The 55,690-nt window shown below is 73.8% G+C and carries 54 protein-coding genes, 1 pseudogene and 1 riboswitch (1 of these 56 cut by a window edge); of the genes and pseudogenes, 29 read left to right on the top strand and 26 right to left on the bottom strand.

Annotated features, from left to right (window positions below):
• On the top strand, positions 1–590 hold the 3' portion of the coding sequence (locus ESG85_RS04630; protein ID WP_128976722.1) for a FadR/GntR family transcriptional regulator. Its footprint begins 100 nt before the window's first position; only the last 590 of its 690 coding nucleotides appear in the window; its start codon lies beyond the left edge, outside the window; it ends in the stop codon at positions 588–590.
• Here ESG85_RS04630 and ESG85_RS04625 read toward each other — a convergent pair.
• The 3 genes from ESG85_RS04625 to fabG form a co-directional block, all read right to left on the bottom strand.
• Complete coding sequence (locus tag ESG85_RS04625) at positions 559–954, bottom strand: hypothetical protein (protein WP_128976721.1); 396 nt, start codon at positions 952–954, stop codon at positions 559–561. The two genes, ESG85_RS04630 and ESG85_RS04625, sit on opposite strands and share 32 nt — an antisense overlap.
• A gap of 283 nt (positions 955–1,237) precedes the next feature.
• Complete coding sequence (gene fabI, locus ESG85_RS04620; RefSeq protein ID WP_128976720.1) at positions 1,238–2,014, bottom strand: enoyl-ACP reductase FabI; 777 nt, start codon at positions 2,012–2,014, stop codon at positions 1,238–1,240.
• A gap of 4 nt (positions 2,015–2,018) precedes the next feature.
• Positions 2,019–2,735, bottom strand: a complete 717-nt coding sequence (fabG, locus tag ESG85_RS04615) for a 3-oxoacyl-[acyl-carrier-protein] reductase (protein WP_128976719.1) — start codon at positions 2,733–2,735, stop codon at positions 2,019–2,021.
• Positions 2,736–2,920: 185 nt separating this feature from the next.
• Between fabG and ESG85_RS04610 the strand changes: the two genes are divergently transcribed.
• The 3 genes from ESG85_RS04610 (at position 2,921) to tyrS (ending at position 7,302) form a co-directional block, all read left to right on the top strand.
• Positions 2,921–4,453, top strand: coding sequence for a TldD/PmbA family protein (locus tag ESG85_RS04610; protein WP_246094805.1), 1,533 nt, complete (start codon positions 2,921–2,923; stop codon positions 4,451–4,453).
• Positions 4,450–5,841 (top strand): metallopeptidase TldD-related protein, encoded by a 1,392-nt coding sequence (locus ESG85_RS04605; RefSeq protein WP_128976717.1) that lies wholly within the window; start codon positions 4,450–4,452, stop codon positions 5,839–5,841. Before ESG85_RS04610 ends, ESG85_RS04605 begins: the two co-directional genes overlap by 4 nt.
• Before the next feature lie 192 nt (positions 5,842–6,033).
• Entirely contained in the window at positions 6,034–7,302 is a 1,269-nt protein-coding gene (gene tyrS / locus ESG85_RS04600; protein WP_128976716.1) for a tyrosine--tRNA ligase, read from the top strand.
• Positions 7,303–7,456: 154 nt separating this feature from the next.
• On the opposite strand, the gene ESG85_RS04595 is transcribed toward tyrS, so the two are convergent.
• Positions 7,457–7,732 carry a GlsB/YeaQ/YmgE family stress response membrane protein gene (locus tag ESG85_RS04595; protein ID WP_128976715.1) on the bottom strand — a complete coding sequence of 92 codons (276 nt, stop codon included), beginning with the start codon at positions 7,730–7,732 and terminating at the stop codon, positions 7,457–7,459.
• A gap of 167 nt (positions 7,733–7,899) precedes the next feature.
• Here ESG85_RS04595 and ESG85_RS04590 point away from each other — a divergent pair, with 167 nt between their 5' ends.
• Positions 7,900–8,325, top strand: coding sequence for a DUF3099 domain-containing protein (locus ESG85_RS04590; RefSeq protein ID WP_128976714.1), 426 nt, complete (start codon positions 7,900–7,902; stop codon positions 8,323–8,325).
• A 195-nt stretch (positions 8,326–8,520) separates the two neighbouring features.
• Positions 8,521–8,742 (top strand): hypothetical protein, encoded by a 222-nt coding sequence (locus ESG85_RS04585; RefSeq protein WP_374050347.1) that lies wholly within the window; start codon positions 8,521–8,523, stop codon positions 8,740–8,742.
• Here ESG85_RS04585 and moaA read toward each other — a convergent pair.
• From moaA to ESG85_RS04570, 3 genes are all read right to left on the bottom strand, one after another.
• The gene (gene moaA / locus ESG85_RS04580; protein ID WP_128976712.1) at positions 8,725–9,714 is read right to left on the bottom strand and encodes a GTP 3',8-cyclase MoaA; all 990 of its coding nucleotides are present in this window, start codon (positions 9,712–9,714) and stop codon (positions 8,725–8,727) included. The genes ESG85_RS04585 and moaA overlap by 18 nt on opposite strands.
• Before the next feature lie 206 nt (positions 9,715–9,920).
• Entirely contained in the window at positions 9,921–11,561 is a 1,641-nt protein-coding gene (locus ESG85_RS04575; protein WP_128976711.1) for a solute symporter family protein, read from the bottom strand.
• Positions 11,558–11,932, bottom strand: coding sequence for a DUF485 domain-containing protein (locus tag ESG85_RS04570; RefSeq protein ID WP_181018962.1), 375 nt, complete (start codon positions 11,930–11,932; stop codon positions 11,558–11,560). Before ESG85_RS04570 ends, ESG85_RS04575 begins: the two co-directional genes overlap by 4 nt.
• 272 nt (positions 11,933–12,204) lie before the next feature.
• On the opposite strand from ESG85_RS04570, the gene ESG85_RS04565 reads away from it, so the two are divergent.
• Positions 12,205–13,746 (top strand): S8 family peptidase, encoded by a 1,542-nt coding sequence (locus ESG85_RS04565; RefSeq protein ID WP_128976709.1) that lies wholly within the window; start codon positions 12,205–12,207, stop codon positions 13,744–13,746.
• A 99-nt stretch (positions 13,747–13,845) separates the two neighbouring features.
• Positions 13,846–15,147 carry a CoA transferase gene (locus tag ESG85_RS04560; RefSeq protein ID WP_128976708.1) on the top strand — a complete coding sequence of 434 codons (1,302 nt, stop codon included), beginning with the start codon at positions 13,846–13,848 and terminating at the stop codon, positions 15,145–15,147.
• Here ESG85_RS04560 and ESG85_RS04555 read toward each other — a convergent pair.
• From ESG85_RS04555 to ESG85_RS36860, 3 genes are all read right to left on the bottom strand, one after another.
• Positions 15,137–16,180 (bottom strand): zinc-dependent alcohol dehydrogenase family protein, encoded by a 1,044-nt coding sequence (locus ESG85_RS04555; protein ID WP_128976707.1) that lies wholly within the window; start codon positions 16,178–16,180, stop codon positions 15,137–15,139. The two genes, ESG85_RS04560 and ESG85_RS04555, sit on opposite strands and share 11 nt — an antisense overlap.
• A 125-nt stretch (positions 16,181–16,305) precedes the next feature.
• A complete protein-coding gene (locus ESG85_RS04550) occupies positions 16,306–17,019 on the bottom strand; it encodes a VIT1/CCC1 transporter family protein (RefSeq protein WP_128976706.1) in 714 nt (237 codons plus the stop codon).
• A gap of 24 nt (positions 17,020–17,043) precedes the next feature.
• On the bottom strand, positions 17,044–17,523 hold the full coding sequence (locus ESG85_RS36860; protein ID WP_425471153.1) for a hypothetical protein: 480 nt from the start codon (positions 17,521–17,523) through the stop codon (positions 17,044–17,046).
• 280 nt (positions 17,524–17,803) lie between these two features.
• Here ESG85_RS36860 and ESG85_RS04535 point away from each other — a divergent pair, with 280 nt between their 5' ends.
• The 5 genes from ESG85_RS04535 to ESG85_RS04515 all read left to right on the top strand — a co-directional run bounded on the left by ESG85_RS04535 (position 17,804) and on the right by ESG85_RS04515 (position 22,711).
• Entirely contained in the window at positions 17,804–18,778 is a 975-nt protein-coding gene (locus tag ESG85_RS04535) for a DEDDh family exonuclease (RefSeq protein ID WP_128976705.1), read from the top strand.
• An 81-nt stretch (positions 18,779–18,859) separates the two neighbouring features.
• A complete protein-coding gene (locus ESG85_RS04530; protein WP_078968305.1) occupies positions 18,860–19,093 on the top strand; it encodes a hypothetical protein in 234 nt (77 codons plus the stop codon).
• A gap of 126 nt (positions 19,094–19,219) precedes the next feature.
• The gene (locus ESG85_RS04525) at positions 19,220–20,023 is read left to right on the top strand and encodes an SURF1 family cytochrome oxidase biogenesis protein (RefSeq protein ID WP_128976704.1); all 804 of its coding nucleotides are present in this window, start codon (positions 19,220–19,222) and stop codon (positions 20,021–20,023) included.
• Positions 20,024–20,160: 137 nt separating this feature from the next.
• Positions 20,161–21,951 carry a glycoside hydrolase family 15 protein gene (locus tag ESG85_RS04520; protein WP_128976703.1) on the top strand — a complete coding sequence of 597 codons (1,791 nt, stop codon included), beginning with the start codon at positions 20,161–20,163 and terminating at the stop codon, positions 21,949–21,951.
• Positions 21,952–21,955: 4 nt separating this feature from the next.
• On the top strand, positions 21,956–22,711 hold the full coding sequence (locus ESG85_RS04515) for an SDR family oxidoreductase (RefSeq protein ID WP_128976702.1): 756 nt from the start codon (positions 21,956–21,958) through the stop codon (positions 22,709–22,711).
• Positions 22,712–22,732: 21 nt separating this feature from the next.
• Here ESG85_RS04515 and amaP read toward each other — a convergent pair whose 3' ends face one another.
• From amaP to ESG85_RS04490, 5 genes are read right to left on the bottom strand one after another with little or no spacing between them, the layout of a single operon-like run.
• Positions 22,733–23,320, bottom strand: a complete 588-nt coding sequence (gene amaP, locus ESG85_RS04510; RefSeq protein ID WP_181018961.1) for an alkaline shock response membrane anchor protein AmaP — start codon at positions 23,318–23,320, stop codon at positions 22,733–22,735.
• 4 nt (positions 23,321–23,324) lie between these two features.
• Complete coding sequence (locus ESG85_RS04505) at positions 23,325–24,029, bottom strand: DUF6286 domain-containing protein (RefSeq protein ID WP_219825157.1); 705 nt, start codon at positions 24,027–24,029, stop codon at positions 23,325–23,327.
• Positions 24,026–24,382: an Asp23/Gls24 family envelope stress response protein gene (locus ESG85_RS04500; RefSeq protein WP_128976746.1), complete on the bottom strand. Its 357-nt coding sequence runs from the start codon at positions 24,380–24,382 to the stop codon at positions 24,026–24,028. Before ESG85_RS04500 ends, ESG85_RS04505 begins: the two co-directional genes overlap by 4 nt.
• 14 nt (positions 24,383–24,396) lie before the next feature.
• Positions 24,397–24,588 (bottom strand): hypothetical protein, encoded by a 192-nt coding sequence (locus ESG85_RS04495; protein ID WP_128976701.1) that lies wholly within the window; start codon positions 24,586–24,588, stop codon positions 24,397–24,399.
• A gap of 31 nt (positions 24,589–24,619) precedes the next feature.
• On the bottom strand, positions 24,620–25,075 hold the full coding sequence (locus ESG85_RS04490) for an Asp23/Gls24 family envelope stress response protein (RefSeq protein ID WP_128976700.1): 456 nt from the start codon (positions 25,073–25,075) through the stop codon (positions 24,620–24,622).
• A gap of 93 nt (positions 25,076–25,168) precedes the next feature.
• On the opposite strand from ESG85_RS04490, the gene ESG85_RS04485 reads away from it, so the two are divergent.
• Positions 25,169–25,840 carry an Asp23/Gls24 family envelope stress response protein gene (locus tag ESG85_RS04485; protein WP_246094804.1) on the top strand — a complete coding sequence of 224 codons (672 nt, stop codon included), beginning with the start codon at positions 25,169–25,171 and terminating at the stop codon, positions 25,838–25,840.
• 18 nt (positions 25,841–25,858) lie between these two features.
• On the opposite strand, the gene ESG85_RS04480 is transcribed toward ESG85_RS04485, so the two are convergent.
• The 3 genes from ESG85_RS04480 to ESG85_RS04470 all read right to left on the bottom strand — a co-directional run bounded on the left by ESG85_RS04480 (position 25,859) and on the right by ESG85_RS04470 (position 28,983).
• A complete protein-coding gene (locus ESG85_RS04480) occupies positions 25,859–26,668 on the bottom strand; it encodes an enoyl-CoA hydratase/isomerase family protein (protein ID WP_128976699.1) in 810 nt (269 codons plus the stop codon).
• Between the two features lie 141 nt (positions 26,669–26,809).
• On the bottom strand, positions 26,810–27,031 hold the full coding sequence (locus ESG85_RS04475) for a helix-turn-helix domain-containing protein (RefSeq protein WP_006123601.1): 222 nt from the start codon (positions 27,029–27,031) through the stop codon (positions 26,810–26,812).
• 353 nt (positions 27,032–27,384) lie between these two features.
• Entirely contained in the window at positions 27,385–28,983 is a 1,599-nt protein-coding gene (locus ESG85_RS04470; RefSeq protein WP_128976698.1) for an ABC-F family ATP-binding cassette domain-containing protein, read from the bottom strand.
• Between the two features lie 265 nt (positions 28,984–29,248).
• On the opposite strand from ESG85_RS04470, the gene ypfJ reads away from it, so the two are divergent.
• Complete coding sequence (gene ypfJ / locus ESG85_RS04465) at positions 29,249–30,139, top strand: KPN_02809 family neutral zinc metallopeptidase (RefSeq protein WP_128976697.1); 891 nt, start codon at positions 29,249–29,251, stop codon at positions 30,137–30,139.
• A 136-nt stretch (positions 30,140–30,275) separates the two neighbouring features.
• Positions 30,276–30,677, top strand: a complete 402-nt coding sequence (locus tag ESG85_RS04460; protein ID WP_128976696.1) for a VOC family protein — start codon at positions 30,276–30,278, stop codon at positions 30,675–30,677.
• Positions 30,678–30,746: 69 nt separating this feature from the next.
• Here ESG85_RS04460 and ESG85_RS04455 read toward each other — a convergent pair whose 3' ends face one another.
• Entirely contained in the window at positions 30,747–32,144 is a 1,398-nt protein-coding gene (locus tag ESG85_RS04455; RefSeq protein ID WP_374050346.1) for a hypothetical protein, read from the bottom strand.
• Between the two features lie 148 nt (positions 32,145–32,292).
• Positions 32,293–33,420, bottom strand: a complete 1,128-nt coding sequence (locus tag ESG85_RS04450; protein WP_128976694.1) for an alpha/beta hydrolase — start codon at positions 33,418–33,420, stop codon at positions 32,293–32,295.
• Positions 33,421–33,768: 348 nt separating this feature from the next.
• On the opposite strand from ESG85_RS04450, the gene ESG85_RS04445 reads away from it, so the two are divergent.
• The 7 genes from ESG85_RS04445 to ESG85_RS04415 all read left to right on the top strand — a co-directional run bounded on the left by ESG85_RS04445 (position 33,769) and on the right by ESG85_RS04415 (position 42,182).
• Positions 33,769–35,076: an inorganic phosphate transporter gene (locus ESG85_RS04445; RefSeq protein ID WP_128976693.1), complete on the top strand. Its 1,308-nt coding sequence runs from the start codon at positions 33,769–33,771 to the stop codon at positions 35,074–35,076.
• Positions 35,077–35,092: 16 nt separating this feature from the next.
• Positions 35,093–35,314 carry a hypothetical protein gene (locus ESG85_RS04440; protein ID WP_128976692.1) on the top strand — a complete coding sequence of 74 codons (222 nt, stop codon included), beginning with the start codon at positions 35,093–35,095 and terminating at the stop codon, positions 35,312–35,314.
• A gap of 156 nt (positions 35,315–35,470) precedes the next feature.
• Positions 35,471–35,545, top strand: a riboswitch (adenosylcobalamin (AdoCbl) riboswitch).
• A gap of 53 nt (positions 35,546–35,598) precedes the next feature.
• On the top strand, positions 35,599–36,573 hold the full coding sequence (locus tag ESG85_RS04435; RefSeq protein ID WP_128976691.1) for a cobalamin biosynthesis protein: 975 nt from the start codon (positions 35,599–35,601) through the stop codon (positions 36,571–36,573).
• Positions 36,570–38,078 carry a cobyric acid synthase gene (locus tag ESG85_RS04430; RefSeq protein WP_128976690.1) on the top strand — a complete coding sequence of 503 codons (1,509 nt, stop codon included), beginning with the start codon at positions 36,570–36,572 and terminating at the stop codon, positions 38,076–38,078. Before ESG85_RS04435 ends, ESG85_RS04430 begins: the two co-directional genes overlap by 4 nt.
• Positions 38,079–38,133: 55 nt before the next feature.
• The gene (locus ESG85_RS04425; protein WP_128976689.1) at positions 38,134–40,209 is read left to right on the top strand and encodes a putative cobaltochelatase; all 2,076 of its coding nucleotides are present in this window, start codon (positions 38,134–38,136) and stop codon (positions 40,207–40,209) included.
• Complete coding sequence (gene cobO, locus ESG85_RS04420) at positions 40,210–40,818, top strand: cob(I)yrinic acid a,c-diamide adenosyltransferase (RefSeq protein ID WP_128976688.1); 609 nt, start codon at positions 40,210–40,212, stop codon at positions 40,816–40,818.
• On the top strand, positions 40,812–42,182 hold the full coding sequence (locus tag ESG85_RS04415) for a cobyrinic acid a,c-diamide synthase CobB (RefSeq protein ID WP_128976687.1): 1,371 nt from the start codon (positions 40,812–40,814) through the stop codon (positions 42,180–42,182). The genes cobO and ESG85_RS04415 overlap by 7 nt, the downstream gene beginning before the upstream one ends.
• Before the next feature lie 2 nt (positions 42,183–42,184).
• Here the strand turns inward: ESG85_RS04415 and ESG85_RS04410 are convergent, their stop codons facing one another.
• The gene (locus tag ESG85_RS04410; protein ID WP_128976686.1) at positions 42,185–42,913 is read right to left on the bottom strand and encodes a ZIP family metal transporter; all 729 of its coding nucleotides are present in this window, start codon (positions 42,911–42,913) and stop codon (positions 42,185–42,187) included.
• Between the two features lie 51 nt (positions 42,914–42,964).
• Here ESG85_RS04410 and cobC point away from each other — a divergent pair, with 51 nt between their 5' ends.
• Positions 42,965–44,527 carry an Rv2231c family histidinol phosphate aminotransferase CobC gene (gene cobC, locus ESG85_RS04405; protein WP_128976744.1) on the top strand — a complete coding sequence of 521 codons (1,563 nt, stop codon included), beginning with the start codon at positions 42,965–42,967 and terminating at the stop codon, positions 44,525–44,527.
• A gap of 270 nt (positions 44,528–44,797) precedes the next feature.
• Here the strand turns inward: cobC and ESG85_RS04400 are convergent, their stop codons facing one another.
• Positions 44,798–45,802, bottom strand: a complete 1,005-nt coding sequence (locus ESG85_RS04400) for an SCO1860 family LAETG-anchored protein (protein ID WP_128976685.1) — start codon at positions 45,800–45,802, stop codon at positions 44,798–44,800.
• A 281-nt stretch (positions 45,803–46,083) separates the two neighbouring features.
• Positions 46,084–46,884, bottom strand: a complete 801-nt coding sequence (locus tag ESG85_RS04395; RefSeq protein ID WP_246094803.1) for a siderophore-interacting protein — start codon at positions 46,882–46,884, stop codon at positions 46,084–46,086.
• 97 nt (positions 46,885–46,981) lie between these two features.
• Between ESG85_RS04395 and ESG85_RS04390 the strand changes: the two genes are divergently transcribed.
• Both ESG85_RS04390 and ESG85_RS04385 read left to right on the top strand, forming a co-directional pair.
• Positions 46,982–49,123, top strand: a complete 2,142-nt coding sequence (locus ESG85_RS04390; protein ID WP_128976684.1) for a penicillin acylase family protein — start codon at positions 46,982–46,984, stop codon at positions 49,121–49,123.
• On the top strand, positions 49,107–49,688 hold the full coding sequence (locus ESG85_RS04385) for a GNAT family N-acetyltransferase (RefSeq protein WP_128976683.1): 582 nt from the start codon (positions 49,107–49,109) through the stop codon (positions 49,686–49,688). Before ESG85_RS04390 ends, ESG85_RS04385 begins: the two co-directional genes overlap by 17 nt.
• Positions 49,689–49,923: 235 nt before the next feature.
• Here the strand turns inward: ESG85_RS04385 and ESG85_RS04380 are convergent, their stop codons facing one another.
• Positions 49,924–51,021: an amidohydrolase family protein gene (locus ESG85_RS04380; RefSeq protein ID WP_128976682.1), complete on the bottom strand. Its 1,098-nt coding sequence runs from the start codon at positions 51,019–51,021 to the stop codon at positions 49,924–49,926.
• A gap of 77 nt (positions 51,022–51,098) precedes the next feature.
• Here ESG85_RS04380 and ESG85_RS04375 point away from each other — a divergent pair, with 77 nt between their 5' ends.
• On the top strand, positions 51,099–52,202 hold the full coding sequence (locus ESG85_RS04375) for a pyridoxal-phosphate-dependent aminotransferase family protein (RefSeq protein ID WP_128976681.1): 1,104 nt from the start codon (positions 51,099–51,101) through the stop codon (positions 52,200–52,202).
• A 263-nt stretch (positions 52,203–52,465) separates the two neighbouring features.
• On the opposite strand, the gene ESG85_RS04370 is transcribed toward ESG85_RS04375, so the two are convergent.
• Together ESG85_RS04370 and ESG85_RS04365 are read right to left on the bottom strand one after the other, a co-directional pair.
• Positions 52,466–53,521 carry an aminotransferase class V-fold PLP-dependent enzyme gene (locus ESG85_RS04370; protein ID WP_128976680.1) on the bottom strand — a complete coding sequence of 352 codons (1,056 nt, stop codon included), beginning with the start codon at positions 53,519–53,521 and terminating at the stop codon, positions 52,466–52,468.
• Positions 53,522–53,710: 189 nt separating this feature from the next.
• On the bottom strand, positions 53,711–54,406 hold the full coding sequence (locus tag ESG85_RS04365; protein WP_128976679.1) for a DsbA family oxidoreductase: 696 nt from the start codon (positions 54,404–54,406) through the stop codon (positions 53,711–53,713).
• A gap of 539 nt (positions 54,407–54,945) precedes the next feature.
• Between ESG85_RS04365 and ESG85_RS04360 the strand changes: the two genes are divergently transcribed.
• Both ESG85_RS04360 and ESG85_RS04355 read left to right on the top strand, forming a co-directional pair.
• The gene (locus ESG85_RS04360; RefSeq protein WP_128976678.1) at positions 54,946–55,176 is read left to right on the top strand and encodes a hypothetical protein; all 231 of its coding nucleotides are present in this window, start codon (positions 54,946–54,948) and stop codon (positions 55,174–55,176) included.
• Positions 55,173–55,690 (top strand): annotated as a pseudogene (locus ESG85_RS04355) (histidine kinase); the annotation flags it as partial. The gene ESG85_RS04360 and the pseudogene ESG85_RS04355, both read left to right, overlap by 4 nt.

The following is a 55,690-nucleotide window of genomic DNA, read 5'->3' as shown; positions in this document are numbered from 1 at the left end:
TCCCGACCGAGCCCGAGCTGGTGGAGCAGCTCGGGGTGGCCCGTAACACCGTCCGCGAGGCGGTGCGCGCGCTCGCCCACAACGGGCTGCTGGACATCCGGCAGGGCTCGGGCACCTATGTGGTGGCGACCAGCGAGCTGGCCGGGGTGATGCACCGCAGGTTCGCCGGCTCCGACCCGAGGGACGTGGCCGAGCTGCGCTCCACGCTGGAGTCCTCGGCCGCCCGGCTGGCCGCGCGGCGCCGCACCGACCGGGACCTGAAGCAGCTGGACGCGCTGCTGCTGCGCCGTGAGGAGGCGTGGGGCGGCGGGGACGCGGAGGAGTTCGTGACGGCGGACGCGGCGTTCCACCACGCCGTCGTGGTGGCCTCGCACAACGAGGTGCTGACGGAGATCTACGCGGACCTGGGGCACGTGCTGCGCGAGTGGCTGCGTGGCGACGTGGGGCGGGAGCTGCGGCCGGAGAACCACATGGACCACGCGCGCCTGGTGGAGGCGATCCGCGAGGGCGACGCCGAGCGCGCGGCGGCGGAGGCGGCGAGCTACCCGTTCCTGTGCCTCAGGAACCCGGAGCCGCCGGTTCGTGGGTGACCCAGGCCGAGCGGACCTCCTTCCAGCAGCGGCCGGTGACCTGGGCGTAGTCGGCGGGGCCGACCTCGACGGGAGCGCTGTCGGTGTCCACGTCCCACCAGCGGTCGCACTCCACGTGGAGCCGGACCCGGTCGGTGCGCGGATAGGGGTTCCGGCAGTGGGCCGTGACGGTGGAGCCCTGCACGAGGGTGCGACACGAGGCGCCGAAGTCCTCGTCCCCGGCGGCCGCCGGCGCGGTGGCGGGGACGTCCTCCGTGGGAGCGGGTGCGGCGCGGACCTCGGCGGCGACGCCGAGCCCGGTGAGGCCGGCGAGGAGCGCGGCGGCCGAGGCGACCGCGGCGAACGTGTGGTGCTGCGCGCACATGCCCGCACCTCCTCCCCGTCAGTAGCCGAAGTAGCCGGACATCGCGCCCCGAGCGTCCCCGAGCTCCGCTCTTCGGGCTCACGCCCTGGGCCACACGCTCCGGCACGTTCCGAGCGTCACGCCCACGACCAGTCTGATGCGATTCGCCGGACTTTTCGACTCGAGGCGCGGGAAGCCCGTACGAAGCCACGAAACGCCACGGGAAAAGCCACGAGGGCCGTGCGTCCGCTCCCCGGGGGAGCGGACGCACGGCCCTCGCAAGCCGTACCGGGACCGGCCGCCGTCAGGCGCCGATCGCGTGCAGACCGCCGTCCACGTGGACGATCTCGCCGGTCGTCTTCGGGAACCAGTCGGAGAGCAGGGCGACGATCGCGCGGCCCGCGGGCTCCGGGTCGGACAGGTCCCAGGCCAGCGGGGAACGGCTGTCCCAGACGGAGGCCAGGTCCGAGAAGCCCGGGATGGACTTCGCGGCCATGGAGCCGAGCGGACCGGCCGAGACCAGGTTGCAGCGGATGTCCTGCTTGCCCAGGTCACGCGCCATGTAGCGGCTGGTGGCCTCCAGCGCGGCCTTGGCCGGGCCCATCCAGTCGTACTGCGGCCAGGCGAACTTGGCGTCGAAGGTGAGGCCGACGACCGAGCCGCCCTCGCTCATCAGCGGCAGCAGCGCCATCGTCAGGGACTTCAGGGAGAAGGCCGAGACGTGCATGGCGGTGGCCACGGACTCGAACGGCGTGTTCAGGAAGTTGCCGCCGAGCGCGTCCTGCGGCGCGAAGCCGATGGAGTGCACGATGCCGTCGAGGCGGTCGCCGAGGTGCTCGCGGACCTGGCCCTCCAGGCGGGCGAGGTGCTCGTCGTTGGAGACGTCGAGCTCCAGGACCTTGACCTTGTCGGGCTGGGGCAGCTTCTTGGCGATGCGCTCGGTCAGCGTCGGCCGCGGCCACGCGGTGAGGATGATCTCCGCGCCCTGCTCCTGAGCCAGCTTGGCGGCGTGGAAGGCGATGGAGGACTCCATCAGCACACCGGTGATCAGGATGCGCTTGCCCTCGAGAATTCCGCTCATGTGATCAGTGACCCATGCCCAATCCGCCGTCAACCGGGATGACAGCTCCAGTGATGTACGAGGCGTCGTCCGAGGCGAGGAACTTCACCGCGGCGGCGATCTCCCCCGGCTGCGCGTAACGGCCCAGTGGGACCTGGGAGACGATGCCGGCGCGCTGCTCGTCGGTGAGCACCGCGGTCATGTCGGTGTCGACGAAACCGGGCGCGACGACGTTGAAGGTGATGTTGCGCGAGCCGAGCTCCCGGGCGAGGGACCGCGCGAAACCGACCAGACCGGCCTTGGAGGCGGCGTAGTTCGCCTGACCCGCCGAGCCGAGCAGGCCGACGACGGAGGAGATCAGCACGACGCGGCCCTTCTTGGCGCGCAGCATGCCGCGGTTGGCGCGCTTGACGACCCGGAAGGTGCCGGTGAGGTTGGTGTCGAGGACGGACGTGAAGTCCTCCTCGGACATGCGCATGAGGAGCTGGTCCTTGGTCACGCCGGCGTTGGCCACGAGGACCTCGACCGGGCCGTGCTTCTCCTCGATCTCCTTGTAGGCCTGCTCCACCTGCTCGGAGTCGGTGATGTCGCACTTGACGGCGAGGAAACCGTGCTTCCCGAGCTCCGCCGGGTCGCCCGAGCGGTACGTGATCGCGACCTTGTCGCCGGCCTCGACGAACGCGCGGGCGATGGCGAGGCCGATGCCCCGGTTTCCTCCGGTGACGAGAACCGAGCGGCTCAACGGATCACCCTTTCCATAGCGGTCTGGTACATCGAAAACCTATCGGTCCCTTCCGCGATACGGAGAATCGGGCCCTGACAGTGGCTCCCTGGTGTCGCTGTCGGGTCCCTACAGAAAGGTCTGGGCATCACGCCCGAAAGCACGACATGATCGGAGCGACCGGTCTCACACGACAGGAGACAGCTGTGCAATCTGGGACCCATTCCCTCGACGAAGCCTTCACCGCGCTTCCGTTGCGGGCGCTTGCCGACGCGGCGCTCGCGCGGGCCCGGGCGCTCGGCGCCGAGCACGCCGACTTCCGCCTGGAGCGGGTGCGCAGTGCCGCGTGGCGGCTGCGGGACGCCAGGCCCTCGGGCTCGTCGGACACCACGGACCTCGGCTACGCGGTGCGGGTGGTGCACGGCGGGGCGTGGGGCTTCGCTTCCGGCGTGGACCTGACCATGGACGCGGCCGCGCGGGTCGCCTCGCAGGCCGTGGCCATGGCGAAGCTGTCGGCGAAGGTGATCGCGGCGGCCGGGTCCGACGAGCGGGTGGAGCTGGCCGACGAGCCGGTGCACGCGGACAAGGTGTGGATCTCCTCGTACGAGATCGACCCGTTCACCGTCTCCGCCGAGGAGAAGAGCGGGCTGCTCGCCGAGTGGAGCTCCCGGCTGCTGCGCGCGGACGGCGTGGCGCACGTGGACGCCTCGCTGCTGACCGTCTTCGAGAACAAGTTCTACGCGGACACGGCGGGCACCGTCACCACCCAGCAGCGGGTCCGGCTGCACCCGGAGCTCACGGCGGTCGCCGTGGACGCGGCCAGCGGCGAGTTCGACTCGATGCGGACGATCGCGCCGCCGGCCGGCCGGGGCTGGGAGTACCTGACGGGAACCGGCTGGGACTGGGACAAGGAGCTGGACGAGATCCCGGAGCTGCTCGCCGAGAAGATGCGGGCGCCGAGCGTCGAGGCCGGCCGCTACGACCTGGTCGTGGACCCGTCCAACCTGTGGCTGACCATCCACGAGTCGATCGGTCACGCCACCGAGCTGGACCGGGCGCTCGGCTACGAGGCGGCGTACGCGGGCACCTCCTTCGCGACCTTCGACCAGCTGGGCAAGCTGGCGTACGGCTCCTCGGTGATGAACGTGACCGGTGACCGGACCGCCGAGCACGGGCTCGCGACCATCGGCTACGACGACGAGGGCGTCGAGGCGCAGTCCTGGGACCTGGTCAAGGACGGCACGCTCGTCGGCTACCAGCTGGACCGCCGGATCGCGAAGCTGACCGGCCTCGGCCGCTCCAACGGCTGCGCCTTCGCCGACTCGCCCGGCCATGTGCCGGTGCAGCGGATGGCGAACGTGTCGCTCCAGCCGGACCCGGGCGGTCTGTCGACGGAGGACCTGATCGGCGGCGTGGAGCGCGGCATCTACGTGGTCGGCGACCGTTCCTGGTCGATCGACATGCAGCGCTACAACTTCCAGTTCACCGGGCAGCGCTTCTTCCGCATCGAGAACGGCCGGCTCGCGGGCCAGCTGCGGGACGTCGCGTACCAGGCGACGACCACCGACTTCTGGGGCTCCATGGAGCAGGTCGGCGGCCCCCAGACGTACGTCCTCGGCGGCGCCTTCAACTGCGGCAAGGCCCAGCCGGGCCAGGTCGCCGCGGTCTCCCACGGCTGCCCGTCCGCCCTGTTCCGGGGTGTCAACATTCTGAACACGACGCAGGAGGCCGGTCGATGAGCCGCGTCAGCAAGCCGTACGAGATCGTCGAGCGGGCGCTGGAGCTGTCCCGTGCGGACGGGTGTGTCGTCATCTCCGACGAGGAGTCCTCGGCGAACCTGCGCTGGGCCGGGAACGCGCTCACCACCAACGGTGTCACCCGGGGCCGCACCCTGACCGTGATCGCCACCGTGGACGGCGGCAAGGGCACCGCGTCCGGCGTGGTGTCGCGTTCGGCGGTGACCGCCGACGACCTGGAGCCGCTGGTACGGGCCGCCGAGGCGGCCGCGCGGGCGGCCGGTCCCGCCGAGGACGCGCAGCCGCTGGTCGAGGGCGTGCCCGCGTCGGCGGACTTCACCGACGACCCGGCCGAGACCGGCTCGGCCGTCTTCGACGCCTTCGCGCCGGCGCTGGGCGAGGCCTTCGCCCGTGCCCGGGCCGGCGGCCGGGAGCTGTACGGCTTCGCGTACCACGAGCTGACCTCCACCTACGTGGGCACCTCCGCCGGCCTGCGGCTGCGCCACGACCAGCCGAACGGCACCCTGGAGCTCAACGCCAAGTCGCCGGACCGCACCCGCTCCGCGTGGGCGGGGCGCGCGACCCGGGACTTCTCGGACGTCGACCCGGCCGCGCTCGACGCCGAGCTCGCCACCCGGCTCGGCTGGGCGGAGCGGCGGATCGACCTGCCGGCCGGGCGGTACGAGACGCTGCTGCCGCCGACCGCCGTGGCCGACCTGATGATCTACCAGTTGTGGTCCTCGGCGGCCCGGGACGCGGTGGAGGGCCGTACGGTCTTCTCCAAGCCCGGCGGCGGCACCCGGATCGGCGAGACGCTGTCGCCGCTGCCGCTGACCCTGCGCAGCGACCCGCACGAGCCGGGCCTGGAGTCGGCGCCGTTCGTGATCTCCCACGCCTCGGGCGACGACTCGTCCGTCTTCGACAACGGTCTCCCGGTCCCCGGCGTGGACTGGGTACGGGACGGGAAGCTGCACCGGCTGCTCACCACCCGGCACACCGCGGAGCTGACGAAGCTGCCGATGGCGCCCACGGCCGGGAACCTGATCCTGGACGGCGGCGGCGAGCGGTCCCTGGAGGAGATGGTCGCCGCGACCGAGCGCGGTCTGCTGCTGACCTGTCTCTGGTACATCCGCGAGGTCGACCCGGCGACGCTGCTGCTCACCGGCCTCACCCGGGACGGCGTCTACCTGGTCGAGAACGGCGAGGTGGTCGGCGAGGTCAACAACTTCCGGTTCAACGAGTCGCCGGTCGACCTGCTGTCGCGGGCCACCGAGGCGGGCCGGACGGAGAAGACCCTGCCGCGTGAGTGGAGCGACTGGTTCACCCGGGCGGCGATGCCCGCGCTGCGGGTGCCGGACTTCAACATGAGCTCGGTCAGCAAGGGCGTCTGACCCGGCCCGGCCGGCCCCAGGACCCGTCCCGGGGCCGGCCGGCTGATCACGAACCGGCGATGAGCGGCCGGTCAGCGCCTGGCCAGGGCGTGTGCCGAAAGTCCTGTCTGCCCTTCGGACAGACGACGCTCCTTCCGACACACGCCCTAGACTGACCGGTGAGATTCCCACAGGCATGAGGAGACGGACGACGTGACCGACATCGTCGACGAGCTGAAGTGGCGCGGGCTGTTCGCCCAGTCCACGGACGAAGAGGCCCTGCGCAAGGCGCTCGCGGACGGTCCCGTCACGTTCTATTGCGGCTTCGACCCGACCGCGGCCAGTCTCCACGTCGGCCACCTGGTCCAGGTGCTCACCGTCCGCCGGCTCCAGCAGGCCGGGCACCGGCCGCTGGCGCTGGTCGGCGGGGCCACCGGCCAGATCGGCGACCCGCGGCCGACCGCCGAGCGCACCCTGAACGACCCGGAGACGGTCGCGAACTGGGTGACCCGGCTGCGTTCGCAGATCGAGCCGTTCCTGTCCTTCGAGGGCGAGAACGCCGCGATCATGGTGAACAACCTGGACTGGACCGCCGGGATGTCGGCGATCGAGTTCCTGCGGGACATCGGCAAGCACTTCCGGGTCAACAAGATGCTGACCAAGGACTCCGTCGCCCGCCGGCTGGAGTCCGAACAGGGCATCAGCTACACCGAGTTCAGCTACCAGCTGCTCCAGGGCATGGACTTCCTGGAGCTGTACCGGCGCTACGGCTGCACGCTGCAGCAGGGCGGCTCCGACCAGTGGGGCAACCTGGTGGCGGGGCTCGACCTGATCCACAAGCTGGAGCCGGAGGCGCACGTCCACGCGCTGGCGACGCCGCTGATGGTGAAGGCCGACGGCACCAAGTTCGGCAAGACCGAGGGCGGCGCCGTCTGGCTGGACCCGGAGATGACGACGCCGTACGCGTTCTACCAGTTCTGGCTGAACGTGGACGACCGTGACATCTCCACGTACATGCGGATCCTCTCCTTCAAGTCCCGCGAGGAGCTGGAGGAGCTGGAGAAGCAGACGGCGGAGCGGCCGCAGGCCCGGGCGGCCCAGCGGGCGCTCGCCGAGGAGCTCACCACCCTGGTGCACGGCGCGGACCAGTGCCGGGCCGTGATCGGCGCCTCCAGGGCGCTGTTCGGCCAGGGCGAGCTCGCCGAGCTCGACGAGGCGACGCTGACCGCGGCGCTCTCCGAGCTGCCGCACGCGCGCGTGACGGAGCCGGGGCAGGTCGTGGACCTGTTCGCCGAGGTCGGCCTGGTCGCGAGCAAGTCGGCGGCGCGCCGCACCGTGAAGGAGGGCGGCGCCTACGTGAACAACGTCAAGGTGACCGCCGAGGACGCCGAGGTGTCGGCGGACGACCTGCTGCACGGGCGCTGGCTGGTGCTGCGCCGCGGCAAGAAGAACCTGGCGGCCATCGAGGTCGCCGCCGGCTGATCCCGGCCCGGCCCGGAGACGGACAGGCCGGAGACGGACAGGCCGGAGACGGACAGGCCGGAGACGGACAGGCCGGAGGCCCGGTACGGCGCGCTGTGCGCCGTACCGGGCCTCCGGTGCGTCCGCTCCGTGAGGGCGGTGTCCAGGGATGGGGCTACGCCCGCTGTTTGTTGCCCCTGATCGACGTCCACAGCATGTCGCCGACGCCGACGACGGCGACCGCACCGATGAGCTGGAAAAGGTGACGGGTCCAGTCGATGCCCTTGGTGTCGTTGACCCCGATCCACGTCGCCACCGCGTTCCCGAGCACGCTGCCCAGAATGCCGAACACGGTCGTCAGCCAGAGCGGGATCTGCTGCTTGCCCGGCAGGATCGCCTTCGCGATCAGGCCGAGGACGAAGCCCACAATGATCGCCCACAACCAACCCATCGTCGCCTCCTCGTGCGGTGTGTGCCCAGTCTCGGTCTCTCGGCCATACGGCGCATGTCGGACGGAGCCATACGTGCCCCGGTCTCTTCCGGGCGGGGCGGCGGGCGTACGGTGGAAGGAGGTCCGGACCGGGGAGGGTCCGGCGCGGCAGCGGGTGGTGGAATGTGATGCGGAAGCGTGGCGGAACCGAGGTCTTCCGGATCACCGGTGCCCGGCAGGGCCTCGCCGACGACGTGCGGGGCCGGCAGCGTCGTTACGTCGTCTCGATGTCGATCCGCACCGTGTCCGTGATCGCCGCGGCCTCGCTGTGGAACGTGGAGCGGCACGTCGCGATCGTGGCGCTGGTGCTCGGGGCGGTGCTCCCCTACATCGCCGTGGTGATCGCGAACGCCGGCCGGGAAAGCGCGCCGTCGCTCCCGTCGACCTTCGTCAGCACGCCGGTGGTGCCCGCGCTCGGCCCCGGTGAGCAGGACGGACGGGCCGCGGAGACCGGAGACGAGGCGAATGCGCGGGCGAATACGACCGGGGAAACGGAAGCGGGAGCGGAATCGCGGACGGAAAGTCCCCACCGCCACGCCCATCACGCACGGTGAGGCAATAGCCAGCGGAATGCTCAGGAAAAGCTCAGATCAATCATGAAGTTCCGCTGCGCCGCACCCCTTTCCCCGTGACATACTGCCTACGCGCTCCGCATCCCCCGTCGGAGCGACGGACCGATGCCGGGCAGCTCCCCCCGTGGCTGCTCGGCATCGCCCTTGCTGGACAATGATCAGGTGATTCTGGGTCCAGTGAGCGAAGAGAAGCCGATCTGTTCCGCGAAGGGCTGCCGGGCGGACGCCGTCTGGGTCCTCGCCTGGAACAACCCCAAGCTGCACACGCCGGAGCGGCGCAAGACCTGGCTCGCGTGCGAGGAGCACCGCGAGCACCTGTCGGGGTTCCTGGACGTACGGGGCTTCCTGAAGGACGTCGTCCCGCTCGCCGACTGGGACGATTCAGCCGCCGATCGCTGACATCGGGCGGTCGGGCTGGAGGAAGCTCGGGTCGTCCAGGCCCGAGCCGGCCTTCTTGCCCCACATGGCCTTCCGCCAGATCTCGGCGATCACCGCGTCCGGCGCGTCCGAGCGCAGCGCCGCCCGCAGGTCCGTCTCCTCGGTGGCGAACAGGCAGGTGCGCACCTGGCCGTCGGCGGTGAGCCGGGTCCGGTCGCAGGCCCGGCAGAACGGGCGGGTGACGGAGGCGATCACGCCGACGGTGTGCGGGCCGCCGTCGACCACCCAGCGCTCGGCGGGCGCGGAGCCGCGCTCGTCGGAGCCCTCGGGGGTCAGCTCGAAGCGGGTGCGCAGCGACTCCAGGATGTCGCCGGCGGTGATCATCCCGTCGCGCTTCCAGCCGTGCTGGGCGTCCAGCGGCATCTGCTCGATGAAGCGGAGCTCGTAGTCCTGCTCGATCGCCCAGGCGAGGAGGTCGGGCGCCTCGTCGTCGTTGAGCCCGGGCATGAGGACCGCGTTGACCTTGACCGGGGTGAGGCCGGCGTCGCGGGCGGCGGCCATGCCGTCGATCACGTCGTGGTGGCGGTCGCGCCGGGTGAGGGCCTTGAAGACCTCCGGGCGCAGGGTGTCGAGGGAGACGTTGACCCGGTCGAGGCCGGCCGCCTTGAGGGCGGCGGCGGTGCGCTTGAGCCCGATGCCGTTGGTGGTCAGGGACATCCGGGGGCGGGACTCCAGGGCGGCGCAGCGCTCGACGATGCCGACGAGACCGGGGCGGAGCAGCGGCTCGCCGCCGGTGAAGCGGACCTCGGTGACGCCGAGGTCGGTGACGGCGATGCGGATCAGGCGGACGATCTCGTCGTCGGTGAGCAGGTCGGGCTTGGCCAGCCACTGCAGGCCCTCTTCCGGCATGCAGTACGTGCAGCGCAGATTGCACCGGTCGGTGAGGGAAACGCGCAGGTCGGTGGCGACTCGGCCGTAGGTGTCGATGAGCACGGGGCCCCTCCCCCTTCTCTTCCGGTGACTTCCGGAGAACTGCCGGCGGGATCCCGGTTCCGCCGGTCGGCGTTCCGGTTCGCTTCTCGTTCGAGCCTACGTGACGCCGGTGACAGCGGGCACGGGCCGATTGTCACGAGGACCGGGACGGCCGCGTCGTAGAACTCTACGACGCGGCCGCCGGACGGAAGCGGAACGTATACGACTCAGTGCGCTCCGACGCCGGTGAGGGACTTGACCTCGAGTTCCGCGTACTTGCCCTTGTCGGGCTCCTCCCTGGAGAGGACGGAGCCGAGCCAGCCGAGCAGGAAGCCGAGCGGGATGGAGACCAGGCCCGGGTTCTCCAGCGGGAACCAGTAGAAGTCCACCGACTTGAACATCGACGTGGGCTTGCCGGAGACGACCGGCGAGAAGAGCACGAGGACGACGGCGGAGATCAGACCGCCGTAGATCGACCACAGCGCGCCCTGGGTGGTGAACCGCTTCCAGAAGAGGCTGTAGAGGATCGTCGGCAGGTTGGCGGAGGCGGCGACGGCGAAGGCCAGCGCGACCAGGCCGGCGACGTTGAGGTCACGGGCGAGCGCGCCGAGCCCGATGGAGACGATGCCGATGAGGACGGTGGCCCAGCGGGCGGCGCGCACCTCCTCCTTCTCGGTGGCCTTGCCGCGCCGGATGACGTTGGCGTAGATGTCGTGCGCGAACGACGAGGACGAGGCCAGGGTGAGGCCGGCGACGACGGCGAGGATGGTCGCGAAGGCGACGGCGGAGATGACGGCGAGCAGGATCGCACCGCCGGTCGAGCCGGCACCGCCGCCGATCTCCAGGGCGGCGAGCGGGGCCGCGGTGTTGCCGGCCTTGTTGGAGGCGATGATGTCGCTGTTCTTGAGCAGGGCGGCGGCGCCGAAGCCGAGGACGATCGTCATCAGGTAGAAGGCGCCGATGATGCCGATGGCCCAGTTGACGGACTTGCGGGCGGCCTTCGCGGTCGGCACCGTGTAGAAGCGGATGAGGATGTGCGGCAGGCCGGCCGTGCCGAGGACCAGCGCGATGCCGAGCGAGAGGAAGTCCAGCTTGGAGGTCGCGGAGACGCCGTACTTGAGGCCGGGCTCCAGGAAGGCGTCGCCCTTGCCGCTGTTGGTGGCGGCCGCGCCGAGCAGCTCCGAGACGTTGAAGTGGAACCTCCAGAGGATGAGGAAGGTGATCAGGAGCGTGCCGGCGATCAGCAGCACGGCCTTGACCATCTGCACCCAGGTGGTGCCCTTCATGCCGCCGATCGTCACGTACACGATCATCAGGACGCCGACGAGGGCGACGATGGCGATCTTGCCGCCGTCGCTGGTGATGCCGAGCAGCAGCGAGACCAGGACGCCGGCGCCGGCCATCTGGGCGAGCAGGTAGAAGATCGAGACGACGATGGTGGAGGTGCCGGCGGCGGTGCGGACGGGCCGCTGGCGCATCCGGTACGCGAGCACGTCGCCCATGGTGAACCGGCCGGAGTTGCGCAGCGGTTCGGCGACCAGGAGCAGGGCGACCAGCCAGGCGACGAGGAAGCCGATCGAGTAGAGGAAGCCGTCGTAGCCGAAGAGGGCGATGGCTCCGGCGATGCCGAGGAAGGACGCGGCGGACATGTAGTCGCCGGAGATCGCCAGGCCGTTCTGGAAGCCGGTGAACTGCCGCCCGCCGGCGTAGAAGTCGGCGGCGCTGCGGGTCTGCCGGCCGGCCCAGACGGTGATGACGAGGGTGGCGACGACGAAGGCCGCGAAGAGCGTGATGATCAGCGGGCGGTGCTCGCTGGTGGCGTTGCCCGCGGCGAGGGGCGCGGCCACGGTGTGGAGGGTGCTGCTCATGCGTCGGCCTCCATGCGGTGCTTGATGGCCTCGGCCTTCGGGTCGAGCCGGGCGGCGGCGTGGCGGGAGTAGAGCCAGGCGATGAGGAAGGTGGTGGCGAACTGGCCGAGGCCGAGGACCAGGGCCACGTTGACGTTGCCGAAGAGCTTGGTGCCCATGAAGCCGCCCGCGTAGTTCGAGAGCAGCACGTAGAGCAGGTACCAGGCGATGAAGGCGATGGTCAGCGGAAAGGCGAAGGAACGGTACGTACGGCGCAGTTCGCCGAATTCGGCGCTTTCCTGGACCTCGACGAACTGTTCCGTCGTGGGCGGGACGGGACCGGCCGGGGTCCCGGCTCCGTCTCTGGGCGGCGGCGGTGCTTCGGTAGCCACGGACTCTCCTCGTGACGCGGGGGCGGACGACTGGGTCATGGGGGCCTCACCAGGGGTGCGGGAACCGGAGCTCCGAACGGAGCTCCTCCCCTGCTCAACGGCACGGAGCGGATCGCGAAGCGGTTCACACGGGTGGTTCTCTCCCGCCCGATCTTCATGAAGTCTTCTCAACTCATTGATGGGCGGGGAAGATCGGCGATAGCTTCCTCGTCATGCACCTGCCCGGACGCAATCGGCGTCCGGGCAGTACATACGGATGATGTGGAGAACCCATGGCTCATCTGGGATCGAGGCGCGGCCGAGTACTCGCTCTGCCGGCCGGCCTCGCGCTCACGGCCTCGCTCGGCTTCCTGCCCGTCGGCACCGCGTCCGCCGCGGAGCTGAGCGACCTCCCGACGGCTGCCGTCGCCACGAACGGCCCGAAGCTGTCGTACGTCGTCAACATCGACAACCGGCCCTGGACGGGCGCGTCGGTGAAGAAGGCGATAGCCGCCGCCGGCGGCGAGGTGGTCGTGTCGTACGACCGGATCGGCGTGATCGTCGTCCACTCGCAGAACCCGGAGTTCGCGCAGGCGATCCGCACGGTGCGCGGTGTGGTGTCGGCCGGCGCGACCCGTACGGCGCCGCTGTCGGTCGCGACCGACACCGCCGTGGACGAGGGCGCTCAGGAGCTGACCGACGCCGAGGCGAAGGCCGCCGCGGCCGCCGCCACGGACGACCAGGACGCTCTGGAGCCCCTGCAGTGGGACCTGCCGGCGATCAAGGCCGACCAGGCCCACAAGAAGACCCTCGGCAGCAAGCGGGTCACCGTCGGCATCATCGACACCGGCGTCGACGACACCCACCCGGACCTGGCGCCGAACTTCGACGCCGCCGCCTCCGCCAACTGCGTGAGCGGCAAGGCCGACACGACGCCCGGCTCGTGGCGTCCCAACCCGGGCGAGAGCGACCACGGCACGCACGTCGCCGGCACCATCGGCGCCGCCAAGAACGGCATCGGCGTCACCGGTGTCGCGCCGGGCGTGAAGCTGGCCGGCATCAAGGTGTCCACGCCCGACGGCTTCTTCTACACGGAGGCCGTGGTCTGCGGCTTCATGTGGGCGGCCGAGAACGGCATCGACGTCACGAACAACAGCTACTACACCGACCCGTGGATGTTCGCCTGCAAGAACGACGAGGACCAGAAGGCCCTCGTCGAGGCGGTCACCCGCGCGACCCGGTACGCGGAGAAGAAGGGCACCGTCAACGTGGCGGCGGCCGGCAACTCCTCGTTCGACCTGGCGGCCGACTCGATCCTCGACGACAGCAGCCCGAACGACTCCACCCCGGGCGACCGCGAGATCGACCCGAAGGAGTGCTTGGACTACCCGGCGATGCTGCCGGGAGTCGTGACGGTCTCGGCGACCGGCGCCAAGGACCTGAAGGCGTCCTACTCCAACTACGGTGCCGGTGTCATCGACATCGCGGCGCCGGGCGGCGACCGCACCGAGTACCAGACCCCGGACGCGCCGGCGGTCAACGGCCGCATCCTGTCGACCACGGTCAACGGCGGCTACAACTACAAGGCCGGCACGTCGATGGCCTCGCCGCACGCGGCGGGCGTCCTCGCGCTGCTGAAGTCGACCCACCCGCACGCGAGCCCGGCGGCGCTGAAGGCGCTGCTGTACGCGCAGGCGGACCGGCACGCGTGCACCAACCCGTACGACATCAACGGTGACGGCACCGTCGACGCCGTGTGCGAGACGGCCGGGGCCAAGAAGAACGGCTTCTACGGGGCCGGCATCGTGGACGCGCTGGACGCGGTCCGCAAGTAACCGCGGTGCGGGTGACCACGGTCACCCGCAGCCGTGGGCGCATCACCGGTGGACGACCGCCCGTGGCACTGAGTGCCACGGGGGGTTCATAGTTCTCCCATGGACACCACGGTGCGTACGGGTACGAAGTTGTTGTGGTCGGCTCTCGGCGGCGATGCCGCCCTGCTCGACCGGGTGGACCACGGCGGGGTCTCCGGGCTGCTCCCGGCCCGCCTCCCGGTGATGGACCTGGCGCGGGCGACGGTCGCCGTGTGCTCGCTGGCCGCGGTGGAACGGGCCGGGCTGCCGGGCCGGGTCCGGGTGGACGACGGGGCGGTCGCCACCGCCTTCGTGAGCGAACGCCATCTGCGCGTGGACGGGCGGGTGCCGGTGTCCTTCGCGCCGCTCTCGCGCTTCTGGCGGGCTGCCGACGGCTGGGTCCGCACCCACGCCAACTATCCGCACCACCGGGCGGCGCTGCTGACCGCCCTGGGCACGGACGACTCCGTGGACGCGGTGGCGGCGGCGATCGCCGAGCGGAGGGCGGTCGAGGTCGAGACGGCCGTGTACGCGGCCGGGGGCCTGGCGGTGGCGCTGCGCACGCCCGAGGAGTGGGCGGCGCACGAGCAGGGCCGCGCGGTGGCGGCCCGTCCGCTGCTGACCCGGGAACGGCTCGACGAGGCCGCGCCGAGGCGGCGTTCCGGCGGGCCGCTGCGGGTGCTCGACCTGACGCGGGTCATCGCGGGCCCGGTGGCCACCCGGACGCTCGCGCTGCTGGGCGCGGACGTGCTGCGGATCGACCCGCCGGGCCGTCCCGAACTGCCGGACGCGCACGCGGACACCGACGTCGGGAAGCGGACGGCCGCCCTCGACCTGGACAGTCCGTCCGACCGGCGTGCCTTCGGCGAACTCCTCGACGCGGCCGACGTGCTGGTGACCGGCTACCGCCCGGGCGCGCTCGACCGGTTCGACCTGCACCGGCCCGGCCTGGTCGTCGCCCGGCTCTCGGCCTGGGGCGACTACGGGCCCTGGGGCGGGCGGCGCGGCTTCGACAGCCTCGTCCAGGTGGCGACGGGCATCGCGGCCGTGGAGGGCTCGGCGGACGGGCCGGGCGCGCTGCCGGCCCAGGCCCTGGACCACGGCACCGGCTATCTGCTCGCGGCGGCCGTGCTCCGCTCGCTGACCGAGCAGGACCGGGACGGCGGCACCCGGCTCGTCCGGCTGGCGCTGGCGCAGACCGGGCACTGGCTGGCGCACGGGCTGCCGCGGTACGAGCCGGAGGACCACCTCAGGGAGTCGGAGGGCCCGCTGGGCCGGCTGCGGTACGCGCTCTCGCCCGTGTCGTACGAGGGCGGCCCGGCGGGCTGGTCGCGCCCGCCGGGCGTGGCGGGGGTCGACGCGCCCGCCTGGCTCACGGCGTGACGAGGACCTTCAGGGCGGTGCGCTCGTCCATGGCCCGGTAGCCGTCGGGGACGTCTTCGAGGCCGACGGTGAGGTCGAACACCGGAGACGGGTCGATCGTGCCGTCCAGGACGTCCGGGAGCAGCTCGGGCAGGTAGGCGCGGACCGGGGCGACGCCGCCGCGCAGGGCGATGTTGCGGTCGAACATGACGGACAGGTCGAGTCCGGTGTGGCTGCCGTGCGGGACGCCGACGTGGCCGACGGAGCCGCCGTCGCGGGTGATGTTCACGGCGGTGCGCATGGACTGCTCGGTGCCGACGGCCTCGATCACGGCGTGGGCGCCCTGGCCGCCGGTGAGCTCGCGCACGGCGGCCTCGGCGGCCTCGCCGCGCTCGGCGACGACGTCGGTGGCGCCGAAGGCGCGGGCGATGTCGGTACGGGCGGTGTGCCGGCCGAGGGCGATGATCCGTTCGGCACCGAGCCGCCTGGCGGCGAGCACGCCGCACAGGCCGACGGCGCCGTCACCGACGACGGCGACGGTGGCGCCCTTGCGGACGCCGGCGCCGAGGGCGGCGTGGTGGCCGGTGCCCATGACGTCGGAGAGGGCGAGGAGCGCGGTGAGCAGGCGGTCGTCGGAGGCGGCGTCGGCGGGCAGCTTGACGAGGGTGCCGTCGGCGAAGGGGACCCGTACGGCCTCGCCCTGGCCGCCGTCGGAGCCGACGGAGCCCCAGAAGCCGCCGTTGGGACAGGAGGTCTGCAGGCCCTCGGCGCAGTAGTCGCAAGTGCCGTCGGACCAGACGAAGGGCGCGACGACGAGGTCGCCGCGGGCGACGTCACGCACCTCGGCGCCGGTCTCCTCCACGATCCCGAGGAACTCGTGCCCGATGCGCTGTCCGGGCCTGCGGGCGGACGCGCCGCGGTAGGCCCAGAGGTCGCTGCCGCAGATGCAGGCGCGGACCACGCGGACGAGGACGTCCGTGGCCTCCTGGATCACGGGGTCGGGCACGTCCTCCACGCGCATGTCGAAGGGGGCGTGGATGGTGGTGGCGCGCATGGGTCCTCGCTGCTTCCGCTGGTCGTACGACGGTCACCGTACATCGCGCGCGGTCCGGCCCTCCGCCGACACACGTCCGACGCGTGCCCTGGGTACATCGCTCGCGACGCTCGTGATCGATGCGCCTAGATCCCCGCCGCCCCCAGCAGCGACCCCGCGCCGTAGGTCACCGCCATCGCCAGGGCGCCGCCGCAGACGTTGCGGAGGACGGCGGGGACGGGCGGGGCGGCGCCGAGGCGGGCGGAGGACCAGCCGGTGAAGGTCAGGGCGGCCAGGACGGAGAGGACGGTGATCCAGAGGCGGTGGGCGGTCGGGGGCAGCACGATCGCCACGAGCGGGAGCAGGGCGCCGGCGGTGAAGGCGAGGAAGCTGGCGCCGGCGGCGTGCCAGGGGTTGGTGAGGTCGTCGGGGTCGATGCCGAGTTCGACGCGGGCGTGGGCGCGCAGGGCGTCGCGTTCGGTGAGCTGCTCGGCGGCCTCGCGGGCGACGTCCGGGGACAGGCCGCGACGGGCCAGGAGCGCGGTGAGTTCGGCGAGTTCGGCCTCGGGCTGCTCGCGCAGCTCGCGGCGTTCCTGGGCGAGCGCGGCCTTCTCGGAGTCGCGTTGGGTGGAGACGGAGACGTACTCCCCGGCGGCCATGGACATCGAGCCGGCGAGCAGCCCGGCGAGGCCCGCGGTGAGCAGCGCGGCCCGTGACCCGGTGGCGCCCGCGACGCCGACGACGAGACCCGCGGTGGAGACGACTCCGTCGTTGGCTCCGAGCACGGCGGCCCGGAGCCAGTTGAGCCGGGAGCCGAGGCCGCCGCCGTGGGCCTCGTCGTGTGGGGGCGCTTCAGTCACTCCTGGAGGGTCGCACCCGGTGCGTCACCGGACGCGGACCGACCCGCCCGGGGCGAAGGCGGGGCTGGTGGCGCCTTCGGGGGCCTTGCCCAGGGGCCGGGCGACCTCCTCGACGGACGGGCCGTGGACGGCCGCGAGACGGTCGAGGAGGTCGAGGTCGAGGTCGAGGTCGAAGCCGTCTGCCGGCACGTCGGCAACCGCGAGTCGCCGCTCGACGCGCTCGTCGCGCACACGGTCGCCGACCTCGGCACCCTCCGGCCGCGCGGCGCGGGCCCGGCCGAGCGGAACGCCTCGGTGGCCGTCCTGCCGCGCCGCGCGCGGCGCGAGCGCCCGCGCCTGGTCGCGATGGTCCATGAACGCGGCCTGACGGAGCACGTGTTCCTGCCCGCCCAGCGCGCCCTGGTCCACGAGGCCCACGCGGCCGGACTGCGCGGCGCCCGGGCCGCCGAGCCGGTCCGCGCGGTCCGGTTCCAGGTCGTCGGCCACGTCCTCGTCGAGCGCCACCGCGAGCGCTCCCCCGTCCGGCCGCCCGGCGGGACGGAGTTGTGGACGGCGGGACGGCCGGCGCCGGGGACGTGCCGGACCCGGACCCGGCCCGCGCGCTCGCCGCCGCCCCGGTCGACGCCGAGCACCTCTTCCGGGTGGCGGTGCGGGCACTGCTGACGGGCCTTCTGCGGAAGGCCCCGACGGAGGAGTCCGGGCGGATCCGGCCGTGGATCCGGACACCGGGAGCATCGAATCGGGACACCGGCGGCGGTGCTGTCGGTCCCGGGCCGTATTCTCATTGACCATGCTCGACGACCGTACGACAGCAGCGACGTGGCCGGCCGCGTACCCGCAGGGGTACGCGGTCGTCGACGTGGAGACCACCGGCCTCGCCCGCGACGACCGGATAGTGTCGGCTGCCGTCTACCGGCTGGACGCCCAGGGGAACGTGGAGGACCACTGGTACACCCTGGTCAACCCCGAGCGCGACCCCGGGCCGGTGTGGATCCACGGACTCACCAGCGACGTCCTCGAGGGCGCGCCGCTCTTCCCGGAGATCGCCGAGGAGTTCTCGGCGCGCCTGGAGGGCCGGGTGCTCGTCGCGCACAACGCGATGTTCGACTGGCAGATGATCGCCCGTGAGTACGCGCGGGCGGAGGGCGCCGCGCCCGTGCGGCAGCGGCTGTGCACCATCGCGCTGTCCAAGGAGCTGTCGCTGCCGCTGCCCAACCACAAGCTGGAGTCGCTCGCCGCGCACTTCGGCGTCGTGCAGCAGCGGGCGCACAACGCGCTGGACGACGCCCGGGTGCTCGCGGAGGCCTTCCGGCCGAGCCTGCACGCCGCCGCCGAGCGGAACGTGCGGCTGCCGCTGCTCGAGTGCCGGCCGCTGACCGAGTGGGCGCCCGCGCCGGAGCGGCCGCGGATCGGGTACCAGGCCTCCTACCGGGGCAACACCTGGCGGCCGTCGCGGAAGCGGCCGCCGTGCCCGTACCCGAACCCCGGACGGTACGAGTCGGACAAACCGCTCAAGCAGGGCATGCGGGTGGCGTTCTCCGGTGACACCTCGATCGACCGCGAACTCCTGGAGGACCGGGCGACCGAGGCGGGACTGCACGTGGCGAGCAGTGTGTCGCGGCTCACCAGCCTGCTGGTCACCAACGACCCGGACTCGGCCACCGGCAAGACCCTGAAGGCGAAGTCGTACGGCACGCCGGTCGTCGACGAGGCGGCCTTCACCCAGCTGCTGCGCGACGTGGCCCCGGCAGACGAATGACGACGGCAGACGAGTGACGGGCCGGCGCGGACCGGGCGCGCCGCCCGGCCTTCGCCCGCCCGCGGCGCCACCCTGTGGCGCATGGCACGTTGTGAGGTCTGCGGAAACGATTACGGCATGTCCTTCGAGGTGCACGCGCAGGGCGCGGTGCACGTCTTCGACTGCTTCGCCTGCGCCATCCACCGCATGGCGCCCATCTGCGAGCACTGCCGGGTCCAGATCATCGGCCAGGGCGTCGAGGTCGGCGGCAGCTGGTACTGCGGCGGCCACTGCGCCCGCGCGGAGGGGAAGGTGGGCATCGTCGACAAGGTGTGACGAAACGATCCTCTGCTCGATCCTCTGCTCGATCCTCTGCTCGATCCGCGGCTCGGTCCCCGGCTCGATCCCGTCACCCGGAACCCCCGTGCGGTCACCCCGTCGACCGAGTTGTACGGTCATGGGGTGTACCGCTTCCTGTTGTCCCGGCAGTGGGTGATCCTCACCCTCGTGGCCCTCGTCCTCATCCCCGTGATGATCGAGCTGGGCTTCTGGCAGTTCCACCGGCACGAGCGCCGGGTCGCCCAGAACGCCCTGATCGCGGACAACCTCGCGGCGAAGCCCGTCCCCGTCGAGGAGCTCACCTCGCCCGGGCACACCGTCCCGCGCGCCGACTACTGGCGGCACGTCACCGCCACCGGCACCTTCGACACCGCGCACGAGGTGGTCGTGCGCCGCCGCGTCTCCAAGGACGAGCGGGTCGGCTTCCACGTCCTGACCCCGCTGGTCCTCCGCGACGGCAAGGTCGTCATGGTCAACCGCGGCTGGATCCCGACCGCCGACGACCAGCGCGCCTACCCCGACGTGCCGCCCGCGCCCAGGGGCGAGGTCACCGTCACCGGCCGGCTGATGGCCGACGAGACCACCGGCGCCAGCGGCATCAAGGACCTCAAGGGCCTGCCGGACCGTCAGGTGATGCTGATCGACAGCAGGCAGCAGGCCCAGCTGCTCGGCCGCGCCGTGGTCGGCGGCTACATCCAGCAGACCGCGCCGGAAGCGGCCGGCGGCACCCCCGAGCAGATCGCCGACCCCGACCACGACTCGATCGGCGCGCACATGGCGTACGCGATCCAGTGGTGGCTGTTCACCGCCGGGGTCCCGGTCGGCTGGGTGATCCTGGTCCGCCGCGAGAAGCGCGACCGCGAGGCGGCGGCCCGCGCGTCGGACGAGGCGGAGGAGACGCCCGAGCCCGCGGGGGCGACGGCCTGAACCCGGTCCCGCCCCCTCGGCCGGGCGCTCGCCGGCCGGCCGGCGAGCCCGCGGCGGGCCTGTCCGCGAGCCGCGCGGGCATCCGGGTTCGCACCGGGGCTGATTGACCGCCGCCGCTTCCGGGAACAGCCCAAAGCGTGACGCAACGTATCGACGACTACGCCCTCATCGGCGATCTCCAGACCGCCGCGCTCGTCGGCCGCGACGGGTCGATCGACTGGCTGTGTCTCCCCCGCTTCGACTCGGCCGCCTGCTTCGCCGCCCTCCTCGGCGACGAGGACAACGGCCACTGGCGCATCGCGCCCAAGGGCGCCACGACCTGTTCCCGCCGCCGGTACGCCGAGGACAGCCTGGTCCTGGAGACCGTGTGGGAGACCCGCACCGGCACGGTCAAGGTCGTCGACTTCATGCCGCAGCGCGACAAGGCGCCCGACGTCGTCCGGATCGTCGAGGGCGTCAGCGGGTCCGTCGAGATGAGCGCCGTGCTGCGGCTGCGCTTCGACTACGGCTCGATCGTGCCGTGGGTGCGCCGCACCGACGGCCACCGCGTCGCCGTCGCCGGCCCCGACGCCGTGTGGCTGCGCAGCGAGCCGCCGGTGAAGACCTGGGGCCAGCAGTACGCGACCTGCTCCTCGTTCACGGTCGGCGAGGGCGAGAAGGTGGCGTTCGTCCTCACCTGGCACCCCTCCCACGAACCGCGCCCGGCGCTCGTCGACCCCTACGAGGCCCTGGAGCAGTCGCTGGCCGACTGGCGCGAGTGGACCGCCCGCTGCACCTACCGGGGCCCGCACCGGGACACCGTCGTCCGTTCCCTGATCACCCTCAAGGCACTCACCTACGCCCCGACCGGCGGCATCGTCGCCGCGCCCACCACCTCCCTGCCGGAGGAGATCGGCGGCGTCCGCAACTGGGACTACCGGGCCTGCTGGCTGCGCGACTCCTCGCTGACCCTCGGCGCGCTGCTGTCCGCCGGCTACGTCGAGGAGGCCGCGGCCTGGCGCGACTGGCTGCTGCGCGCGGTGGCGGGCGACCCGGCCGACCTCCAGATCATGTACGGGCCCGCCGGCGAACGCCGGCTGTCCGAGACGACCCTGCCCTGGCTGCGCGGCTACGCGGACTCGGCACCCGTACGGACCGGGAACGCGGCCGTGGAGCAACTCCAGCTCGACGTCTACGGCGAGGTCATGGACTCGCTGTTCCGGGCCCGGCGGGCCGGGATCCCGCCGGAGCGGCACGCCTGGAACCTGCAGCTGAGCCTGCTGGGCTTCCTGGAGTCGACCTGGCGGGAGCCCGACGAAGGACTGTGGGAGATCCGCGGGCCGCGCCGGCACTTCGTGCACTCCAAGGTGATGGCCTGGGTGGCCGCCGACCGGGCGGTGCGCACCCTGGAGGAGGATCCTTCGCTGCCGGGTGACGCGGCGCGCTGGCGGGCGATGCGGGACGAGGTCCACGCGGAGGTGTGCGCGAAGGGCTACGACCCCGGGCGGAACACCTTCACGCAGGCGTACGGCTCGCGCGAGCTGGACGCGGCGACGCTGCTGATCCCGCTGGTGGGCTTCCTGCCGCCGGACGACCCGCGGGTGGCGGGGACGATCGACGCGGTGAGGGCGGAGCTCCTGCACGGCGGCTTCGTGCGCCGCTACTCGACGGAGGGCGTCTCGGTCGACGGACTGCCGGGGACGGAGGGCACCTTCCTGGTGTGCTCGTTCTGGCTGGCGGACGCGCTGTGTCTGACCGGCCGGGTGAAGGAGGCCCGCGATCTGTTCGACCGGCTCGTCGGACTGTGCAGCGACGTGGGCCTGCTCGCCGAGGAGTACGACCCGGTGACGGGCCGCCAGCTGGGGAACTTCCCGCAGGCCTTCAGCCACATCGGGCTGGTGGGCACCGCCTTCGCGCTGGCCGCCGAGGACGACGGCGCGGCAGGATAGGCCCATGGATCTCGGACTGAAGGACCGTGTGTACGTGGTGACCGGCGCGACCCGCGGGCTCGGCCGCGCCTCGGCGGAGGCGCTGCTCGCGGAGGGCGCGAAGGTGCTGGTCACCGGGCGCGAGGAGAAGACCGTCGCCGAGGCGGCGGCCGCGCTCGGGCCGGGCGCGGCGGGCGTCGCCGCCGACAACGCCGATCCGGGCACCCCGGCCCGGCTGATCGCGGAGGCGCGGTCCCGGTTCGGCGGCTTCGACGGCGTCCTGATCAGCGTGGGCGGCCCGGCGCCGGGATTCGCCGCCGACAACACCGACGAGGAGTGGGCTGCCGCGTTCGACACCGTCTTCCTGGGCGCGGTGCGGCTGGCCCGGGCGGCGGCCGAGACGCTGCCGGAGGGCGGCGTGATCGGCTTCGTGCTGTCCGGTTCGGTGTACGAGCCGATCCCGGGTCTGGCGATCTCCAACGGTCTGCGGCCGGGCCTGGCCGGCTTCGCCAAGTCCCTCGCCAACGACCTGGGTCCGCGCGGCATCCGGGTCGTGGGCCTGTTGCCGGGCCGGGTCGCCACCGACCGGATCCGTCAGCTCGACGCGCTGTCGGGCGACGCGGACGCCTCCCGCGCGGCGAGCGAGGCGGCGATCCCGCTGCGCCGCTACGGCACTCCGGAGGAGTTCGGCCGCACGGCCGCGTTCCTGCTGTCCCCCGCCGCCTCCTACCTCACGGGCGTGATGCTCCCGGTGGACGGCGGCGCGCGCGGCGGTTTCTGAGCGGGACCGCCGGCGGATCGCTCACGTCACCCGGCGGGCGCGGTGCTTGACGGCGCGCAGCCGGGCCTCGGTGGGCAGGGCGGACAGGCCCGCGGAGGTGCGGGCGTTGCCGAGGGCCTGGGCGGACAGCGTGGTCAGGGCGGCGGCCGGGGAGGCGTACGGCTCCAGGAGCAGGGCGACACGGCTGCGCGGCGCGGTGCGGCGGCCGGTGAGCGCGACGCGGGCCCGGGCCACGCCCTCCTGGGCGGCCGCGTCGGCCTCCAGGACGTGTTCCAGGGCCCGGCCGCGCAGCACGGCCTCCTCGCCGTCGCCGCTGTCGACCAGGACCTCGCGGAGCCGGGCCCGCCGGAACTGGGCGATCAGCCACCACAGGGCGAGCAGGACGACGACGCCGAGCACGGCGATGACCACCGGCCACCACCAGCTCTCGTCGCGCCAGTGCTGCCGCTGGGAGCGGGTGAGCAGGACGTCGTCGGGCCCCGACCAGGGCCACCAGGACGGTACGGGCAGGTCCAGGCCGGCCGCGAGCACCGCACCGCCGCCGACGAGCAGCAGCAGTCCGGCGAGGGCCAGCGCGATCCGGTTGACGCGCCGCAGCACCCGGGTCACCGTGTCACCCCTTCCTGGGCGGCCTGGCCACCCGTACGGTCAGGGCCGGCGGGTGGGCGAGCCCCAGTTCGTCGATGCCGCCGGCGAGGACGCTCTCCAGGTCGGCGCGGACCTCGTCGAGTTCGCGGAAGTGGGAGACGGCCCGCACGTTCACCTTGGTCCGGCCGGTCCTGACCCGTACGGACTGGACCCCGGAGACCTCCATGGCGCGGTCGCGCAGCGCGAGGCCGGCGGCCTCGCGGTCGAGACCGGCACGGACGTCGGCGTGCTCGCGCCGCATCGGGAGCACGGAGCGCAGCCCGGGGGTGAGCGCGAGGACCAGCAGCCAGAGCCCGAGCACCATGGCGACGGCCGCGCCGGCGAGCACCCAGGGGTCGTCGAGCGGCCGGGTGGCCAGTTCGTCGGCGAGGGAGCGGCGCCAGGCCATGGCGCTGTGGTCGGCGCGTACGGCGGCCACGTCGTAGAGGAGCAGTCCGGCGCCGCCGAGCACGACGGCGGCGAGCACCGCCGCCGGGACGCGCCGCACGGCCCAGAACCGGCGCACGGGCGCCCGGGACGCCTCCGCGGGCTCGTCCTTGGCGAGCACGGGCACGTACCCGGGCGCGGCTGCCGGCTCGCGCGGGGGTTCCGGCGCGGACTCGGGCCCGTTCCTCCGCTCGCGCGCGGGCTCCGGTTCGGGCGTGGCTCCCTGCTCCGGCTGGGTGCTCATCTCAGGCGTCCCCGCTTCCGGTCGTGTGCCGTGTGGGCCGAGTGCAGCCGTTCGACGTGGACGGCGACCTCGTGGACCTCGATGCCGGCCAGGGTCTCCACCCGGTGGCGGACCCGGCCGCGCACCGCGCCGCACTGGCGGCCGATGTCCGCGGGGTAGTCCAGTTCGACGCTGACCGAGACCCGGGCCACGTCCCGGTGGACGACCACCGACGCCTGCGGTCCGCGGCCGTCCCGGGGGACGGAGTCCAGCGCCTCCCGGGCCGCCCTCGCCGCGATCTTGGCGACCACCCGGTCGGCGACCGTGGTCGCTCCGCGGGCGGAGGCGCCCACGTCACCGGGCGGCGCCGTCAGGTCGGACACCCGGGTCACCGCCGCCGGTCGCCGCGCTCGCGGCCGCGGAAGAAGTCGCCGGGTTCCAGGTCGCCGTCGAGGAAGCGCCCGGCGACGAAGCCGATCGCGCCCAGTGCCGCGACCAGTACGAAGGCACCGAAGCCGCCGAAGTACCCGGCGAAGCCGAGCGCCATGCCGGCCACCAGGCCGACCACCGCCATGCTCATGTTGAGCCCTTTCCGCCGGCCGGGTCAGCGGCTACTGCAGCCGCGACTCCGGCTCCTCTTCCTCGTCCTCCGGCAGCTTCACGTCGCTGACGGCGATGTTGACCTCGACGACCTCGAGGCCGGTCATCCGCTCGACGGCCGCGATGACGTTCTCGCGGACCGCGCCGGCGACGTCGGCGATGGAAACGCCGTAGTCGACGACGATCTCCAGGTCGAGCGCGGTCTGCACCTCGCCGACCTCGGCCTTGACGCCCCTGGTGACACCGGACTTGCCGCCGCCGCCGCCAGGGACGCGGTCGCGGACGGCGCCGAGGGTGCGGGAGAGCCCGCTGCCCATGGCGTGGACGCCGACGACATCGCGGGCGGCCAGGCCGGCGATCTTCTCGACGACGCCGTCGGCGATCGTGGTACGGCCCCGGGACGCGGGATCGCCGCCGCCGCGCCTGGTCACCGGGTTCTGCTGGTCGGAGTGCGCGCTGTCAGCCATCGCGATCCGTCCTTCCGTGAGGCTTTTGCCTTGTTCGACCCACACTAAGGTCGCTTGCCCCGTCTCGCGCCGGGGATGCGGCAGTCTGGAGGAATGACGACGGACCGGTTGTTGCCGCTCGGCGAGGCGGCGGACGGCGCGTGGATCGCGGAGCGCGCGGCAGGGGCGGCGCTGACGGCCGCGGCCCGTGGGGTACGAGGCGTGGCGCCGGAGCGCCCGCGCTTCCGGCTCGCGGAACACCGCGCGGGGGACGGCGGCGGAGGGAACTCCCCGGACGCCCCTGACGCCCCTGACGCCTTCCCCGTGCCGCCCAGCGGGCTGCCGCCCGCCCCGCTGCGGATCACGCTGGACTTGGCCGCCGTGGCCGGCCGCCCGCTCCCGGAGCTCGCGGACCGGGTGCGGGCGGCACTGCTCGACACGGCGGAGGGCGCGCTGGGCCTGGTGGTGGCGGAGGTGGACCTGCGGGTGACGGACCTTCTGGACACGCTTCCGGAATTCACCGCGCTCGATGGGCCGGCCGGGGGAATCTCGCCGCCCGCTCCCGACGATCCCGCCGCGCTCGCGGCCCTCGCGGTACCGGGCGTGGCCGCCCTGACCGACACCTTCGGCGGCCCGGTCACCCGGACGGCCGCGGACGTGCGGGTCGAGGTGGCGGTGACGGCCGGCCACCGGCCGCTCGACGTGGCCCGGGCCCTCCGTACGGCCGTGACCGCCGCCGCCCCGGGGGCGACGACGGTCACGGTGGTGGTGTCGGAGCTGCGGTGAGCGCCCGAGCGCGCCCGCTCAGTCGCCGAGGCCCGCCAGGTCGCGCAGCCGGCGGCCCTGCGCGGCCCGCTCGGCGACGCGCTGCTCCTCGTACGAACGGCCGGAGACGCCCTGGAGCAGGGCCTTGGTCTCGATGACGGCGGAGCGCGGTGCGGCGAGCAGCGCGGTGCCCAGGTCGCGTACGGCGCCGTCGAGTTCGGCCACGGGCACGGCGAGGTTGGCGAGGCCGATGCGCTCGGCCTCCTCGGCGTGGACGAAGCGGCCGGTCGCGCAGATCTCCAGGGCGCGGGCGTAGCCCACGAGGGAGACGAGCGGGTGCGTGCCGGTGAGGTCCGGCACCAGGCCCAGGCTGGTCTCGCGCATGGCGAACTGCACGTCGTCGGCGACGACCCGCAGGTCGCAGGCCAGGGCCAGCTGGAAGCCGGCGCCGATGGCGTGTCCCTGGACGGCCGCGATGGTGACGATGTCACTGCGGCGCCACCAGGTGAAGGCCTCCTGGTACTCGGCGATGAGCGCGTCGAGGTCGGCCTCGGACCCGCGCGCCATCTCCAGGAAGGACGGCTCTCCGTCGAAGCCCTCGGGCGTGAACGCCTGCCGGTCGAGCCCGGCGGAGAAAGACTTGCCCTCGCCGCGCAGGACCACGACCCGCACGCTGCCCGGCAGTGACCGGCCGGCCTCCGTCAACGCCCGCCACAGAGCGGGAGACTGGGCGTTGCGCTTCGCCGGATTGGTCAGGGTCACCGTGGCAACGGCGTCCTCGACGGTGAGCCGTACACCGTCCTTGTCGAAAACGAGCTCTGCGTGCTCGGAGTCGTCGAGCGTGGTCATGGGGCGCCTCCCGGTTACGGTGCAGCACTGCAGCACTGGTGTGTCAGATGCCAAGTTACTGCACAGTAACCACCCGGTCGACCGTGCGGTCGACCGGGTGGCCACCGCAGGATCCGGTGACCCGGTCGGGCCGCCCCGATGTCAGGCCGAGGCCGCCTTCTTGCCCCGTGTCGCTCCGCCGCGTCCGCGCAGCGTGACTCCGGACTCGCTGAGCATCCGGTGGACGAATCCGTAGGAGCGGCCCGTTTCCTCGGCCAGCGCCCGGATGCTCGCACCGGAGTCGTACTTCTTCTTCAGGTCTGCCGCGAGCTTGTCGCGCGCGGCGCCGGTCACCCGGCTGCCCTTCTTCAGAGTCTCGGCCACCCGTGCCTCCTCATGGGAAGTGCGCTCTGGACTTCTCATGATCACCCCTCTCGGACGTCCTGGCCACCCATTCGACAAGGTCCGTGCCGACGGCTTGGCCCGGGCGGAAGCGGCCGACACGACCGGAATCGATCGTTCCGGGCGGCCCCGGGCTCGCTCCGTCGCCTTCCGCGCCGGGAAGTCCCAGGTCAGCGCCACCCTCGGGGAACACATACGGCGCGAGGCCTGCCGGAAGGATTCCGCAGGCCTCGCGCCGGGGGTACGAGATGCTCTCACTCAGATGAAGGATCACCCATGAGCCGAATGATCCAGCCGGGCATGATCCACCGGGCCGCCGTCCCTGGTCGGACGGATCAGGCCAGGGCGACCAGGTCGGCGTAGTCCGCGCCCCACAGGTCCTCGACGCCGTCCGGGAGCAGGATGATCCGCTCCGGGTCGAGCGCCTCGACGGCACCCTCGTCGTGGGTGACGAGCACGACCGCGCCCTTGTACGTGCGCAGCGCGCCGAGGATCTCCTCGCGGCTGGCCGGGTCGAGGTTGTTGGTGGGCTCGTCGAGGAGCAGCACGTTCGCCGAGGAGACGACCAGCGTCGCCAGCGCGAGCCGGGTCTTCTCGCCGCCGGAGAGCACCCCGGCCGGCTTGTCGACGTCGTCGCCGGAGAAGAGGAAGGAACCGAGCACCTTGCGGACCTCGACCAGGTCGAGGTCGGGCGCGGCGGAGCGCATGTTCTCCAGGACCGTGCGGTCGGGGTCCAGGGTCTCGTGTTCCTGGGCGTAGTAGCCGAGCTTGAGGCCGTGCCCCGGGGTGACCTCGCCGGTGTCCGGCTGCTCGACGCCGCCGAGCAGCCGGAGCAGGGTGGTCTTGCCGGCGCCGTTGAGGCCGAGGATGACCACGCGGGAGCCCTTGTCGATCGCGAGGTTCACATCGGTGAAGATTTCGAGCGACCCGTAGGACTTGGACAGGCCCTCCGCGGTGAGCGGGGTCTTGCCGCAGGGCGCGGGCTCGGGGAAACGCAGCTTGGCGACCTTGTCGGAGACCCGGACCGCCTCCAGGCCGGAGAGCAGCCGCTCGGCGCGCTTGGCCATGTTCTGCGCGGCGACCGTCTTGGTGGCCTTGGCGCGCATCTTGTCGGCCTGCGAGTTGAGGGCCGCGGCCTTCTTCTCGGCGTTCTGGCGCTCGCGCCTGCGGCGCTTCTCGTCGGCCTCGCGCTGCTGCTGGTAGAGCTTCCAGCCCATGTTGTAGACGTCGATCGTCGAGCGGTTGGCGTCGAGGTAGAAGACCTTGTTGACGACGGTCTCGACCAGGTCGACGTCGTGGGAGATCACGATGAAACCGCCGCGGTACGTCTTCAGGTAGTCGCGCAGCCAGACGATCGAGTCGGCGTCGAGGTGGTTGGTGGGCTCGTCGAGGAGCAGGGTGTCGGCGTCCGAGAACAGGATCCGGGCGAGCTCGATCCGGCGGCGCTGGCCGCCGGAGAGGGTGTGCAGGGGCTGGCCGAGGACCCGGTCGGGCAGCCCGAGGGCGGCGGCGATGGTGGAGGCCTCGGCCTCGGCCGCGTAACCGCCCTTGGTGAGGAACTCGGTCTCCTGGCGCTCGTACTGCTTGAGGGCCTTCTCTCGGGTCGCGCCGCTGCCGCCGGCGATGCGCTCCTCGTTCTGCCGCATCTTGCGGATGAGGACGTCGAGGCCGCGGGCGGAGAGGATGCGGTCGCGGGCGAGCACGTCGAGGTCGCCGGTGCGCGGGTCCTGCGGCAGATAGCCGACCTCGCCGGAGCGGGTGATGGTGCCTCCGGCCGGCTGGCCCTCGCCCGCGAGGCACTTGGTGAGGGTGGTCTTGCCCGCCCCGTTGCGGCCGACGAGGCCGATGCGGTCGCCCTTGGCGACACGGAAGGAAGCGGACTCGATGAGGACGCGGGCGCCGGCGCGCAGCTCGATGCCGGAAGCGGTGATCACGGACAGACTCCAGGGCGGTGGGAACGGCGGAAGGACGAGGGGAAGGGCTTCGACGCCGCTAATGCACGGGGAGAATGGCCATGCGGCCAGTCTAACGGGCGCCTGCAACTGCTTTTAGGTCGCGGATCACAGGTGAGGCAATCCACACGGATGGCGCGAACCGTCATGCTCCCCCACGAACTCCCGCCTCCCACGCATGCCTCGCAAAAGGGGTGAAGCACTCCGTGCTGCTCGATACTCGGCACAGACGCGGAGGGCGGTGGCCATGCAGTTCGACGACGACGCCAACCTGGACACCTCGGAGGTCAAGGACGTCCGGGGCAGCCGCGTACCGGGCGGCAGGGCCACGGTCGGCGGCGGAATCATCGGGCTGATCGCCCTGATCCTGGGCCTGTTCTTCGGGGTCGGCCCGGAACAGCTGGGCCTGTCCTCCGGCGGCGACGAACCGGTCGCGACGTCCTCGTCCGCGGCCCAGGTGGACCAGGCCTGCCGGAAGGGCTCGGACGCCAACACCCGCGAGGACTGCCGGATCGTGGCGGTCGTCAACAACGTGCAGGACTACTGGCGGGCGGAGTACGCGCGCCGCGGCGGCCGGTACGGGACCGCGCGGACCGTGATCTTCAGCCGGCAGGTGCCCACCGCCTGCGGCACGGCGACCTCGGCGGTCGGGCCCTTCTACTGCCCCGGCGACCGGCAGGTCTATCTGGACCTGGGCTTCTTCGACGAGCTGCGCAGCAAATTCGGCGCGACCGGCGGGCCCTTCGCCCAGGCGTACGTGGTGGCGCACGAGTACGGGCACCACGTGCAGAACCTGATGGGCACGCTGGCCCGCGCCCAGGACGGGCGGACCGGGGCGGACTCGAACGCGGTGCGGGTGGAGCTCCAGGCCGACTGCTACGCGGGCGTGTGGGCGCGGCACGCGACCACCACGCCCGACGACAGGACCGGGCGGCTGCTGCTCACCCGGCTCTCGGTCGAGGACATCCGTGACGGCCTGGACGCGGCGGCCGCGGTGGGCGACGACCGGATCCAGGAGCGCTTCCAGGGCCGGGTCACCCCGGAGACCTGGACCCACGGCTCGGCGGCGCAGCGGCGGCAGTGGTTCCGCCAGGGCTATCGCACGGGCGACCCGGCGCGGTGCGACACCTTCCGGTGAGTCCCGCGCCTCCCCGGCGCCCGGCTGCCAGACTGGGCCGCACGCCCGGAACGAGATCCGCGTCACACCGGCAGCCGTGCCGTACCGACGCCCACGTCACACCGACGCACCGCGTTCACGAGAGGAAGTGATCGGGATGGCCGAGGCCCCCGACATCTGTCCGGCACTGACGTACGACGACGCGAAGGCCGCGATCCGGCAGCTCACGGAGGCGTTCGGGTTCACCGTGGACGCCGTGTACGAGGGCGAGGACGGCCTGGTGGCGCACGCCGAGCTCTCCTACGGCAACGGGAAGGTCATGCTCGGCAGCAAGGGCACGGGCAGCGAGTTCGACAAGCTGATGACCGGGGCGGGACCCACCGCGGTGTACGTCCACGTGACCGACGTGGACGCCCACCACGAGCGTGCCGTGGCGGCCGGCGCGGAGATCGTGATGCCGCCGACCGACCAGGACTACGGCTCCCGCGACTACATGGCCCGCGACACCGAGGGCAACTTCTGGAGCTTCGGGACGTACGTCCCCGGCGTCACGGGCTGACCCCGTCCGGGCCGGGCCCGAGCCGGGGAGGCCGGGACCCGACCCCGGCTCGGGCCCGCCCGGGGAGGGTCAGGACCCGCCCGTGTGGACCTGGAAGGCCGCCCTGCGGACCGCCTTCGCCAGGGCCGGGTCGGGGTGGGCGGCGGCCAGCGCCACCAGGACCTGGACGGTGCGGGGGTGGCCGACGGCCTGGACCTCGTCGAGCAGGGCCGGGACGGTGCCCTGGACGGCCGAGTCGAGGTGCCGTACGAGCAGCGCGCTCTCGCCGTGGTCGGCGACGGCGGCCGCGGTGTCCACCCAGAGCCAGGTCGCCTCCTCTCGGGTCAGCACCCCGGGTGCCTCCTCCGGGTCGGCGCCCTCGTACTCGGCGAGCCAGAGCAGCGCGTACGGGCGGAGCGAGGGCTCGGCGAGGGCGGCCCGCACCTCGGACTCGGCGGGCGCGCCGACCACCCGCAGGGCCTCGAAGGCGAGGCCGCGGAGCAGGGCGTCCTCGCCGCGGGCGGCGGCGAGGAGTTCCGCGACGGCGCTGGAGAGCGTGCGGGCGGCGAGCCAGGCGCGGTACTCGTCACGGGCCGGTCCCGGGGTGAGCCGGGCACAGCCGCGGAGCATGTCCTCGGCGGACTGCTCGATGTTGCCGGCCGGACTCTGTGCGGCCACGCAGATCTGCTCCAGCTTGACCCAGACCGCCCAGTTGCCGAGCGGGGTGAGGGTGGCGTGGCGGCCGTCGGCACCCTCGCCGAGGGTGAGCGCGCCGACGGCGGCCAGGCCCTCCAGGGCCCAGTCGAGCAGGGCGGGCAGGCCCTCGCCCGCGGGGACCGGCTCGGCGGGGACGGCGGGCGCGGGGACGCCCGCGGCGGGGACCTCGCACCGCTCCTCGCGGAGTTCGTCGACGCGCTGCCCGAGCAGGTCGAGCAGGCCGGTCACGGTGACGGGCCCGGCGGAGAGCTGGAGCAGCGAGAGGATCTGGGGCACGGCCTCGACGACCTCGGCGACGGCGCCGGGCGCGACGGCCTCGGGCGCCGGGTGCACGAGCGACCAGGCGTCGAAGAGGGCCACCCAGCCGCGGAGCACCGCGGAGTCGTCCCGGTCCCAGGCGTGCAGCCGCCAGCCGGGGCGGGCGGAGTCGCCGTGCAGCTCGACGAGTCCGGCGAGCCGGGCCCGGTCCCAGCCGGCCCGGACCTGTCCGGGCGTCAGATCGAGCGCGGCGGCGGCCGTTTCACCGTCCGGTGGTGCCGTCTCGGCCCGCCGCTCGACGGCGGCCCAGCGGGCGATCCGTACCGCGTCGGCCAGCACGGTCCTCGCCTGGTGGGCGAGTTCCGCGCGGGGCGGTGTCCCCTCGGGCGGCCGCGGCGCCGGGCGGGTGCGCCGGGTCGTCACGGCCTTTCGTGCGGTGGCGAGGGCCCCCGGACGGACGAGTCGGAGTCTGGAGTTGCGCGCGAAGTGTTCATCGGGCTTTCGAGACGTCACGGAGGCAGTCTTCCCGCTGACGGCCCGAAAGCCCAATCGGAATCGGCAACGCCGCCGCGAGGCCCCCGCCTTCGGCGCCGGGGCGGCCGGTCGGGCCCGGGGCGGGCCCGGGTCGGGACGCGCGCTGACCCGGTCCGGAGGAGACGTTCTAGAGGAGCGGGGTCAGGAAGCGGCGGAGGGCTTCCTCGTAGCGGAGCGGGTCCGCGTTCCACATGGCGGCGTGCGGGGCGTCGCGGACCGTGGTCAGGGTGACCAGGTCGGGGCGGAGCTCGGCGAGCCGTCGGGAGCGGTCCAGGGGGGCGAGGGTGTCGCCGGGGCCGTGGAAGAGGAGGACCGGGACGCGCAGGGCGTCGGGGTCGGCGGCCTCCTGGAGGCGGTCGCCGTGCAGGCCGGTCCTGCCCTGGGCGGCGCGGACGGCGAGCGGGAGCAGCGGGGCGGGGACCCGGCGGGCGGCGGCCAGGTTGCGCAGGGTGGCCTCCCAGTCGAGGACCGGGGAGTCGAGGACGAGGCCGCGGACGCGGTCGCGCATGCCGGAGCCCGCGGCCGCGTGCAGGGCCATGGCGGCGCCGGTGCCCCAGCCGTGCAGGATCACCTTGGCGGCGCCCCGGCGGACCGCGAAGCGGATGGCGGCGTCGACGTCGCGCCACTCGGAGTCGCCGAGGTGGGCGAGCCCGTCGGGGGCGGCGGGCGCGCCGGCGTCGCCGCGGTAGGCGGGGATCAGGACGGGGACCTGCCGGCGGTGGAGGAAGGGGACCAGGTTGAGCGGGTGCTCGCGGGTGGTGCCGAGGCCGTGCAGGGCGATCACCCAGGTGGCGCGGGCGCCGGGGACGAGCCAGGCGGGCAGGGTGCCGAGCTCGCCGGGGATGTCGACGTCCTCGTGGGGCAGGCCGAGGGCGGTCTCGGGCGTGCCGCAGTGCAGCTGCGGGGTGAGCCGGACCTTGGCGCCCTGGCCGAGGGTGCCGAGCTCGACCCGTTCGAGCCGGCGGACCACGGTGTCCGCGGTGTGCGGAACCCGGTCGAGGACGGGGCCGACCACCGCGTGCAGACCGGGTGCCTCGATCCCGTAGGTGCCGGGGCGCAGGGAGGCCAGGCTGCGGGTGAGGGTGATCCTGCCGGGGCCGGTGGCGTGCACGGTGAGTCTCGGATCGCCGGGGAAGGGGCGTCCTGACGGGACCCCGAGCGCGGCGTCGCTGGCGTACCGGCCGGCCGCCACCGCGGCCGCGCCGAGGACTGTCACTGTGGTGACGGCCGCTGCCGTCGCTGTAGCCGGGCGCACGCTCCCAGTGTCGGCAGCCCGACGGCACCCTGCCACCGGGCGGACCCTCGTTCGAGTGATGTGCGTCTCCCCGGAAGTCCTCCCCGCGGATGAAGCCCGGCCCGGGTCGTCCACGGGGTGATACGGGTCGGCGCGGGGACGGCGGCGTCGGGTCGCACGCGTGCTTGGGGCGCCCGGAGCACCCTGGGTCGCAGGCGACCACATCGTGGACACCCGCCCCGGGAGAGACGGAAGCGGAATCCGGAGACCCCGGTTAGAGACACTCCCACGCCCGGCCCAGTTCACCTTCCGTTCACTCAGGTTGCCTACGTTCGACGAGCCACTGATGCCGAACGATTGCCTGGGTAAATGGAACACATCACGCTGCTGCTCACGATCGTGGTCGTGACAGCTCTCGTGTTCGATTTCACGAACGGTTTCCACGACACCGCGAACGCGATGGCGACGACCATCTCGACCGGTGCGCTCAAGCCCAAGACGGCGGTGGCCATGTCCGCCGTTCTGAACCTGGTCGGCGCTTTCCTGTCGGTGGAGGTCGCCAAGACGATCTCCAAGGGCCTCGTCAACGAGGAGGGCATCCAACCGGAAGTCATCCTCGCGGCGCTCGTCGGCGCCATCCTCTGGAATCTCGTGACCTGGCTGGTCGGACTGCCGTCCAGCTCCTCCCACGCCCTCATGGGCGGCCTCATCGGCGCGACCGTCGCCTCGATCGGCGTCAGCGGTGTCAACGGCGACGTCGTCGTCACCAAGGTGCTCATCCCGGCCGTCGCCGCCCCGCTCGTCGCCGGCATCGCCGCGATGCTGTCCACCCGCATGACGTACCGGCTGGACAAGAAGGCCGACAAGAAGACGACCGACAAGGGCTACCGCGCCGGTCAGATCGCCTCCGCCGGCCTCGTCTCGCTCGCGCACGGCACCAACGACGCCCAGAAGACCATGGGCATCATCACCCTCGCCCTGGTCGCCGGCGGCGTCCTCGCCCCCGGCTCCAACCCGCCCGTCTGGGTGATCGTCTCCGCCGGCATGGCGATCGCGCTCGGCACCTACCTCGGTGGCTGGCGCATCATCCGCACCATGGGCAAGGGCCTGACCGACCTCCAGCCGCAGCAGGGCTTCGCCGCCCAGACCAGCGCGGCCACCGTCATCCTGGCCTCGTCCCACCTCGGCTTCTCGCTCTCGACCACGCACTCCGTCTCCGGTGCCGTCATGGGCGCGGGCCTCGGCCGCAAGGGCGGCGTCGTCCGCTGGTCGACCGCCACCCGGATGTTCGTCGCCTGGGGCCTGACCCTCCCGGCCGCCGGCCTGGTCGGCGCCGGCTCCGAGTACGTCGCCCGCCAGGGCGACTGGGGCGTCTACGTCGTCGCGGCCTTCCTGGTCGCCTCCTGCTTCGGCATCTGGCTCGTCTCCCGCCGCCAGGTCGTCGACCACACCAACGTCAACGACGTCGAGTCCGAGGCGGAGGCCGTCCCCCTGGCCACCGCCGCGGCGACGGCGGTCGCCGAGCCCGCGGGTGTCGTGACCACCGCCATCGCGGCCGTCACCCCGCCGCCGGCCGGTTCCGTCGCCGCCGTCACGGACGACGACCTGAAGACCACCATCCCCGCCCCGAACCCCGCGGACCCCGCCGCTCCCCCGGCCCCCGCCGCCGCGGTCTGAGGAACTGGAACCAAGCATGAAGATCGACTGGGCAGCTCTCGGCTCCGTCTTCGGAGTCAGCCTCGTGGCGACCGTCGCCCTCGTGGGCCTCTTCACCCTCGGCATCGTCGGCCTCTCCAAGCAGGAGCAGGCCGCCGCCCAGGGCGGCTCCGCGACCCTGGCCCGCACCGGCGCCTACGCCTGCTTCGCCCTGTGCGCGGCGGCCGTGGCGTACGGCATCTACCTGATCGTCGCCTGACCGTCGCCCGATCGGCCGGGCGGTCCGCACCTCGTGTGCGGGCCGCCCGGCTCTCGTGTTTGTGGTGCTTCGCACAGCGACCCGTCGCAGGTCAAGGGTGAGTTGACGGGTGTTCGCGCAGCGTGGTGGACTGCCCGGGCCAATACGGCGGCAAGCAGAGGAAGTCCGGTGCGAATCCGGCACGGTCCCGCCACTGTGACCGGCCCCGAAGGGCCGGGAGTCAGGAACTCTCGCCGCCGGTCACGTCGATCCAGGGCGCGGACCCTGAGTGAGGACACAGCGCCATGCCCGGCCGCGGCCCCAGACCTTCCCGTGCCACCCGCGTGTTCGCGTGCGGAGCGACCGTCGGACTCGTCGCCGACCTGCTCGTGGGCGATCCCCGTCGCGGCCATCCCGTCGCCGCCTTCGGCCGCGCGGCGGCCGCCGTCGAGCGCCGGCTGTGGCGCGACGACCGGGGCCGCGGCGTCCTGCACACGGCGCTCTGCGCCGGCGGGACGGTGGCGCTCGGCGCCCTCGCCGCCCGTACGGCACGGCGCAGCCGGCCCGCGTCCGTCGCGCTGACCGCCGCCTCCGTGTGGGCCGTCGTCGGCGGTACGACCCTGGGCCGCGAGGCGCGCGCCATCGCGGGGGCACTGGAGGCCGGGGACCTGGAGGTGGCCCGGGAACGGATGCCGCACCTCGTCGGCCGCGACCCGCAGGCCCTGGACGGCCCGGCGATGGCCCGTGCCGTGGTCGAGTCGGTCGCCGAGAACACCTCCGACGCCGTCGTGGGCGCCCTGTTCTGGGGCGCGGTCGCGGGCGTGCCGGGCCTGCTCGGCTTCCGCGCCGTGAACACCCTGGACGCCATGGTGGGCCACAAGTCTCCGCGCCACCGGCGCTACGGCTGGGCCTCGGCCCGCCTGGACGACCTGGCCGGCTGGCCGGGCGCCCGGCTCACCGCCGTCCTCGCGACCGTGGCCGGCGGCGACCCGCGGGGAGCCGTGCGCGCCTGGCGGGCGGACGCGGGCGGGCACCCGAGCCCCAACGCGGGGCCGGTGGAGGCCGCGTTCGCGGGAGCGCTCGGGGTACGGCTCGGGGGCACCCTCTCGTACGGCGGACGGGTCGAGCACCGGCCGGTGCTCAACGACGGCGGGCGGCCCGTGGAGGTCACCGACATCGAGCGGGCCGTGCGGCTCTCCCGCCGGGTGACCTGGCTGACCCTGGCCGCCTGCGTGGGCGGCCGGATCCTGACGGACACGGTGAAGCGGAGGACGAAGTGAGGGGTGGGGGGCTGCTCGTCGCCGGGACGACCTCCGACGCGGGCAAGAGCGTCGTGACCGCCGGCATCTGCCGGTGGCTGGTCCGGCAGGGCGTCAAGGTGGCGCCGTTCAAGGGGCAGAACATGTCCCTGAACTCCTTCGTGACCCGCGAGGGCGCGGAGATCGGCCGCGCCCAGGCCATGCAGGCGCAGGCCGCGCGCGTGGAGCCGACGGCGCTGATGAACCCGGTGCTGCTGAAGCCCGGCAGCGACCGGTCCAGCCAGGTCGTGCTGATGGGCAAGCCGGTGGGTGAGCTCAGTGCCCGTGGCTACCACGGAGGGCGGCAGAAGGAGCTGTTCGAGCCGGTCCTGGCATGCCTGGAGGAGTTGCGGGGCACGTACGACGCCGTGATCTGCGAAGGGGCGGGCAGTCCGGCCGAGATCAATCTGCGCCGCACCGACATCGTCAACATGGGCATCGCGCGGGCCGCTCGGCTCCCGGTGGTCGTGGTCGGCGACATCGACCGCGGCGGTGTCTTCGCCCAGTTCTTCGGCACGACGGCGCTGCTCGCCCCGGAGGACCAGGAGCTGGTCGCGGGCTACCTGGTGAACAAGTTCCGCGGCGACGTGAGCCTCCTGGAACCGGGCCTGGACATGCTGCTCGGCCTCACCGGCCGCCGGACCTTCGGTGTGCTCCCGTACGCGCACGGCCTCGGCATCGACGAGGAGGACGGCCTGCGGGTCTCGCTGCGGGGCGCGGTGCGCGAGTCGGTCGTGGCGCCGCCGGTCGGCGCGGACGTGCTGCGGGTCGCGGTCTGTGCCGTGCCGCTGATGTCCAACTTCACCGACGTGGACGCGCTGGCCGCCGAGCCGGGTGTCGTGGTCCGCTTCGTGGACCGGCCGGAGGAGCTCGCCGACGCCGACCTGGTCGTGGTGCCGGGCACGCGCGGGACGGTGAAGGCCCTGGCCTGGCTGCGCGAGCGCGGCCTGGCCGGGGAACTGGGCCGCCGCGCTGCCGAGGGCCGCCCGGTGCTCGGCATCTGCGGCGGCTTCCAGGCGCTGGGCGAGCACATCGAGGACGAGGTCGAGTCGAAGGCCGGTGCCGTCACCGGGCTCGGTCTGCTGCCCGTACGGGTGCGGTTCGCGCCGGAGAAGACGCTGGCCCGGCCGGTCGGCGAGGCGCTCGGCGAGCGGGTCGAGGGCTACGAGATCCACCACGGCGTGGCGGACGTACGGGGCGGGGAGCCGTTCCTGGACGGCTGCCGGGTCGGCGCGGTCTGGGGCACCCACTGGCACGGCTCCCTGGAGAGCGACGGCTTCCGCCGGGCGTTCCTGCGGGAGGTGGCGGCCGCGGCCGGACGCCGCTTCGTGCCCGCGCCCGACACGTCCTTCGGGGCGCTGCGCGAGGAACAGCTCGACCGTCTCGGCGACCTGATCGAGGAGCACGCCGACACGGACGCGCTGCTCCGGCTGATCGAGCAGGGCGCGCCGGCCGGGCTGCCGTTCGTACCGCCGGGGGCGCCGTGACCGCCGCGCGCCGCACCGCCCCGACTTCCGTACCTCTCGAAGGAGTGACCGCCCGATGAGCACCCGCTATCCGTTCACCGCCGTCGTCGGCATGGACGACCTGCGGCTCGCGCTGCTGCTCAACGCCGTCTCGCCGGCCATCGGCGGCGTGCTGGTCCGGGGTGAGAAGGGCACCGCCAAGTCCACGGCCGTCCGCGCGCTCGCGGAACTGCTGCCGTCCGTGGCGGTCGTCACGGGCTGCCGCTTCAGCTGCGACCCCGCGTCGCCGGACCCCGGCTGCCCGGACGGGCCGCACGAGGCCCACGCGGCCGGCTCCCGGCCCGCGCGGATGGTGGAGTTGCCCGTCGGGGCCTCCGAGGACCGGCTCGTCGGCGCGCTCGACATCGAGAAGGCACTCGCCGAGGGCGTGAAGGCCTTCGAGCCGGGGCTGCTCGCCGACGCCCACCGGGGCATCCTCTACGTCGACGAGGTCAACCTGCTGAGCGACCACCTCGTGGACCACCTGCTCGACGCCGCCGCCATGGGCTCCTCGTACGTCGAGCGCGAGGGCGTCTCCGTGCGGCACGCCGCCCGCTTCCTGCTGGTCGGGACGATGAACCCGGAGGAGGGCGAACTGCGGCCGCAGCTGCTCGACCGGTTCGGGCTGACCGTGGAGGTCGCGGCCTCCCGCGAGCCCGGGCAGCGGGTCGAGGTGGTGCGGCGCAGGCTGGCGTTCGACGACGACCCGGGCGCGTTCGCCGCGCGCTGGGCCGACGAGGAGCGGGCGCTGCGCGAACGGATCGCCGTCGCACGGGAGTTGCTGCCGAAGGTGGTGCTCGGGGACGCGGTGCTGCTGCAGATCGCGGCGACCTGCGCCGCGTTCGAGGTGGACGGCATGCGCGCCGACATCGTGATGGCCCGTACGGCGACGGCGCTCGCCGCCTGGGCGGGACGGACGGAGGTCACCTCGGAGGACGTGCGGCAGGCCGCGCTCCTGGCCCTCCCCCACCGGCGCCGACGATCGCCCTTCGACGCGCCGGGCCTGGACGAGGACAAGCTCGACGAGACCCTGGAGCAGTTCAAGGGCGAGGACGAGCCCGACGACGACCCGGAGCCCGACGGCCCGGGTGACGGCGGTCCCGGCGGGGGCGGCCCGGACGGCGGGTGCGTTCCGCCGCAGGGGGACGCGCCCGGGAACGAGGGTGCCCCGGCGCCCGAGCCGGAGTCCGCGCCGGAGTCCGCCGAGGCTCCCGGGAGCGCCCCCGCGCCGCAGGGTTCCGCACCCGGCGCCGGTGCCGGCGAGCGTGCGGCGGTGAAGGCCGCCGAGCCGTTCCGTACGAGGCCGCTGACCGTGCCCGGGCTCGGCGAGGGCGCGGCGGGGCGCCGTTCCCGGGCCCGTACCGAGCACGGGCGGACCACCGGCGCGACCCGGCCGAAGGGCGCGCTGACCAAGCTGCACCTGGCGGCGACGGTGCAGGCCGCCGCACCGCACCAGAAGGCGCGCGGCCGGAGCGGCCCGGGCCTCGTGCTGCGCGGGGACGATCTGCGGCAGGCGACCCGCGAGGGGCGGGAGGGCAATCTGGTCCTGTTCGTCGTGGACGCGTCCGGCTCGATGGCGGCGCGGCAGCGCATGGGCGCGGTGAAGGGCGCGGTGCTGTCGCTGCTGCTCGACGCGTACCAGCGGCGCGACAAGGTCGGTCTGGTCACCTTCCGGGGCCGGGCGGCCGACGTCGCGCTGCCGCCGACCTCGTCGGTGGACGCGGCGGCGGCCCGGCTCGAGCAGCTGCCGACCGGGGGCCGCACGCCGCTGTCGGCCGGGCTGCTGAAGGCGCACGACGTGCTGCGGGTGGAGCGCCTGCGGGACCCCTCGCGGCGCCCGCTGCTCGTCGTCGTGACCGACGGGCGGGCGACCGGCGGCGGCCCGGACCCGGTGGCGCTCGCCGCGCGGGCGGCGCGGCTGCACGCCGTCGACGGCACGGCCGCGGTGGTCGTGGACTGCGAGACGGGACCGGTGCGGCTGGGCCTCGCCGGGAACCTCGCGCGTGAACTGGGCGGCACCGCCGTCACCCTGGACAAGCTGCGTGCCGACTCGATCGCCGGCCTCGTCCGTACCGTGCAAGGCAATCACTCTGCGACCAGGAGGGCCGCGTAAATGCCCAAGGGACAGCCGACCGTCGTTCCGGACGACGGTCTCACCACCCGTCAGCGCCGCAACCGCGCCCTGGTGATGGTGCACACGGGCGTCGGCAAGGGGAAGTCGACCGCCGCGTTCGGCATGGCGCTGCGCGCCTGGAACCAGGGCTGGCCGATCGGGGTGTTCCAGTTCGTGAAGTCCGCCAAGTGGCGGGTGGGCGAGGAGAACGCGCTGAAGGCGCTCGGCGAGACCGGCAAGGGCGGCACGGTCGTCTGGAACAAGATGGGCGAGGGCTGGTCCTGGATCCAGCGCGAGGTCGCCGAGGGCGAGCAGTCGCACGAGGACAAGGCGCGCGAGGGCTGGGAGCAGGTCAAGCGGGACCTGGCCGAGGAGAAGTACCGGTTCTACGTCCTCGACGAGTTCGCGTACCTGCTGCACTGGGGCTGGATCGACACGGCCGAGGTGGTGGAGGTGCTGCGGAACCGTCCGGGGCAGCAGCACGTGGTGATCACCGGCCGCAACGCGCCGCAGGAGCTGGTGGACTTCGCGGACCTGGTGACCGACATGTCGAAGGTGAAGCACCCGATGGACGCGGGTCAGAAGGGCCAGCGGGGCATCGAGTGGTAGCACGTCTCGTCATCGCCGCCCCCTCCTCGGGGGCGGGCAAGACCACGGTCGCGACCGGTCTGATGGCCGCGTTCGCCGGCCGTGGTCTGGCGGTCTCGCCGCACAAGGTCGGGCCGGACTACATCGACCCCGGCTACCACGCCCTGGCGACCGGACGCCCGGGCCGCAACCTCGACGCGTACATGTGCGGTACGGAGCTGGTCGCGCCGCTGTTCGCGCACGGCGCGCGGGGCTGCGACCTGGCGGTCGTCGAGGGCGTGATGGGCCTGTACGACGGGGCCGCCGGCCAGGGCGAACTGGCGTCCACCGCGCAGGTGGCGAAGCTGCTGCGGGCGCCGGTGGTGCTGGTCGTGGACGCCTCCTCGCAGTCCCGGTCGGTGGCCGCGCTCGTGCACGGCTTCGCGTCCTGGGACCCGGAGGTGCGGCTCGGCGGGGTGATCCTCAACAAGGTCGCCACGGACCGGCACGAGGCCCTGCTGCGGGAGGCCCTGGAGGAGTCGGGAGTGCCGGTGCTGGGCGTGCTGCGGCGCGCCCCGGCGGTGGCGACGCCGTCGCGGCACCTGGGTCTGGTGCCGGTCGCGGAGCGGCAGGCGCAGGCGGTGGAGGCGGTCGCGGCGCAGGCGGAGCAGGTGCGGCAGGGCTGCGACCTGGAGGCGCTGCTGGCGCTGGCGCGGTCGGCGCCGCCGCTGCGGGCCGAGCCGTGGTCGGCCGAGGGGGCCGTGACGACGACGGGGCCGACGGCGGCCGGCGGCAGGCCGGTCGTCGCCGTGGCCGGCGGGGCCGCGTTCACGTTCTCGTACGCCGAGCACGCGGAGCTGCTCGCCGCCGCCGGCGCGGAGGTCGTCACCTTCGACCCGCTGCGGGACGAGGCCCTTCCCGAGGGCACGGGCGGCCTCGTCATCGGCGGCGGCTTCCCCGAGGTGTACGGGGAGGCGCTGTCGGCCAACGAGCCGCTGCGGAAGGCGGTCGCCGGGCTCGCCGCGTCGGGGGCGCCGGTCGCCGCCGAGTGCGCCGGGCTGCTGTATCTGGCGCGGACGCTGGACGGGCGGCCGATGTGCGGGGTGCTCGACGCGGACGCGCGGATGACGGAGCGGCTGACGCTCGGGTACCGGGACGCGGTGGCCGTGGGCGACAGCGTGCTCGCGGCGGCCGGGACGCGGATGCGGGGGCACGAGTTCCACCGGACGGTGATCGAGCCGGGCGCCGGGGAGCAGGCCGCCTGGGGGCTGCGGCAGCCGGAGCGCAGGCTGGAGGGCTTCGTGCGGGGCGGGGTGCACGCCAGTTACGTGCACACGCACTGGGCGGGAGCCCCGGAGGCCGCCTTCCGGTTCGTGGCGCGCTGCGCCGGCGGTCAGGCCGCGTGAGTTCAGCCGCCGGAGAGGCCCACCACGAGCCAGATGAACGCCACGCCGGCCACCGTGCACAGCAGGGTGGTCAGGGCGGGGTGGGCATGGTGGGCCTCGGGCAGGATCTCGGCGGCGGCGAGGTAGAGCAGGGCACCGCCGAAGAACCCGAGATAGCTGCCGAGGAGTTCCTCCGGAAGGGTGAACAGGGTGGCGAGCGCGGCGCCGGCGATCGGGGCGACCGCGTCGGCGACGAGCATGGCGACGGCCTTGCGGCGGGCGTTCCCGTACAGGCTGGTGATCGTGTACGTGTTGAAGCCGTCGGCGAAGTCGTGGGTGATGACGGCGAGGGCGACGGTGACGCCCATGCCGCCGCTCACCTGGAACGCGGCGCCGAGCGCGACGCCGTCCATGAGGCTGTGCAGCACCATGGCCGCGGCGGCGGTCAGGCCGACCTGAGGCGCCCGCTCGTCCGCCCCGGCGCCGTGGGCGGCGCGGCGGACGGCGAGGAGGCGTTCCACGACGTGGGCGAGGAGGAAGCCGCCGACGAAGAGCAGCAGGGCCTGGGGGACGCCGAAGACCTTCTCCCCTGCCGCCTCCAACGCCTCGGGCAGCAGGTCGAGTCCGACCACGCCGAGCATGAGGCCGCCGGCGAGGCCGAGGACCAGGTGGCGTCGGTCGGTGACGCGCTGGGCCGTCCAGCCGCCGAACAGCGTCATGAGGAACGCGCCGAGCGCGACGACTACAGCCATGGGCCCTTGCTATCGGATGGCGGCTCCTCCGCGCACCTCGGGCCGGTGGTCGTGGCGGGTGTAGGGGCCCGCTCGGGCGTCGCGGTGGACGAGGTGCTCGGACTGGTCGGCGCGGCGCTCGGCGAGGCGGGTCTCACGGCCGGGGACCTGTCGGCGCTCGCGACGCTCGACGCGCGGGCGGCGGAGCCGGGGATCGCCGGGGCCGCGGTGCGGCTGGGGGTGCCGGTCCGGGCCTTCACGAGCGAGGAGCTCGCGGGGACGGCCGTGCCGCATCCGTCGGCGGCTCCGCTGGCGGCGACCGGCACGGCCTCGGTGGCGGAGGCGGCGGCGCTGCGCGGGGCGGGGCCGGGTGCGGTGCTGCTGGTGCCGAAACGGAAGACGACTCGTGTGACGTGTGCCATTGCCCGTTCCGTACCACTTCGTCCGAACGAAGACTCCCCAGGCGCACGGTTGTTGTCCGATACTCACGGGTACATCGCTGGCGAGCCCCACTCTCCCCCCACAGGCACCACCCCCATCCCCACCCCCCACCCGACGGCGGCCATGGACATCCACACCTCTGCGGACACTTCCGCTGACGCGCACGACCTGAGACACCACGGCGACGCCGAGGTCCGGGACGAGAAGCTGATCGACCTCGCGGTCAACGTGCGGACGAACACCCCGCCGGCCTGGCTGCGGGAGCGGATCGCGGACTCGCTCACGGGTCTCGCCGCCTATCCGGACGGCCGGGCCGCGCGTGCCGCGGTCGCCGAGCGGCACGGCCTGCCGGCCCGTCGGGTGCTGCTGACGGCGGGTGCGGCGGAGGCCTTCGTACTGCTCGCGCGGGCGCTGCCGGCGCGGCGGCCGGTCGTCGTGCACCCGCAGTTCACCGAGCCGGAGGCGGCGCTCCGCGACGCCGGGCACGAGGTGGAGCGGGTGCTGCTGCGCGAGGAGGACGGTTTCCGGCTGGATCCGGCCACGGTGCCGGAGGACGCGGATCTGGTCGTGATCGGCAATCCGACCAATCCCACCTCCGTGCTGCACCCGGCGGCGGCGATCGCGTCGCTCGCCCGCCCCGGGCGGACGCTGGTCGTGGACGAGGCGTTCATGGACGCCGTGCCGGGCGAGCGGGAGTCGCTGGCCTCGCGGACGGACGTGCCGGGTCTGGTGGTGCTGCGGAGCCTCACGAAGACCTGGGGCCTCGCGGGTCTGCGCATCGGGTACGTGCTGGCCGAGCCGGAGACCGTCGCGGCGCTGGAGCGCGTGCAGCCGCTGTGGCCGGTGTCGACGCCGGCGCTGGTGGCGGCGGAGGCCTGCATGTCGCCGATGGCGCTCCTGGAGGCGGAGGAGGCGGCGCACCGGATCGGCGTGGAGCGGGCGCATCTGCTCGCGGGGCTCGCGGAGTTCGACGAGGTGAGGGCGGTCGCGGCGGCGGAGGGCCCGTTCGTGCTGGTACGGATCGAGGGCGCGGACGCCGTACGGGACCGGCTGCGGTCGCTGGGCTTCGCGGCCCGGCGCGGCGACACCTTCCCGGGCCTCGGCCGGGACTGGCTGCGGCTCGCGGTGCGGGACCGCGTGACGACGAACCGTTTCCTGCAGGCCTTGGACCAGGCACTGCTGATGCTGGGCTGAGCGGGCGGCGGGGCGGCCGGCTGCCGGGCCGGAGGGGTTCCGGCGGGGCGGCCGGAGGCTCCCGGCGGCTCCGGTGGCTTCCGGTGGCGCCCTGCGGTTTCCGGTGACTTCCGTTCCCGGCGGCTTCTGGTGGCTTCCGGCCGGGCGACCGCCGACTCCCGGCGGGTCCCCGCGACCCCCGGCGGCTCCCCGCGGCCCCCGGCAAGCGACGAGGGGTGGCGCCGGGTCGGCGCCACCCCTCGGTCCCCCGCCGCTTCCCCCTCGGACCGGTCAGCCGCGGGCCCGGGCGCGGCCACGGGCCATGGCGACGGCGCCGCCGCCGACGGCGAGCAGCACGAGCGCGCCGCCGGCCAGGTACGGGGTCACGGAGCTGCCGCCGGTCTCGGCGAGGTTCTCGGTGGGCGTCGTGCCGCCGTTCTGGGTGCTGATGCCGGTGTCGCCGCTCGGCTGCGTGGACGGCTGCTGCGAGGGCTGCTCGCCGGGCTTCTCGGTCGGGTCGCCCGTGGGCCGGTCGGTCGGCCGGTCGGTCGGCCTGGTGCCGCGCGGGGTGGCGCAGGTGGCCTCGGCGAGGGTGACCTTGCCCTTGACCTCGGCGACGTTGAGCTTGAGCGGGTTGACCTCCACCGACAGTTCGAGGGCGGTGGCGGCGGCGGTCCGGGAGGTGGTGGAGGTGCGGGACAGGTCGAGGACGACCTCGCCGACGCCGGGCACGGTCACCTTGGTCTGTCCGCCGGTCGACAGGGTCGTCTTCTTGCCGAGGACGGTGACGTGGCCCAGCAGGTTGGACTCGGCGACCGGGCGCTTGCCGGCCTCGCAGACGGCCTTGGAGGTGACCTTCTCGACCTCGACGAGGGCCAGCAGCGGCAGTCCGGGGACGTGCAGCCGGGCCTTGACCAGGTTGACGTAGCCCTTGGCCGTGTCCCCCTCGACGGTCGCCTCGGAGGTGGCGACGTCCGCCTTGAGCAGGCTGACCGGCCGTCCGCCCTCGGCGCCGTCCACCCGCACGCTGAGCGCGGTCTTCTCGGCGCTCGCGGGGGCCTCGACCTCGTTGAGGGAGGTGCGCAGCGGCACGCTCACCGTCTTGTTCAGCAGGTTGACGTCGAGCCCGGTGCGCAGCACGACGGCGGTGGCGTGGCCTTCGCCGCCCTGCTCACCGCTGCCGTCCGTGGCGTGTGCGGCGGGGGCCGCGAGGGCCAGGGGGCCGACGGCCAGGGCGGCGACGGCGGCCGCGGCGGCGGTGCGGCGTGCGGGCAGGCGGAAGGTGTTGCTGTTCACGGCGGTGGAACCCCCACAGGAGACATGGCGTCGCCGGCCGCTCGCCACGGGGACGGTGGGTCGCTGCGGCTCCGGCGACTTGAGACACCGGAATCTTTACGCACTGTGGGTGAACTGACAGTCACCTGACGCGACTTCACTCCAAAGGGTGGTTTCCGCGCCCACATTCGAATCTTTCGACACAGACGTTCCCGCGCGCCCCGTCCGTAGCGGCGCGCGCGGGGCGGAACCTCACGCGAGGGGATGGAGAACGACCCACGCCGGGCGCGGGTAACGGCTCGTCAACCTGCGGCACGGCCGGCCGCGCGCTCCGCCGCGCGCTCCGCCGCACGTTCCGTCGCGCCGTCCGGGGCCGGCCGCCAGTAGCCGAGTGCGTGCACCCGGTCCTTGGGCAGGGCGAGCTCCTTGCGCACGAAGGAGGCGAGGGTGCGGGTGGTGGCCGTGTCGCAGGCGATCCACACGTACGGATCCGGTTCCGCGGTCGCGAGCGCCGGCAGCTCCTGCCGGACGCGGGCGACGAGGGCCGCGCCGGCGTCCTCGCGCCGCACCCGGCGCACGTCGTGGCGGTCCGGGTCGAGCCGCAGCGGCAGTTCCCCGTCGGACGCGTGCACGGTCTCGAACCAGAGCGTGGCGGGGGTGTCCGGGAAAGCGTCGAGCAGGGAGTTGACGGCGGGCAGCGAGGCGGCGTCGCCGACGACGAGGAGCCGGCCGGGCGCCGGATCGGGAGCGGTGAAGCCGGTCCCCTGAAGGGTGGCCTCGATGGTGTCGCCGGGGGCGCAGGAGCGGGCCCAGTCGCTGGCGGCGCCGTCATGGAGCGCGAACTCCAGGCCGAACGTGCCGGCTTCGGGGTCCGGGTCGACGAGGGTGTAGGCGCGCTGGTGGGGCTTGCCCGCGTTGTCGAACCAGAGGCGCACCCACATGGTGGGGTGGACGCCCGCGGCGGCGAGCAGTCCGCCGTCGGTGAACCGCACCCGGCGGTAGTGCTCGGTGACCTGCTCGGCGCCGGTGACCGTGAACGTGAAGTCCTTGCCGCGGAACAGCTTGAGGACGACGCCCTCCCAACCGTGACCGGTACGACCCACCGCGATCTCCTCCCCCTGCGTTCCGCGCTTCCGCGTCCTGTAGATTAATTTAGGCCAGCCTAACCTAAGATTCACCATCCGATCGGGGTCGTACGCAGTGAGCATCGAGGTCTTCCGGGACGCCTACGGCGTTCCGCACGTGCGCGCCGCCGACCCGCGCGAACTCGCCCGCGCCCAGGGCCTCGTGACCGCCCGCGACCGCGCCTGGCAGCTGGAGGTCGAACGGCACCGGTCACAGGGCACCACGGCGGCCTTCCTCGGCGCGGCGGAGACCGGCTGGGACACCTTCGTCCGGCAGGCCAGGCTGGCCGACACCGCGCGCCGCTGCCACGACCGCCTCGACGCGGACACCGCCGCGTGGGTGCGGGCGTACGTGGACGGCGTCAACGAGGGCCTGGCGGCCGGCGCGGAACGGGCCCCCGAGTTCGCCGCGACCGGTCTGAAGCCGGGCCGCTGGGAGCCGTGGACGCCGCTCGCGGTGTGGCTGTCCACCCACATCCTCTTCGCCGGCTTCCCCACGAAGCTGTGGCGGGACCGGGTCGCGCGGAGGCTCGGCGAGCAGTGGACGGAGCTCTTCGCCACCGACGGCCCGGGCACCGCGGGCTCCAACGGCTGGGTGGTCTCCGGCGAGCGGACGGCGAGCGGCGCGGCCATCGTCGCGGGCGACCCGCACCGCTTCATCGAGGCGCCGGGCGTCTACCAGCAGATACGCCTCGCCTGCCCCGAGTACGACGTCCTGGGCCTCGCCGTCCCGGGCGTCCCGGGCCTCGCGCATTTCGGCCACACCGGCCGGGTCGCCTGGGCCATCACCAACGCGATGGCCGACTATCAGGACCTCTACCGCGAGCGCCTGCGCCGCCGCCCCGACGGCCGCGTCGAGGCCCTCGGCCCGACGGGCTGGGAGCCCGCGACGGCCCATACGGAGACGATCGAGGTCGGAGGCGGGGCGGAACCGGTACGGATCGAGGTCATCGAGACGGCCCGGGGCCCGGTGATCATCGGCGCGGACGGGGAGTACGCCGAGGGCGCGGAAGCCGCGGAGACCGCCAGCGTCGGCGTCGGCGAGTGGGAGGCGATCAGCCTCCGCCATCCGCCGCGCGTCACCGGCGAGCTCGGTTTCCGGGTGCTGCCCGCGCTGCTGCGAGCCCGGAGCGCCGGCGACGTGGACCGGGCGCTGGACGCCTGGGTGGAGCCGGTGAACGTGGTGCAGGCCGCCGACACCGACGGCGGCCTGCTGCACCGGACCGCCGGCTACGTGCCCGTACGGGACCGGGCCAACTCGCTGCGGATCGTGCCCGCCTGGGAGGCCGGGCACCACTGGGAGCCGCGGGGCCTGCCCATGGCGCGGGCCGAGGTGCGCGGTCACGCCGTGATGGCCAACGCGCGCGGGCTCGCCGCGCCGCTGGGCGTCGAGTTCGCGCCATCGCACCGGGCCGAGCGGATCGCCGCGCTGCTCGACGGATCGGCCTCCTGGACAGCGGCCGCCATGGCCGCCGTCCACACCGACACCGACAACCCGTCCGCCCGCCGGCTGCTCCGGGCGGTCGACGCCCTCGGCGAGGACGGCCTCTCCCCCGCCGCCCGCTCCGTGCGGGCCACGCTGCTCCGCTGGGACCGGCGGATGGCGGCCGACAGCACCGACGCCGGGCTGTACGCGGCGGTGCGCGGGGCGGTCGTCCGGCGACTGGCCGCGCACGAGGCGTTCGCGGCGCTGCGCGAACCCGCCCCGTACCCCGCGCTGTTCCGGCCCTGGCTGGCGCCCGGCCCGCGGATCGCCTTCGCCCTGGAGACGCTGCTCGTGACCGGGCCGGTGCCGGCCGCGGACGTCGAGCGGACCGTACGGGAGGCACTGGAGGAGGTCGGGGCGGAGGTCGCGGCCGGCGAGGCGCCGCCGGCGTGGGGCGTGACGCACCGGCTCGCACCCTGGCAGGCCCTGCCCGACGAGGACGACGCGCAGTGGCCGGGGCTCGCCGGCGACCACGACTGCGTGCTGTCGACGTCCAGCGTGCCGGGCTACACCGACCGCAGCGCCCGCGCCTCCGCCGCCCGCTACGTGTGGGACCTCGCGGACCGCGAACGGAGCCTGTGGGTCGTGCCGTTCGGCGCGTCCGGGGTGCCCGGCGACCCGCATCACCGCGACCAGCTCCCGCTGTGGCTGCGGGGCGAACTCGCGCCCGTCGTCACCGACTGGACCCGTCTGACCAAGGAGAACGAAGACCGCCATGACCGCGACCACTGAGCACGAGCACGCCGACGAGTACGAGCACACCGTCGAGGGGCTCGGGACCGTACGCGTCGAGCGCGTCGACCCGGACCGCGACGCCGCGCTGATCCACGGCTGGGTGGCGAACGAGCGGGCCCGCTTCTGGGGCATGCGGGAGACCACGGTCGAGGAGGTCCGGGACGTCTACGCGCACCTGGACTCGCTCGAGACCCACCACGGCTTCCTGGTGCGCCTGGACGGCGAGCCGGTGGCGCTGTTCCAGACGTACGAGCCGGAGGCGGACCGGGTGTCGGAGTGCTACGCGGTGGAGCCCGGCGACATCGGCGTGCACTTCCTCGTGGCGCCGAGCAGCACGCCGCGGGCGGGCTTCACCATGGGCATCCTGGAAGCCCTGACCGAGTTCGCGATGAAGGACCGCAAGCGGGCCGTCGCCGAGCCGGACGCCGCCAACGAGAAGGCGATCGCCCTGCTCGTCCGCGCTGGCTTCGCACTGGGCCCGGAGGTCGTCCTGCCGGAGGTGGACCTGCCGGAGGTCCACATCCCGGCCAAGAAGGCCCGTCTGGCCTTCCTGACCCGCTGACCGGCCGCCGGGCGGCCGGCCCGGCGGCCGACCGGGCAACCCGACGGGCCGCCCAAACCGCCAGGGCAGGGCGCTGCCGGGCGGGCACCGCATTCCGGCCCCCGCCGAACCGGCACCCGCCGGGTCCCGGGGGCCCGGACCCGGTCCGACGCCCGGACCGACACACCCGACCGACACGCCCGGGCCGACGCCCGGACCGACACGCCCGGACCGTACCCCTCAGGCGCCCCGTCGCTCAGGCGATCACCCGTCCGTTCACCACCACCCGCCGCGGCCCCGCCAGAGCGCGGACGTCCGCCCGGGGGTCCTCGTCGTAGACGACGAGGTCGGCGGGGGCGCCCTCGTCGAGGCCGGGGCGGCCCAGCCACGACCGGGCCGTCCAGGTCGTGGCCGCGAGGGCGTCCAGCGAGGGGATGCCGGCCTTCGTCAGTTCCTCGACCTCCGCGGCGACCAGGCCGTGCGGGAGCGAGCCGCCCGCGTCGGTGCCGACGAAGACCGGGATGCCCGCGTCCCAGGCGGCGCGCACGGTGTCGTAGCGCCGCTCGTGCAGTCGGCGCATGTGCGCCGACCAGCGCGGGAACTTCGCCTCGCCGCCGTCGGCGAGATGCGGGAACGTCGCGATGTTGACCAGGGTGGGGACGATGGCGACGCCCCGCTCGGCGAAGAGCGGGATGGTGTCCTCGGTGAGCCCGGTGGCGTGCTCGACGCAGTCGATGCCCGCCTCGACCAGGTCGCGCAGCGAGTCCTCGGCGAAGCAGTGCGCGGTGACGCGCGCGCCGAGCCGGTGCGCCTCGGCGATCGCCGCCTCGACCTCGGCGCGCGGCCAGGACGGTGCCAGGTCGCCGACCTCGCGGTCGATCCAGTCGCCGACCAGCTTGACCCAGCCGTCGCCGCGCCGCGCCTCGCGGCCGACGTAGGCGACGAGCTCGTCGGGCTCGATCTCGTGGGCGTAGTTGCGGATGTAGCGGCGGGTGCGGGCGATGTGCCGGCCGGCCCGGATGATCTTCGGCAGGTCCTCGCGCCCGTCGATCCAGCGGGTGTCGGAGGGCGAGCCCGCGTCGCGGACGAGCAGCGTGCCGGCGTCGCGGTCGGTGAGGGCCTGCTTCTCGGCGGTGGCCTCGTCGACGGGGCCGTGCTTGTCGAGGCCGACGTGGCAGTGGGCGTCGACCAGTCCGGGCAGCACCCAGCCCTCGACGGTCAGCGCCTCGCCGGCGACGGCGGCCGGCGGCCGCTCGAAGGTGATCCGTCCGTCGACGCACCACAGTTCGTCCCGTACGTCGTCCGGGCCGACGAGCACCCGCCCCTTCACCCGCAGCACCACGTGATCGCTCATACCCGCACTCTACGAGGCCCCTGGGTACCCTGACCCAGGCCCTGCCCGCACCGACCCGAACCGAAGAAGGCACCACCGTGACCGAGACGCACCCGTTCCTGGACCTGGCCCCGCTGACCGCCGCGCGCTTCGCGTCGATCGAGCGCCGGGTCGCCGCGCTGCTCTCCACGGAGCAGGACGTGGTGATCACCCAGGGCGAGGCGCTGCTGCCGCTGGAGGGCTGCATCCGCAGCGGCGCCCGGGCGGGTTCGACGGCGCTGAACGTGGTCACCGGTCCGTACGGGCAGACCTTCGGCAACTGGCTGCGGGACTGCGGCGCGACGGTGGTCGACCTGGAGGTGCCGTTCCACACGGCGGTCACGGCCGGGCAGGTGGCGCGGGCCTTCGAGGAGCACCCGGAGATCGACTTCGTGTCGCTGGTGCACGCGGAGGCGGCCACCGGCAACACGAACCCGGTCGCGGAGATCGGCGAGGTCGTGCGGGCGCACGGCGCGCTGTTCTACCTGGACGCGGTGGCGTCGGTCGGCGCGGAGCCGGTGCTGCCGGACGCGTGGGGCGTCGACATGTGCATCATCGGCGCGCAGAAGGCGATGGGCGGCCCGGCGGGCGTCTCGGCGGTGTCGGTGAGCGAGCGGGCCTGGGAGCGGTTCGCCGCCAACCCGGCCGCGCCGCGCCGCTCGTACCTCTCCCTCCTCGACTGGAAGGAGCGGTGGATCGACGGCGGCCGCAAGGCGCTGCTGCACGCCCCGGCGCAGCTGGAGATGCTGGCCCTGGAGGCGTGTCTGGAGCGGATCGAGGCGGAGGGCCTGGACGCGCTCATGGCCCGGCACGCCTCGGCCGCGGCGGCGACCCGGGCGGGCGCCGTGGCGCTGGGCGGCGGCCTGGAGCCGTACGTGTACGAGGCGAAGGACGCGGCGCCGGTCGCGACGACGCTGCGTACGCCCGCCGGTGTGGACGCCTCGGAGCTGGTCGCGAAGGCGCTGGCCGCCGATCCCTCGCTGCCGCTGATCGCGGGTGGCGGCGCGCTGGCGAAGGAGATGATCCGGGTGAACCACTACGGCGTGGACGCGGCCCCGGGCGTGGTGGAGTCCTCGCTGGCCGCCCTCGGCGCGGCCCTCGCGGAGACGGGCCGCGCCGTGGACCCGCAGGCCGCGCGCCGCGCGGTCACGGAGGCCTGGTAGCCCCGGTCCGTGGCCCCGCGCGCCCTCCCGTACCGGCGGTCCACAGCGCCGGGTGGTCGGTGCAGTCGCGGTGGTCGCCGCCGAAGCAGCTGCTCCTGTCGGCTGGGGTGAAGGGGTCGCCGCTCTGGAGGCGGGCCGGCGGGTCCGGCCGAACGCGGACCTCGCCCGGCTCCTCGGCCGCCTGGAGGAGAGCCTGTGCCGGAACCGGTGCCAGGAGGCGGCCGGGGGCGTCTCCTCCCGCCCGCCGGCGCCACGCGCCCGACTCAGCCGGCCAGGACCTCCAGGACGTGGTCCACGTCCGCCGAGGAGTTGTAGAGGTGGAAGGAGGCCCGCAGGTTTCCGGCCCGGGTCGAGAGGAGCACGCCCGCCTCGCGCAGCGCCTCGGCGCGGTCGCCGAGGCCCGGGACGCCGACGACCGTCGAGTCGTCGGCGACGGCCGGGTGGCCGAGCGCGTCCAGCCCGGTGCGGAACCGGGCGGCCAGGGCCTTGTTGTGGGCCTCGATCCGCTCGATGCCGATCTCCTCCAGGAGGGCCAGGGAGCGGGCCGCCCCGTGGTACGACATGAAGGCCGGCGGCTCGTCGAACCGGCGGGCCGAGCGGGCCAGTTCGCGCACCGGGCCGTAGCTGTTGACCCACAGCTCCTCTCCGGTGACCCAGCCCGCGTGGATGGGCAGCAGCGCGTCCTGCGCCTCCTCGGTGACGGTGAGGAAGGACGCCCCGCGCGGGCAGAGCAGGTACTTGTAGCCGCCGGAGACGGTGAAGTCCCACTCCCCCGCGTACAGCGGCAGCCAGCCCGCCGACTGGGTCCCGTCCAGCATCGTCCGGGCGCCGTGCGCGGCCGCCGCGGCGCGGATGGCGGCGAAGTCGGCGGTGCGGCCGTCCGCCGACTGCACGGCGGAGAAGGCGACGAGCGCGGTCTCCGGCCGCACGGACTCGGCGAGCCGCTCCAGCGGGACGAAGCGGACCTTGAGGTCGCCGCGGACCGTGAAGGGCGTGATGACGGAGGAGAAGTCGCCCTCGGGGAAGAGGATCTCGGACCCGGCCGGCATGGACTGCGCCACCATGCCGACGTGGACGGAGACGGAGCTGCCGACCGCGACCCGGTCGGGCGTGACGTGGGCGAGCCGGGCGAAGGCGGCCCGTGCCTCGTCGACGACGTCGAAGCTGCCGGCGCCACCGGGCCGGCCGGCCGCGGTCTCCTCGGCGAGCCGGGTGACCGCGTCGATCGCGCGGCGGGGCAGCAGTCCGCACGCGGAGGTGTTGAGGTACGTCTGCCGGGGGGCGAACTCGTCGCCGCCCAGGGGCTCCACTGATTCCATGCCACCAGCCTGACTCCCCCCTGATCTCCCGTCAATTGCCATAGATCATGGGGATTTCCCAAGGTGTCCTTATACCCGCGGGGAAAGACCTCGTGGGGAAGGACCCGCGGGGTCTCATACCTGCGGAGAATAACCTCGCGGGGAAGGACCCGCGGAGGAAGACCCGGAGAGCCAGAGCCGGGCGGCCGTTCAGCAGGTGCCGCCGTCGACGTCGCAGGCGGCCGCGTCGCCGCCGACCGGCTGCAGGGTGCGGCCCTGCCAGGCCTGCTCCAGGGCCTGGGTGAAGACCTCCGCGGGCTGCCCGCCGGAGATCCCGTACCTGCGGTCGAGCACGAAGAACGGCACCCCGTTGGCGCCGAGTTCGGCCGCCTCGCGCTCGTCGGCGCGCACCGCGTCGGCGTAGGCGGTCGGATCGGCGAGCACCGCGCGCGCCTCCGCCTCGTCGAGCCCCGCCTCGACGGCGAGGGTCACCAGGGTCTCGTCGTCGAAGACCGAGCGCTCCTCGGCGAAGTTGGCGCGGTAGGCGAGGTCGAGCAGCTCGTCCTGCCGGCCGCGTTCCCTCGCCAGGTGCAGCAGGCGGTGGATGTCGAAGGTGTTGCCGTGGTCGCGGCCCTCCGTGCGGTAGCCGAGGCCCTCGGAGTGGGCGTTGGAGGCGACGTGGGCCTCCATGGCGCGGGCCTCGTCGAGGCTGCGCCCGTACTTCGCGGCGAGCATCTCCAGGACCGGTCCGGTGTCGCCCTTGGCGCGGTTCGGGTCGAGCTCGAAGGAGCGGTGCACGACCTCGACCTCGTCACGGTGGGCGAAGTCCGCGAGCCCCTTCTCGAAGCGGGCCTTGCCGATGTAGCACCAGGGGCAGGCGATGTCGCTCCAGATCTCGACGCGCATGGGTGGCTTCTCTCTTCGACGGGGGCTGTTCCATGGCGGGAACGCCCCGGCCCACGGCGTTCATTCCGCCGCGGAACGGATGTGAGCAGGAGCACGGACCCGCCGCCGGTCAGAGCCCGCATCGCCCTCGTCCGCACCCGGCGGCGGGTATGCCTCGCAGGGCAGAACACCCAGCCCTCTCCCCCGTGCGGCGGAGGCGGTTCGGCATCCGGCAGGACGTCCGCGGCGCGCCGCGGCGGAACGCTGGGGACATGACGCGACCGACCTCCGCCCGCCGCCTGCTGCGCGTGCCGGCGATCCTCGCCTGCCTGCCGTACCTCACCCTCGAGGTCCTCTGGGTCACGGGCGGCGAGGCCGGGGGCCCCCGGGGGAAGCATCCTCCTGGAGCACCGCGGCGCGATGGCCGCGGTGGACGCCGCCTCGGTGCCGGCGGACGCCGTCGTCGTGCTGCTCGCCCTGCTGCCCACGCAGGCGTGGGGCCGGCGGGTCACGGCCTGGCTGCCGGGCTGCGGAGGGGGCGTCGCGGTGGCCCGGCCTGGGTGGCGTCCGGGGCCACCGGCTGCTGGGTCGCCTCTCTGTCGCTGGTGGCGCTGCTGCCACAGGGGGAGGCCGCCAAGGAGCCGACGGCCCTGATGGCCACCGTCTACGCTGGCGCGATGATCACCGGATTCCTGCCGGCCGGCTGCCTGGCCGTGGTCCTGAGCAGGCGGAGCCGCCCCCGCCGCGGGGGCCGCATCGACCTCCGCACCTTCCGGAGCGCGGACGCGTGAGACGGCCGTGGCGCGCCCTCTTCGGCAGGCGGGCCCGACGGCGCTGGCTCCATCTGGTCCTCGGCGGCGCGCTGTTCATGCCGTACTGGCTGGTCGGCACCGTGGTCATGGGTCCGCTCATGGACAGCGGCCCGGTGCTCGCGAGCAGCCTCGCGGTGCAATTCGGCGCGTACGCGGTGGGGCTCCCGCTGGCCGCGGTCACGGCGCTGTTCCCGCTGACCCGGCCGCTGTCGGTGGCGGCGGCGCGGGCGCTGTGCGGGGTGGCGCCGGAGCGGTTCGCGGAGGGACCGGCGCGCGGCCGGGAGGCGCGGACGCGGACGGCCGGCTGGTTCACGCTCCATCTGGGCGCGGGCGCGCTGGTCAGCGGGGCGAGCCTCGCGCTGCCGCCGTTCGCGCTCGCGGTGGCGGCGCTGCCGTTCTCGGCCGGGCTGCGGGACGCGGAGTTCGGCCGGCTCTGGCATCCGGACCGGCCGTGGCTCGTCTGGGCGGCGCTGCCGCTGGGGCTCCTGATGCT

The organism is Streptomyces roseicoloratus, assembly GCF_004117935.1.
In the GTDB taxonomy this organism is placed as follows: Bacteria; Actinomycetota; Actinomycetes; order Streptomycetales; family Streptomycetaceae; genus Streptomyces; species Streptomyces roseicoloratus.
The sequence above is the reverse complement of the archived record's forward strand: the minus strand, read 5'-3'. Positions and strand labels throughout refer to the sequence as shown.

Bases quoted from the DNA above. Each gene is read 5' to 3' on its own strand.
- ESG85_RS04625 (WP_128976721.1), bottom strand. From the start codon at position 954: ATGTGCGCGCAGCACCACACGTTCGCCGCGGTCGCCTCGGCCGCCGCG.
- fabI (WP_128976720.1), bottom strand. From the start codon at position 2,014: ATGAGCGGAATTCTCGAGGGCAAGCGCATCCTGATCACCGGTGTGCTG.
- ESG85_RS04605 (WP_128976717.1), top strand. From the start codon at position 4,450: ATGAGCCGCGTCAGCAAGCCGTACGAGATCGTCGAGCGGGCGCTGGAG.
- ESG85_RS04595 (WP_128976715.1), bottom strand. From the start codon at position 7,732: ATGGGTTGGTTGTGGGCGATCATTGTGGGCTTCGTCCTCGGCCTGATC.
- ESG85_RS04590 (WP_128976714.1), top strand. From the start codon at position 7,900: ATGCGGAAGCGTGGCGGAACCGAGGTCTTCCGGATCACCGGTGCCCGG.
- ESG85_RS04575 (WP_128976711.1), bottom strand. From the start codon at position 11,561: ATGAGCAGCACCCTCCACACCGTGGCCGCGCCCCTCGCCGCGGGCAAC.
- ESG85_RS04565 (WP_128976709.1), top strand. From the start codon at position 12,205: ATGGCTCATCTGGGATCGAGGCGCGGCCGAGTACTCGCTCTGCCGGCC.
- ESG85_RS04560 (WP_128976708.1), top strand. From the start codon at position 13,846: ATGGACACCACGGTGCGTACGGGTACGAAGTTGTTGTGGTCGGCTCTC.
- ESG85_RS04555 (WP_128976707.1), bottom strand. From the start codon at position 16,180: ATGCGCGCCACCACCATCCACGCCCCCTTCGACATGCGCGTGGAGGAC.
- ESG85_RS04530 (WP_078968305.1), top strand. From the start codon at position 18,860: ATGGCACGTTGTGAGGTCTGCGGAAACGATTACGGCATGTCCTTCGAG.
- ESG85_RS04515 (WP_128976702.1), top strand. From the start codon at position 21,956: ATGGATCTCGGACTGAAGGACCGTGTGTACGTGGTGACCGGCGCGACC.
- ESG85_RS04505 (WP_219825157.1), bottom strand. From the start codon at position 24,029: ATGAGCACCCAGCCGGAGCAGGGAGCCACGCCCGAACCGGAGCCCGCG.
- ESG85_RS04495 (WP_128976701.1), bottom strand. From the start codon at position 24,588: ATGAGCATGGCGGTGGTCGGCCTGGTGGCCGGCATGGCGCTCGGCTTC.
- ESG85_RS04490 (WP_128976700.1), bottom strand. From the start codon at position 25,075: ATGGCTGACAGCGCGCACTCCGACCAGCAGAACCCGGTGACCAGGCGC.
- ESG85_RS04485 (WP_246094804.1), top strand. From the start codon at position 25,169: ATGACGACGGACCGGTTGTTGCCGCTCGGCGAGGCGGCGGACGGCGCG.
- ESG85_RS04480 (WP_128976699.1), bottom strand. From the start codon at position 26,668: ATGACCACGCTCGACGACTCCGAGCACGCAGAGCTCGTTTTCGACAAG.
- ypfJ (WP_128976697.1), top strand. From the start codon at position 29,249: ATGCAGTTCGACGACGACGCCAACCTGGACACCTCGGAGGTCAAGGAC.
- ESG85_RS04460 (WP_128976696.1), top strand. From the start codon at position 30,276: ATGGCCGAGGCCCCCGACATCTGTCCGGCACTGACGTACGACGACGCG.
- ESG85_RS04445 (WP_128976693.1), top strand. From the start codon at position 33,769: ATGGAACACATCACGCTGCTGCTCACGATCGTGGTCGTGACAGCTCTC.
- ESG85_RS04440 (WP_128976692.1), top strand. From the start codon at position 35,093: ATGAAGATCGACTGGGCAGCTCTCGGCTCCGTCTTCGGAGTCAGCCTC.
- ESG85_RS04435 (WP_128976691.1), top strand. From the start codon at position 35,599: ATGCCCGGCCGCGGCCCCAGACCTTCCCGTGCCACCCGCGTGTTCGCG.
- ESG85_RS04425 (WP_128976689.1), top strand. From the start codon at position 38,134: ATGAGCACCCGCTATCCGTTCACCGCCGTCGTCGGCATGGACGACCTG.
- cobO (WP_128976688.1), top strand. From the start codon at position 40,210: ATGCCCAAGGGACAGCCGACCGTCGTTCCGGACGACGGTCTCACCACC.
- ESG85_RS04410 (WP_128976686.1), bottom strand. From the start codon at position 42,913: ATGGCTGTAGTCGTCGCGCTCGGCGCGTTCCTCATGACGCTGTTCGGC.
- ESG85_RS04385 (WP_128976683.1), top strand. From the start codon at position 49,107: ATGACCGCGACCACTGAGCACGAGCACGCCGACGAGTACGAGCACACC.
- ESG85_RS04380 (WP_128976682.1), bottom strand. From the start codon at position 51,021: ATGAGCGATCACGTGGTGCTGCGGGTGAAGGGGCGGGTGCTCGTCGGC.
- ESG85_RS04370 (WP_128976680.1), bottom strand. From the start codon at position 53,521: ATGGAATCAGTGGAGCCCCTGGGCGGCGACGAGTTCGCCCCCCGGCAG.
- ESG85_RS04365 (WP_128976679.1), bottom strand. From the start codon at position 54,406: ATGCGCGTCGAGATCTGGAGCGACATCGCCTGCCCCTGGTGCTACATC.